General features: G+C 63.7%; 50 protein-coding genes (1 of these 50 cut by a window edge). 14 read left to right on the plus strand and 36 right to left on the minus strand.

Annotation, left to right across the window (positions count from 1 at the left end):
• Window positions 1-73: 73 nt before the first annotated feature.
• Both AC5ZG5_RS13195 and htpX read right to left on the minus strand, forming a co-directional pair.
• Window positions 74-274, minus strand: coding sequence for a DUF2905 domain-containing protein (locus tag AC5ZG5_RS13195; RefSeq protein ID WP_130224927.1), 201 nt, complete (start codon window positions 272-274; stop codon window positions 74-76).
• 95 nt (window positions 275-369) lie between these two features.
• Window positions 370-1,302 (minus strand): zinc metalloprotease HtpX, encoded by a 933-nt coding sequence (gene htpX, locus AC5ZG5_RS13200; RefSeq protein ID WP_130224929.1) that lies wholly within the window; start codon window positions 1,300-1,302, stop codon window positions 370-372.
• Window positions 1,303-1,650: 348 nt separating this feature from the next.
• Between htpX and AC5ZG5_RS13205 the strand changes: the two genes are divergently transcribed.
• Together AC5ZG5_RS13205 and AC5ZG5_RS13210 are read left to right on the plus strand one after the other, a co-directional pair.
• A complete protein-coding gene (locus AC5ZG5_RS13205; RefSeq protein ID WP_456642651.1) occupies window positions 1,651-2,967 on the plus strand; it encodes a lytic murein transglycosylase in 1,317 nt (438 codons plus the stop codon).
• Window positions 2,968-3,126: 159 nt separating this feature from the next.
• Window positions 3,127-4,230, plus strand: a complete 1,104-nt coding sequence (locus AC5ZG5_RS13210; protein WP_028162557.1) for an alkene reductase — start codon at window positions 3,127-3,129, stop codon at window positions 4,228-4,230.
• Window positions 4,231-4,612: 382 nt separating this feature from the next.
• Here the strand turns inward: AC5ZG5_RS13210 and AC5ZG5_RS13215 are convergent, their stop codons facing one another.
• The 18 genes from AC5ZG5_RS13215 to AC5ZG5_RS13300 form a co-directional block, all read right to left on the minus strand.
• A complete protein-coding gene (locus AC5ZG5_RS13215) occupies window positions 4,613-6,355 on the minus strand; it encodes an ABC transporter substrate-binding protein (protein ID WP_456642650.1) in 1,743 nt (580 codons plus the stop codon).
• Between the two features lie 123 nt (window positions 6,356-6,478).
• Window positions 6,479-6,808 carry a DUF2160 domain-containing protein gene (locus tag AC5ZG5_RS13220; RefSeq protein WP_456642649.1) on the minus strand — a complete coding sequence of 110 codons (330 nt, stop codon included), beginning with the start codon at window positions 6,806-6,808 and terminating at the stop codon, window positions 6,479-6,481.
• A 10-nt stretch (window positions 6,809-6,818) separates the two neighbouring features.
• Window positions 6,819-7,625 carry a carbohydrate ABC transporter permease gene (locus tag AC5ZG5_RS13225; RefSeq protein WP_028162560.1) on the minus strand — a complete coding sequence of 269 codons (807 nt, stop codon included), beginning with the start codon at window positions 7,623-7,625 and terminating at the stop codon, window positions 6,819-6,821.
• The gene (locus tag AC5ZG5_RS13230; protein ID WP_208821636.1) at window positions 7,625-8,527 is read right to left on the minus strand and encodes a carbohydrate ABC transporter permease; all 903 of its coding nucleotides are present in this window, start codon (window positions 8,525-8,527) and stop codon (window positions 7,625-7,627) included. Before AC5ZG5_RS13230 ends, AC5ZG5_RS13225 begins: the two co-directional genes overlap by 1 nt.
• A complete protein-coding gene (locus AC5ZG5_RS13235) occupies window positions 8,527-9,612 on the minus strand; it encodes an ABC transporter ATP-binding protein (protein WP_456642648.1) in 1,086 nt (361 codons plus the stop codon). Before AC5ZG5_RS13235 ends, AC5ZG5_RS13230 begins: the two co-directional genes overlap by 1 nt.
• Window positions 9,613-9,624: 12 nt before the next feature.
• Window positions 9,625-10,704: an ABC transporter ATP-binding protein gene (locus AC5ZG5_RS13240; RefSeq protein ID WP_456642647.1), complete on the minus strand. Its 1,080-nt coding sequence runs from the start codon at window positions 10,702-10,704 to the stop codon at window positions 9,625-9,627.
• Window positions 10,701-12,245 (minus strand): glycerol-3-phosphate dehydrogenase, encoded by a 1,545-nt coding sequence (gene glpD, locus AC5ZG5_RS13245; protein WP_456642646.1) that lies wholly within the window; start codon window positions 12,243-12,245, stop codon window positions 10,701-10,703. Before glpD ends, AC5ZG5_RS13240 begins: the two co-directional genes overlap by 4 nt.
• Window positions 12,246-12,632: 387 nt before the next feature.
• Window positions 12,633-13,463, minus strand: coding sequence for a DeoR/GlpR family DNA-binding transcription regulator (locus AC5ZG5_RS13250; RefSeq protein ID WP_208821625.1), 831 nt, complete (start codon window positions 13,461-13,463; stop codon window positions 12,633-12,635).
• A 266-nt stretch (window positions 13,464-13,729) separates the two neighbouring features.
• Complete coding sequence (locus tag AC5ZG5_RS13255; RefSeq protein WP_130224945.1) at window positions 13,730-13,921, minus strand: hypothetical protein; 192 nt, start codon at window positions 13,919-13,921, stop codon at window positions 13,730-13,732.
• 323 nt (window positions 13,922-14,244) lie between these two features.
• Complete coding sequence (locus AC5ZG5_RS13260) at window positions 14,245-14,598, minus strand: acyl-CoA thioesterase (RefSeq protein ID WP_196237233.1); 354 nt, start codon at window positions 14,596-14,598, stop codon at window positions 14,245-14,247.
• Between the two features lie 64 nt (window positions 14,599-14,662).
• Complete coding sequence (locus tag AC5ZG5_RS13265) at window positions 14,663-16,753, minus strand: 3-hydroxyacyl-CoA dehydrogenase NAD-binding domain-containing protein (RefSeq protein ID WP_456642645.1); 2,091 nt, start codon at window positions 16,751-16,753, stop codon at window positions 14,663-14,665.
• A 2-nt stretch (window positions 16,754-16,755) separates the two neighbouring features.
• Entirely contained in the window at window positions 16,756-18,039 is a 1,284-nt protein-coding gene (locus AC5ZG5_RS13270; protein ID WP_456642644.1) for an acetyl-CoA C-acetyltransferase, read from the minus strand.
• Window positions 18,039-20,306 (minus strand): acyl-CoA dehydrogenase, encoded by a 2,268-nt coding sequence (locus AC5ZG5_RS13275; RefSeq protein ID WP_456642643.1) that lies wholly within the window; start codon window positions 20,304-20,306, stop codon window positions 18,039-18,041. The genes AC5ZG5_RS13270 and AC5ZG5_RS13275 overlap by 1 nt, the downstream gene beginning before the upstream one ends.
• A 252-nt stretch (window positions 20,307-20,558) precedes the next feature.
• Entirely contained in the window at window positions 20,559-21,182 is a 624-nt protein-coding gene (locus AC5ZG5_RS13280) for a flavin reductase family protein (protein WP_130224950.1), read from the minus strand.
• A gap of 31 nt (window positions 21,183-21,213) precedes the next feature.
• Window positions 21,214-21,816, minus strand: a complete 603-nt coding sequence (locus tag AC5ZG5_RS13285) for a TetR/AcrR family transcriptional regulator (RefSeq protein ID WP_130224951.1) — start codon at window positions 21,814-21,816, stop codon at window positions 21,214-21,216.
• Between the two features lie 33 nt (window positions 21,817-21,849).
• The gene (locus tag AC5ZG5_RS13290) at window positions 21,850-24,990 is read right to left on the minus strand and encodes an efflux RND transporter permease subunit (RefSeq protein ID WP_130224952.1); all 3,141 of its coding nucleotides are present in this window, start codon (window positions 24,988-24,990) and stop codon (window positions 21,850-21,852) included.
• A gap of 39 nt (window positions 24,991-25,029) precedes the next feature.
• The gene (locus AC5ZG5_RS13295; protein ID WP_456642642.1) at window positions 25,030-26,136 is read right to left on the minus strand and encodes an efflux RND transporter periplasmic adaptor subunit; all 1,107 of its coding nucleotides are present in this window, start codon (window positions 26,134-26,136) and stop codon (window positions 25,030-25,032) included.
• 250 nt (window positions 26,137-26,386) lie between these two features.
• On the minus strand, window positions 26,387-27,712 hold the full coding sequence (locus tag AC5ZG5_RS13300; RefSeq protein WP_028162574.1) for an MFS transporter: 1,326 nt from the start codon (window positions 27,710-27,712) through the stop codon (window positions 26,387-26,389).
• Between the two features lie 180 nt (window positions 27,713-27,892).
• On the opposite strand from AC5ZG5_RS13300, the gene AC5ZG5_RS13305 reads away from it, so the two are divergent.
• Entirely contained in the window at window positions 27,893-28,285 is a 393-nt protein-coding gene (locus AC5ZG5_RS13305) for a ribosomal maturation YjgA family protein (protein WP_456642641.1), read from the plus strand.
• Between the two features lie 162 nt (window positions 28,286-28,447).
• Here the strand turns inward: AC5ZG5_RS13305 and AC5ZG5_RS13310 are convergent, their stop codons facing one another.
• The 8 genes from AC5ZG5_RS13310 to AC5ZG5_RS13345 all read right to left on the minus strand — a co-directional run bounded on the left by AC5ZG5_RS13310 (window position 28,448) and on the right by AC5ZG5_RS13345 (window position 35,830).
• The gene (locus AC5ZG5_RS13310) at window positions 28,448-28,834 is read right to left on the minus strand and encodes a hypothetical protein (protein ID WP_207230985.1); all 387 of its coding nucleotides are present in this window, start codon (window positions 28,832-28,834) and stop codon (window positions 28,448-28,450) included.
• A 274-nt stretch (window positions 28,835-29,108) separates the two neighbouring features.
• Window positions 29,109-30,272, minus strand: a complete 1,164-nt coding sequence (locus tag AC5ZG5_RS13315; protein WP_456642640.1) for a winged helix-turn-helix domain-containing protein — start codon at window positions 30,270-30,272, stop codon at window positions 29,109-29,111.
• A gap of 165 nt (window positions 30,273-30,437) precedes the next feature.
• Entirely contained in the window at window positions 30,438-30,677 is a 240-nt protein-coding gene (locus AC5ZG5_RS13320) for a hypothetical protein (protein WP_028162577.1), read from the minus strand.
• 310 nt (window positions 30,678-30,987) lie between these two features.
• On the minus strand, window positions 30,988-32,061 hold the full coding sequence (locus tag AC5ZG5_RS13325) for a response regulator (protein ID WP_456642639.1): 1,074 nt from the start codon (window positions 32,059-32,061) through the stop codon (window positions 30,988-30,990).
• Window positions 32,062-32,158: 97 nt separating this feature from the next.
• Entirely contained in the window at window positions 32,159-33,445 is a 1,287-nt protein-coding gene (locus AC5ZG5_RS13330; protein ID WP_456642638.1) for a phospholipid carrier-dependent glycosyltransferase, read from the minus strand.
• Window positions 33,446-33,665: 220 nt separating this feature from the next.
• Window positions 33,666-34,154: a VOC family protein gene (locus tag AC5ZG5_RS13335; protein WP_456642637.1), complete on the minus strand. Its 489-nt coding sequence runs from the start codon at window positions 34,152-34,154 to the stop codon at window positions 33,666-33,668.
• 26 nt (window positions 34,155-34,180) lie between these two features.
• Complete coding sequence (locus AC5ZG5_RS13340; RefSeq protein ID WP_130224961.1) at window positions 34,181-34,606, minus strand: VOC family protein; 426 nt, start codon at window positions 34,604-34,606, stop codon at window positions 34,181-34,183.
• Window positions 34,607-34,804: 198 nt separating this feature from the next.
• On the minus strand, window positions 34,805-35,830 hold the full coding sequence (locus AC5ZG5_RS13345; protein WP_456642636.1) for an alpha/beta hydrolase: 1,026 nt from the start codon (window positions 35,828-35,830) through the stop codon (window positions 34,805-34,807).
• A gap of 238 nt (window positions 35,831-36,068) precedes the next feature.
• Between AC5ZG5_RS13345 and AC5ZG5_RS13350 the strand changes: the two genes are divergently transcribed.
• The 3 genes from AC5ZG5_RS13350 to AC5ZG5_RS13360 all read left to right on the plus strand — a co-directional run bounded on the left by AC5ZG5_RS13350 (window position 36,069) and on the right by AC5ZG5_RS13360 (window position 40,306).
• Window positions 36,069-37,595, plus strand: a complete 1,527-nt coding sequence (locus AC5ZG5_RS13350) for an amidohydrolase family protein (RefSeq protein WP_456642635.1) — start codon at window positions 36,069-36,071, stop codon at window positions 37,593-37,595.
• Window positions 37,596-37,980: 385 nt separating this feature from the next.
• Window positions 37,981-39,786 (plus strand): D-lactate dehydrogenase, encoded by a 1,806-nt coding sequence (dld, locus tag AC5ZG5_RS13355; RefSeq protein WP_456642634.1) that lies wholly within the window; start codon window positions 37,981-37,983, stop codon window positions 39,784-39,786.
• A gap of 67 nt (window positions 39,787-39,853) precedes the next feature.
• Window positions 39,854-40,306 (plus strand): hypothetical protein, encoded by a 453-nt coding sequence (locus AC5ZG5_RS13360; protein WP_130224965.1) that lies wholly within the window; start codon window positions 39,854-39,856, stop codon window positions 40,304-40,306.
• A 12-nt stretch (window positions 40,307-40,318) separates the two neighbouring features.
• Here the strand turns inward: AC5ZG5_RS13360 and AC5ZG5_RS13365 are convergent, their stop codons facing one another.
• The 6 genes from AC5ZG5_RS13365 to ggt form a co-directional block, all read right to left on the minus strand.
• Window positions 40,319-40,825 carry a cupin domain-containing protein gene (locus AC5ZG5_RS13365; RefSeq protein ID WP_028162586.1) on the minus strand — a complete coding sequence of 169 codons (507 nt, stop codon included), beginning with the start codon at window positions 40,823-40,825 and terminating at the stop codon, window positions 40,319-40,321.
• 187 nt (window positions 40,826-41,012) lie between these two features.
• Complete coding sequence (locus tag AC5ZG5_RS13370) at window positions 41,013-41,399, minus strand: FKBP-type peptidyl-prolyl cis-trans isomerase (protein ID WP_409334764.1); 387 nt, start codon at window positions 41,397-41,399, stop codon at window positions 41,013-41,015.
• Between the two features lie 145 nt (window positions 41,400-41,544).
• On the minus strand, window positions 41,545-43,818 hold the full coding sequence (locus tag AC5ZG5_RS13375) for a xanthine dehydrogenase family protein molybdopterin-binding subunit (RefSeq protein ID WP_456642633.1): 2,274 nt from the start codon (window positions 43,816-43,818) through the stop codon (window positions 41,545-41,547).
• Window positions 43,819-43,820: 2 nt separating this feature from the next.
• Entirely contained in the window at window positions 43,821-44,837 is a 1,017-nt protein-coding gene (locus AC5ZG5_RS13380) for an FAD binding domain-containing protein (RefSeq protein ID WP_456642632.1), read from the minus strand.
• A gap of 14 nt (window positions 44,838-44,851) precedes the next feature.
• Complete coding sequence (locus tag AC5ZG5_RS13385) at window positions 44,852-45,472, minus strand: (2Fe-2S)-binding protein (RefSeq protein WP_456642631.1); 621 nt, start codon at window positions 45,470-45,472, stop codon at window positions 44,852-44,854.
• A gap of 243 nt (window positions 45,473-45,715) precedes the next feature.
• Entirely contained in the window at window positions 45,716-47,302 is a 1,587-nt protein-coding gene (gene ggt, locus AC5ZG5_RS13390) for a gamma-glutamyltransferase (protein ID WP_456642630.1), read from the minus strand.
• Between the two features lie 165 nt (window positions 47,303-47,467).
• Between ggt and trhO the strand changes: the two genes are divergently transcribed.
• Both trhO and AC5ZG5_RS13400 read left to right on the plus strand, forming a co-directional pair.
• Entirely contained in the window at window positions 47,468-48,217 is a 750-nt protein-coding gene (trhO, locus tag AC5ZG5_RS13395) for an oxygen-dependent tRNA uridine(34) hydroxylase TrhO (protein WP_456642629.1), read from the plus strand.
• Window positions 48,210-48,440, plus strand: coding sequence for a SlyX family protein (locus AC5ZG5_RS13400; protein WP_456642628.1), 231 nt, complete (start codon window positions 48,210-48,212; stop codon window positions 48,438-48,440). The genes trhO and AC5ZG5_RS13400 overlap by 8 nt, the downstream gene beginning before the upstream one ends.
• A 149-nt stretch (window positions 48,441-48,589) precedes the next feature.
• On the opposite strand, the gene AC5ZG5_RS13405 is transcribed toward AC5ZG5_RS13400, so the two are convergent.
• Window positions 48,590-48,811 carry a hypothetical protein gene (locus AC5ZG5_RS13405; RefSeq protein WP_028162593.1) on the minus strand — a complete coding sequence of 74 codons (222 nt, stop codon included), beginning with the start codon at window positions 48,809-48,811 and terminating at the stop codon, window positions 48,590-48,592.
• Between the two features lie 127 nt (window positions 48,812-48,938).
• Between AC5ZG5_RS13405 and hemE the strand changes: the two genes are divergently transcribed.
• Window positions 48,939-49,991: a uroporphyrinogen decarboxylase gene (gene hemE, locus AC5ZG5_RS13410; RefSeq protein ID WP_456642627.1), complete on the plus strand. Its 1,053-nt coding sequence runs from the start codon at window positions 48,939-48,941 to the stop codon at window positions 49,989-49,991.
• A gap of 156 nt (window positions 49,992-50,147) precedes the next feature.
• Here hemE and AC5ZG5_RS13415 read toward each other — a convergent pair whose 3' ends face one another.
• Window positions 50,148-51,761, minus strand: a complete 1,614-nt coding sequence (locus AC5ZG5_RS13415) for a GMC family oxidoreductase (protein ID WP_130224975.1) — start codon at window positions 51,759-51,761, stop codon at window positions 50,148-50,150.
• A 304-nt stretch (window positions 51,762-52,065) separates the two neighbouring features.
• Here AC5ZG5_RS13415 and AC5ZG5_RS13420 point away from each other — a divergent pair, with 304 nt between their 5' ends.
• The 5 genes from AC5ZG5_RS13420 to AC5ZG5_RS13440 all read left to right on the plus strand — a co-directional run.
• Window positions 52,066-54,024, plus strand: a complete 1,959-nt coding sequence (locus tag AC5ZG5_RS13420; protein ID WP_456642626.1) for a putative bifunctional diguanylate cyclase/phosphodiesterase — start codon at window positions 52,066-52,068, stop codon at window positions 54,022-54,024.
• A gap of 193 nt (window positions 54,025-54,217) precedes the next feature.
• Window positions 54,218-54,967, plus strand: a complete 750-nt coding sequence (locus AC5ZG5_RS13425; RefSeq protein WP_456642625.1) for a GntR family transcriptional regulator — start codon at window positions 54,218-54,220, stop codon at window positions 54,965-54,967.
• Window positions 54,968-55,026: 59 nt separating this feature from the next.
• The gene (locus AC5ZG5_RS13430; protein ID WP_496165449.1) at window positions 55,027-55,992 is read left to right on the plus strand and encodes an ABC transporter substrate-binding protein; all 966 of its coding nucleotides are present in this window, start codon (window positions 55,027-55,029) and stop codon (window positions 55,990-55,992) included.
• Window position 55,993: 1 nt separating this feature from the next.
• Entirely contained in the window at window positions 55,994-56,749 is a 756-nt protein-coding gene (locus AC5ZG5_RS13435) for an ABC transporter permease (protein ID WP_456642623.1), read from the plus strand.
• Window positions 56,728-57,274 carry the 5' portion of an ABC transporter ATP-binding protein gene (locus AC5ZG5_RS13440; protein WP_456642622.1) on the plus strand. The gene runs 260 nt beyond the window's last position, so only the first 547 of its 807 coding nucleotides appear in the window; its start codon is at window positions 56,728-56,730; its stop codon lies off the right edge, out of view. Before AC5ZG5_RS13435 ends, AC5ZG5_RS13440 begins: the two co-directional genes overlap by 22 nt.

Consider the following 57,274-nt stretch of genomic DNA (forward strand, 5'->3'; position numbering starts at 1 on the left):
CCAAGGCTTCCTCCTAAAAGAAAGCCTTGAATCACGTTCCGTCTGATTTGAGAATCCCAAGAGTCCACACAGCCTAGCGATTGACGAGCCAGATGATCACGCTCAGCACGACGCTGAGCAATAGCGACGTCATCAGTGGAAAATAGAACGAATAGTTTGATCCCTCGACATGGATGTCACCAGGCAACCGGCCGAGCCCAAGCTTGCCGATCACCGGCCACAGCAGCCCGGCGGCGAGGAGCAGGAGTCCGAGGATGATCAGCGCGCGCTGCATCCGGCACCTCCAATTCGTAGGGCGGGTTACGTCTTGCGCCGGCGCGCTACGCGATGGCAGGTTACGCTTCGCTAACCTGCCCTACAAATTCTCGACTAGCCCCACGGTCCACGCGAGGTGGATGCGCCGCCCCATGGGCTGCGGGAAGGATAGCGCGCGCCGGCGGTAGGTGCAGCACCGCCGCCGAGCTCGGCGGCGAGCTGCTGCAGCGCCGCGACGCGGTTCTCGGTCGACGGGTGGGTGGAGAAGAGATTGTCGACGCCATGGCCCGACAACGGATTGATGATGAACATATGCGCGGTCGCCGGATTGCGCTCGGCCTCGAAGTTCGGCACCTGGTGCGCGGCATTCTCGATCTTCATCAGCGCGGAAGCGAGCCACATCGGCTGGCCGACGATACGCGCGCCGAGATTGTCGGCGGCATATTCCCGGGTGCGGCTGATCGCCGTCTGCACCAGCATGGCTCCGAGCGGCCCCAGGATCATCAGCGCGATCGAGCCGACGACGCCTGGACCGCTGTTGCTGTTGCGGTGGCCGCCGAAGAACATGCCGAATTGCGCCAGCATCGAGATCGCGCCGGCGATGGTGGCGGTGATCGTCATCAAGAGCGTGTCGTGGTTCTTGATATGCGCAAGCTCGTGCGCGATCACGCCGGCGAGCTCCTCTCGGCTGAGCTGCTGCATGATGCCGGCGGTGACGGCGACCGCGGCATTCTGCGGGTTGCGGCCGGTGGCAAAAGCGTTGGGTTGCGCCTCGTCCATCACGAACACGCGCGGCATCGGCAGGCCGGCGCGGCTCGCGAGCTCGGCGACAAGGCCGACAAGCTCGGGCGCGGTGCGCGCATCGACCTCATGGGCGCCGTACATCCTGAGCACCATGCGGTCGGAATTCCAGTAGGTGAATAGATTGGTCGCGGCCGCAACCACCAGCGCGATCATCGCGCCGCTGGCGCCGCCGATGAGATAGCCGATCCCCATGAACAGGGCGGTGAGACCGGCCAGCAGAAGAGCTGTCTTGAAATAGTTCATCGTTGTTTCCCCTGCGTCCTTGCGGAAAAACCACTGTTGCAGGCGCACCTTAGGTAGGGACTTGCCCATCGCCGCCGCAAGTGGCGAAAGGTGCGTCGGGGCGACGCGGGCGGGCGGAAACAAGCAGGCTTCCTCCCACGTCGTCCCGGCGAAGGCCGGGACCCATAGCCCCAAATGGTCGTTGTGGCGCGCGCAAGCAGCCGCACCCTAGCACAACAATGCACGTTTGTGGTTATGGGTCCCGGGCCAAGCCCGGGACGACGGTGGAGTGAGGGATAGCCCGAGCACAAAGCTTCACGTAAGATCATTACTATCTTTCGTAAGCCCATCCCCTACCGGCGAGTTCTGATGTTCAAGACCCGATTTGCGATCGCGGCCGTCGCGATGATTGCGGCATCTGCGGCCTCCGCGCAGCAATTGTTGCCGGCACCCACACGTCAGGCACCGGCGGCTGCGCGGCCTGCGGCGGTGCCCTCCTCACGCGCGGCGGCTTGCCACAATGGCCAGAGCTTCGAGCGCTTCCTTGCCGATCTCAAGCAGCGCGCAGTGTCCGAAGGCGTGTCGCAGCAGGCGATCGCGGAAGCCTCGCCCTACCTCGTCTACAACCAGGGCATCGTCAACCGCGACCGCGGGCAGCGCGTGTTCGGGCAGATCTTCACCGAGTTCGCGGGGCGAATGGCCGCGCCCTATCGGATGCAGCAGGGACAGCAGCGCATCAAGACCTATGCAGCGGCGTTCGCGCGCGCGGAGAAGGAGTACGGCGTGCCGCCGGCGGTGATCGCGGCGTTCTGGGGACTGGAGAGCGACTTCGGCGCCAACATGGGCAATCTGCCGACGCTGCCTTCGCTGGTGTCGCTTGCCTATGATTGCCGGCGCTCGGAGATGTTCCAGAACGAGACCATCGCAGCCTTGAAGATCATCGACCGCGGCGACCTTTCGGCCGATGAGATGGTCGGCTCCTGGGCCGGCGAGCTCGGGCAGACGCAATTCCTGCCGACGCACTATTTCAACTATGCCGTCGACTACGACGGCGATGGCCATCGCAACCTCCTGAGCAGCGGACCCGACGTGATCGGATCGACTGCGAACTATATCGCCAACGGATTGAAGTGGCGGCGCGGCGAGCCGTGGCTGCAGGAAGTGCGCGTGACCGCTTCCAACTTTCCGTGGGACCAGGCCGATCTCACGAACAAGCTGTCGCGTTCAAAATGGGCGCAGCTCGGCGTGACCTATCCGGATGGACGTCCACTAGCGAATGACGACATGCCCGCATCGCTGCTGTTACCGATGGGACGAAATGGGCCGGCGTTCCTGGCCTATGCCAATTTCGCCGCCTACACCGAATGGAATAATTCGCTGATCTATTCGACCACCGCAGGCTATCTGGCGTCCCGCATCGCAGGCAGCCCGCCGATGCTGCGGCCTTCGGGTCCCGTGGCGCAATTGCCGTTCAACGAGATCAAGGAATTGCAGCAGCTCCTGGTGCGCGCCGGCTTCAATGTCGGCAAGGTCGACGGCGTGCTCGGACAGGCGAGCCGTAGCGCCGTGAAGGCGATGCAGATCAAATATGGACTACCGGCGGATTCCTGGCCGACCGCGGACCTGCTGGCGCGGATGCGCGGGCGCACCCAGCCGACGGAAGCGGCGATGCCGGCCGTTCGTTAGGACGTAAGTCCGCTTCGGGAAATGCCGCCTCTGTGACGGACCTGCTCAAGAGGTCGTTCTTGCTGCTCACATCCTGATTTGGAACAAATCCTACTGGGGCATTGCGCCCATCGCCGCAATGCACAAGTGTTGGGTATCGTTCATTTCCGGAAAGCCCCCATGAGCCAATCCTCCAAACTGTTCGAGCCCTTCAAGCTTGGTCCGCTGACGCTGCCCAATCGGGCGGTGATGGCGCCGTTGACACGCAACCGGGCGGCACCGTCGAGCTTCGTTCCGAGCCCGCTTGCGGTCGACTATTACGCGCAGCGCGCCTCCGCCGGCCTTCTGATTACCGAGGCGAGCCAGGTCTCGCAGCAGGGCCAGGGCTACCAGGACACGCCCGGCATCTATTCGAAGGAACAGATTGCGGGATGGCGCAAGGTTACCGATGCCGTGCACGCGCGCGGCGGACGCATTGTCATCCAGCTCTGGCATGTCGGCCGCATCTCCCACACCCTGCTACAGCCGAACGGCGGCGCGCCGGTTGCGCCATCCGCGATCCGCGCCAAGACCAAAACCTTCGTCAATGGCAGCTTTACCGACGTGTCCGAGCCCCGCGCGCTCGAGCTCGCCGAAATTCCTGGGATCATCGAAGACTTCCGGCGCGGCGCGGCGAATGCGATCGAAGCCGGTTTTGACGGCGTCGAGATCCACGGCGCCAACGGCTATCTGCTCGACCAGTTCGCCAAGGATGGCACCAACAAGCGCACCGACGCCTATGGCGGATCGATCGAGAACCGCGCGCGGCTGATGCTGGAAGTCTCCAAGGCAGTTGCCGCGGAAGTCGGCGCCGAGCGCACCGGCATCCGCATCTCGCCGGTGACGCCAGCCAATGACGTCTCCGACTCCAATCCGCAGCCGCTGTTCGATTACATCGTCGATGGGCTCAACGCGCTGAAGCTGGTCTATATCCACGTCATCGAAGGCGCGACCGGTGGGCCGCGCGATGTTGCGCCGTTCGACTACGCGTCGCTGCGCAAGCGCTTCAAGCAGGCATATGTGGCGAACAACGGCTATGATTTCGCGCTGGCGAACAAGGTGCTGGAATCCGGTGCCGCCGACCTGATCGCGTTCGGCAAGCTGTTCATCTCCAATCCCGACCTGGTCGAGCGCCTGAAGAGTGGCGCAGCGCTGAACGAATGGGACAAGGCCACGTTCTACGGCGGCGGCGCGAAGGGATACACGGACTATCCGACGCTGGAGGCCGCGGAAGCGGCGCAGTAGCCGCGAACACCGCCGTCATTGCGAGGAGCGAAGCGACGAAGCAATCCATACTTCCGCAAGCGGAGAGATGGATTGCTTCGCTTCGCTCGCAATGACGGGAGAAAAGGACGACATCTCTTCCACCGTTATTCCGGGGCGGCCCGCAGGGCCGAGCCCGGAATCCATTTCACGGCATCCTCTGCAGCACGATGGATTCTCTGATGTGCACTTGCACGTCAGAGCTCGCGCTTCGCGCCCCGGAATGACGAAAGGCCGGGATTGCTCCCGGCCTTTTGTCTCTCTCCGTCATGCCCGGGCTTGTCCCGGGCATCCACGTCTTTCCACACGCGCGGCGACGCGTGGATGGCCGGGACAAGCCCGGCCATGACGGCGTTGCAAGAGATCACTTCGCCTCGGCGCGCTTCGGCGGGGTGGCGGGCCACGACTTGATCAGGGTGTCGTAGTCGACCGTCTCGCCCTTCGGCTTCTCGTTGGCGAGCTTGCGCTGCGGCGCGATGGTGCCGTCCTTCTCGGCTTTGGCGAACCAGTATTCCGGCTTCTCCTTCTTGTTCAGCTTCGGGCCGCAGGCGCCCTGCACGCCTGATTTCTCGAGCCGCTCCATCACCGAGTCCTGCGCCGCGGCGAGCGCGTCCATCGCCTGTTGCGGCGTTTTCGCACCCGACGACGCATCGCCGATGTTCTGCCACCAGAGCTGAGCGAGCTTCGGATAGTCAGGCACGTTGTTGCCGGTCGGGGTCCACTGCACGCGCGCGGGCGAGCGGTAGAACTCGATCAGGCCGCCGAGCTGGGGCGCGCGCTCGGTGAACGACTTGTCCCAGATATCGGACTCGCGGATGAAGGTGAGACCGACATGGCTCTTCTTCAACGACACCGTCTTGGAGACGATGAACTGCAGATAGAGCCAGGCTGCCTTGCGGCGGTCCGCCGGCGTCGACTTCAACAGCGTCAGCGAGCCGGCATCCTGATAGCCGAGCTTCATGCCCTCCTTCCAGTACGAGCCGTGCGGCGACGGGGCCATGCGCCATTTCGGCGTGCCGTCTGCGTTCATGACGGGAATGCCGGGCTTCACCATGTCAGCCGTGAACGCGGTGTACCAGAAGATCTGCTGGGCGATGTTGCCCTGCGCCGGCACCGGGCCCGATTCGGAGAAGGTCATGCCCTGCGCCTGCGGCGGGGCATACTTCTTGAGCCACTCGAGATATTTGGTGATCGAGTAGACGGCGGCCGGACCATTGGTGTCGCCGCCGCGCTCGACCGACGAACCAACGGGGCGGCAGCCTTCCATGCGGATGCCCCACTCGTCGACCGGCAGACCGTTCGGGATGCCCCTGTCGCCATTGCCCGCCATCGACAGCCAGGCGTCGGTGAAGCGCCAGCCGAGCGAGGGGTCCTTCTTGCCATAGTCCATATGGCCGTAGACCTTGACGCCGTTGATCTCCTTGATGTCGTTGGTGAAGAACTCGGCGATATCTTCATACGCCGACCAGTTCACGGGCACGCCGAGCTCGTAGCCATACTTGGCCTTGAACTTGGCCTTGTAGTCGGGGTTGGTGAACCAGTCGTAGCGGAACCAATAGACGTTGGCGAACTGCTGGTCGGGCAACTGATAGAGCTTGCCGTCCGGCGCCGTCGTGAACGACTTGCCGATGAAGTCGTTGACGTCGAGATAGGGATCGGTGACGTCCTTGCCCTCGCCGGTCATGTAGTCCGACAGTACGATGGTCTGGCCGTAGCGGAAATGCGTGCCGATCAGGTCGCTGTCGTTGATCCAGCCGTCATAGACGTTCTTGCCGGACTGCATCTGGGTCTGCAGCTTCTCGACCACGTCGCCTTCCTGGATGGTGTCGTGCTTGAGCTTGATGCCCGTGATCTCGCTGAATGCCTTGGCGAGCGTCTTCGCCTCATATTCATGCGTCGTAATGGTTTCCGAGACGATGTTGATTTCCATGCCCTTGAAGGGCTCGGCCGCCTTGGCGAACCACTGCAGCTCCTTCATCTGCTCTTCCTTCGAGATCGTCGAAGGTTGGAATTCGCTGTCGATCCACCGCTGGTTGACGGCGTCGTCGGCGCGCGCCGGTGCGGCAACGCCCGCGGCAGCCACGAGCAGCGCGGCGGCGCTGGTCATCGCGAGCCAACGGCTCCTGGTCAGGTTCCTTCCTCTCAAGTGTCGCATGGCGGTTCCTCCGGTTATGGCGACAAATTAAAATCCAGGTCCGGGTTGATCCCGGATCTGCTCTTCTTCACTTCCTCAGACGGTGCGGAAAATCACAACGGCCGTGGCAAGCGAAATCAGTGTGGCGAGCCACAGGCTCGAAACCTCGACGCCCTCTTCCCCAATGGGTAGCGTGGTGATGGAGTCGGCGCCGACGACGCCGATCCAGACGAGATGGATGACGGCGGCGAGCACCAGCGAGATGAAGAGACGATCGCCGCGCGTGGTTGGAATCCTGAGCACGCCGACGCGCTCGGCCTCGGGATAGGCGACCGCGAGCCAGGTCATCACCGCCAGCGTCATGCCGAGCAGCGCGAAGAAGATCGCCGTCGGCAGCGTCCAGGCCATCCATGCGATACTTTCCATGAGGCGCCTCCTACACGCGGCCCAGCGCGAAGCCGCGGGCGATATAGTTGCGGACGAACCAAATCACGAGAGCGCCCGGGATGATGGTGAGCGCGCCGGCGGCCGCCAAGAGGCCCCAATCCATGCCGGCAGCGGAAACCGTGCGCGTCATCACCGCGGAGATCGGCTTGGCATAGACAGAGGTGAGCGTGCGCGCGAGCAGCAGCTCGACCCAGGAGAACATGAAGCAGAAGAAGGCGGCCACGCCGATGCCGCTTGCGATCAAGGGCACCAGGATCTTGATGAAGAAGCGCGGAAAGGAATAGCCGTCGAGGAACGCGGTCTCGTCGATCTCGCGCGGCACGCTGGAGACGAAGCCTTCGAGGATCCAGACCGCGAGCGGAACGTTGAAGATGCAATGCGCCAGCGCCACCGCCCAGGGCGTATCGAACAGGCCGATCGCCGAATAGAGATTGAAGAACGGCAGCGCAAAGACCGCGGCCGGCGCCATGCGGTTCGACAGCAGCCAGAAGAACAGGTGCTTGTCGCCGAGGAAGCGATAGCGCGAGAACGCGTAAGCCGCGGGCAGCGCCACCGAGATCGAGATCACGGTGTTGATGATCACATATTTCAGCGAGTTGATGTAGCCGGAATACCAGCTTTCGTCGGTGAAAATGCGCATGTAGTTCTCGATCGTCGGCTGGTGCGGCCACAGCGTCATGGTCGAGACGATCTCGCTGTTGGTCTTGAAGCTCATGTTGATGAGCCAGTAGATCGGCAACAACAGGAAGATCAGGAACAGCGAGATGATGAGGCGGCGCCCGGGAATCGTGCCCATCACACAGCTCCCTCTTTTTGCGGGCGCTCGGCGCCGGCATTGGTCATGACGGTGTAGAACACCCAGCAGACGATCAGGATGATGAGGTTGTAGACCAGCGACAACGCCGCGGCCTTGCCGAGATCGAACTGGCCGAGCGCGATCTTGACCAGCTCGATCGAGATAAAGGTAGTCGAATTGCCCGGCCCGCCGCCGGTGACGACGAACGGCTCGGTATAGATCATGAAACTGTCCATGAAGCGGAGCAGCACCGCGATCAGGAGCACGCGGTTCATCTTCGGCAATTGGATCGCGCGGAACACCGCCCAGCGCGAGGCGCCGTCGATCTGCGCTGCCTGATAGTACGCATCAGGAATCGACTTCAGGCCGGCGTAGCAGAGCAGCGCCACCAGGCTGGTCCAGTGCCAGACGTCCATCACGATCACGGTCGCCCAGGCGTCGAACTCGTTGGAAACGTAGTTATAAGGGATACCCAGGCTGTTCAGCGTGTAGCCGAGCAGGCCGATGTCGGGACGGCCGAAGATCTGCCAGATGGTGCCGACCACGTTAAACGGGATCAGCAGCGGCAGCGCCAGGATCACGAGGCAGACCGCGACGGTCCAGCCCTCGCGCGGCATCGACAGCGCGACCACGATGCCAAGCGGGATCTCGATCGCGAGGATGATCGCGGAGAAGATCAGGTTGCGCCACAGCGAGGCGAAGAAGCGCTCGCCGAGGTCGGTCGTGGGATCGAGCAATTCCTTGAACCAGCCGACGCCGTTCCAGAAGAACTGGTTGTTGCCGAACGTGTCCTGCATCGAATAGTTCACGACCGTCATCAGCGGAATGATCGCGGAGAACGCCACCACCAGGAACACCGGCAGAACCAGGAACCAGGCTTTCTGGTTGACCGTCTTGTCCATCACGCAACCCCCTCGACCAAGCGGCTGTCGGCATAGACGTGCACATGCGCGGGATCGAACACGAGCCCGGCCACGTTGTCGGGCACCGAAAATCCCGGCGGCACACGTGCCGCGAATTTGGAATCGCCGACGCGCACCCGCGCAAAGCGGATGCGGCCGAGATCGTCGATCCGCTCGATCGTCGCCGCGAGCAGGCCGGAGGCGGGCGGCGCGATGTCGACGAATTCGGGCCGCACCCCGATCTCGATTTTCGCGTCCGCGGGCAGCACGCCGTAATTGCGGTGCAGGCCGATGGTGTGGCCATCGATCCGCGCTTCGCGTCCATCGACGTGAGCCGGCACGATGTTCATGCCGGGCGAGCCGATGAAATAGCCGACAAAGGTGTGCGCGGGCTTATCGAACAGTTCGGCCGGCGAGCCGCTCTGCACCACGCGGCCGTCATGCATGACGACGACGGTGTCAGCGAAGGTCAGTGCCTCCGTCTGGTCGTGGGTGACATAGATCATCGTGAGATCGAGCTCGCGGTGCAGCGCCTTCAATTTCGAACGCAACTGCCATTTCAATTCGGGGTCGATGACGGTCAGCGGCTCGTCGAACAGGATCGCGGCGACGTCGGATCGCACCAATCCGCGACCGAGCGAGATCTTCTGCTTGGCATCGGCGGTGAGCCGCGTCGCCTTGCGGTTAAGGTAGGGCGCAAGGTCGAGCAGCTCGGCGATCCGCTTCACGCGCGCTGATATCTCCGCCTTCGGCACGCCGCGGTTCTTCAGCGGGAAGGCCAGATTCTCGCCGACCGTCATGGTGTCGTAGATGACCGGGAACTGGAACACCTGCGCGATGTTGCGCTTCTGCGTCGACAGCGGCGTGATGTCCTTGCCGTCGAACAGGATCTGTCCGCGCGACGGCGTCACGATCCCCGAGATCAGATTGAGCAGCGTGGTCTTGCCGCAACCGGAAGGGCCGAGCAGCGCATAGGCGCCGCCCTGCCGCCAGGTCATCGTCACCGGCTTCAGCGCGAAGGATTCCGGCGGCGCGTCATTGCCGCTGTAGGAGTGCGCGAGATCGACGAGGTCAATGCGGGCCATGCGCCATCTCCCTCAATTCCGGCCAGGGGCTGCGACCAGGCGGTCGGCCAGGTCGAACACGAAGATATCATCCGGATTGAGCGCCGCGTTGAGCGCCTGCCCGGGCTCATATTCATGCACGCCATGCAGCACCGCGACCCAGTTGGCGGAACCGTGCTGCAGGTGGACAAAGCTTTCGGAGCCGGTGATCTCGGTCACCGTGACGGTCGCCCGGAAGGTATGGCGGCCGGCGGCGTGGTGGCCGACTTCGAGCTGGTGCGCGCGGAAACCGACGCGATAGGCGCCATCGGCAAGGCCCAGATAGAGTCCGGCCGGCGGCGCCTGCATGCCGCCGGGATAGTACACAGCGCCGTTCTTCTTTTCGATATTGACGATGTTGAGCGGCGGATCGGAATAGACCTGGGCGACGCGCAGCGTCTCGGGCTGCCGATACACTTTCGAGCTGGCGCCGGCCTGCAGCACGCGGCCTTGCCACATGCAGATGGTGTCGCCGCCGAGCAGCAGCGCTTCCGACGGCTCGGTGGTGGCGTAGACGAAGATCGCGCCTGACGCCTCGAAGATGCGCGGCAGTTCGGTGCGCAATTCCTCGCGCAGCTTGTAATCGAGATTGGCGAGCGGCTCGTCAAGCAAAACGAGGTCCGCGCCCTTGACCAGTGCGCGTGCAATCGCGGTGCGCTGCTGCTGACCGCCGGACAATTGCAGCGGCGTGCGCTTCAGAAAGGGCTCAAGCCGCAACAGCTTTGCCGCGTCCGCCACGCGCTTGTCGATCTCCTCGCGCGGCCGACCCTGCACACGCAACGGCGAGGCGATGTTCTCATAGACCGAGAGCGAGGGATAGTTGATGAACTGCTGATAGACCATCGCGACCGAGCGCTGGCGCACGTCGATGCCGGTGACGTCCTTGCCGTCGACCAGCACGCGGCCGGTGGTCGGCTTGTCGAGGCCGGCGAGCAACCGCATGATCGAGGTCTTGCCTGATAGCGTCGGCCCAAGCAGCACGCTGAGCGTGCCGCGCTCGAGCGTCAGCGAGACATCGTGGATGGCCGGGATGCCGTCCACGGTGCGCGTGACGTGGTCGAGCGTGACGCTCATGGCCGTCCTCCCGCTTCGCGCAGCGGGCGTTCGCCGGACAGGCCATGAGCGGCGATCCATTCGTCGAGCGCCGATATCTCGGCGGCCGACATCCTCAAACCCAATTTGGAGCGGCGCCAGACGATGTCTTCGGCGGTCAACGCCCATTCGTTCGCCATCAGGTACCTGACTTCGCTTTCCGTCAAGGTGGCGCCGAAGGACTTTCCGAGATCGCCGATCGATTCCGCGCTGCCGAGTACTTTTGTCGCACGCGTGCCGTAGGCATGCGCGAGCCGGCTCGCATGCGCCGCCGACAGGAACGGATAGTCGCGCACCAGTTCCGCAGCGAGCGCGTCGACCGCGGAGACATCCATCTCGCCACCGGGCAGCGGCGCCTTGCCGGTCCAGCCCTCACTGGCTGTTGCACTGGGCAAGTAGGGCGCAAGCCGCTCCAGCGCTTCTTCGGCCAATCGCCGGTAGGTCGTGATCTTGCCGCCATAGATCGAGAGCAGCGGCACGCCGCCGGGCGTATCGAGCTCGAACACGTAGTCGCGCGTCGCGGCCTTTGCCTCGCTCGCGCCGTCATCATAGAGCGGGCGCACGCCGGAATAGGTCCAGACCACATCCTCCGGCTTCACTGGCCTCGCCAGATACTCGCTGACGGAGGAGCAGAGATAGCTGATCTCCTCCTCCGTCGCCTTCACCTTGGCGGGGTCGCCGTCGTAGTCGCGGTCGGTGGTACCGATCAGCGAGAACTCACCCTGGTAAGGAATCACGAAGACGATGCGGCCATCCGCGTTCTGGAAGATGTAAGCGCGGTCGTGGTCGTAAAGCTTCTTCACGACGATATGCGAGCCCTGCACCAGCCGCACTTTTGCGCGCGCGTTGACGCCGGCGCCCGAAGCCAGCACCTCTTCGACCCAAGGGCCGCCGGCATTGACCAGCGCACGCGCCCGCACCGTCCGCCGCGCGCCGCTGCCGTCGTCCTCGACCGTGACATTCCAGAGGCCGTCGGCCTGCCTGATCTCGACGGCGCGGGTACGCGTGCAAATCTCTGCCCCGCGATCGGCCGCATCGCGCGCGGTCAGCACGACCAGCCGCGCGTCGTCGACGAAGCAGTCCGAATACTCGAACCCTTTGACGTAGCGATTCTTGATCAGGGGCTTGCCGACCTCGTCGCGGGTGAGGTCCACCGTCCGTGTCGGCGGCAGCAGGTGCCGGCCGCCGATGTGATCATAAAGGAACAGCCCGAGCCGGAGCAGCCAGGCCGGGCGCAGGCCGGCGTGGTGCGGCAAAACGAAACGCAGGGGGCGGATGATGTGGGGCGCGATCTGCCAGAGAATCTCGCGCTCGATCAGGGCTTCGCGGACCAGGCGGAACTCGTAATATTCGAGATAGCGCAGCCCGCCATGCACGAGCTTGGTCGACCAGGACGACGTCCCGCTCGCTAAGTCATTCATTTCGCAGAGGAACACGGAATTACCCCGGCCCACCGCGTCGCGCGCGATGCCGCAGCCGTTAATGCCGCCCCCAATGATTGCGAGGTCGAAAATCCGATCCAACAGACGCTTCCCCGGCCGCACGCGTTCGCTTTCGGCGCTTTCGCTTTCGGATTTGATTAGATCACAAAGGAAAACGAAAGCAAACCGAAAATGGGGAACCAGGGGTTCACGACCTGGGGACGGGGAGTTGAAAGGCGAAATCGGGGCCTCATCCTTCGAGACGCGCGTTCCGCGCTCCTCAGGATGAGGATCTGGCGGCCGGCAACGAAGCAATCCATGCCTCCGCAAGTGGCGAGATGGATTGCTTCCGCTTTCGCTCGTTGAGCTACGGCGGACAAGTCGCTCCGCTCGCAATGACGGGGGAGAAAGCGGCGCGCTCGCATCTATCTCCTCACCCCTGAGGAGCCTGCGAAGCAGGCGTCTCGAAGGGCGAGGCCACCGGCGGTGCTAGACGCTTCGCAGTGTCACCGGTGCGGGCTCGGGCGCCGTGTCGTCGATATCGGCGGCGGGCTTATCCATCGCCACGACCACCTCGATGCCTCTGCTGTGGCAGATGTTGGCGAGTCCTGCCGGCAATTCGGTGTCGGTAATAAAAGTCTGGATCTGGCTGATATGGGCGATGCGGACCGGGGCGCTGCGGCGGAGTTTTGTTGAGTCCGCCACCAGCATCACGTTGCGGGCGTTGGCGATGATGGCCTGGGCGACCTGGACTTCGCGATAGTCGAAATCCAAAAGCGCCCCCTCCTCGTCGATCGCCGACGCGCCGATGATCGCGTAGTCGACCTTGAACTGGCCGATCAGTTGCGTCGCGGTGGAGCCGACCACGGCGCCGTCGGCGCGGCGCACGGTGCCGCCTGCCACCACTACCTCGATGCGGGGATGGCGATAGAGCAGCATCGCGACATTGAGGTTGTTGGTGATGACGAGCAGACCCTCATGCGAGGTCAGCGCGCTCGCGACCTCCTCCGTCGTGGTGCCGATGTTGATGAAGAGCGAGCAGCCGTTCGGAATGCGCGCCGCAGCCGCTGCCCCGATCGCCTTCTTCTCCTCGGCGGCGACGAAGCGCCGCGCCTCATAGGCAAGATTTTCCACGCCGGACGCGATGATCGCGCCGCCATGGATGCGCGTCAGCGAACGGCGGTCGCAGAGATCGTTGAGGTCCTTGCGGATGGTCTGCGCGGAGACTTCGAAACGTTTTGCCAAGTCCTCCACCATCACGCGGCCAAAGGCGCGCGCGAGGTTGAGGATTTCGGTCTGGCGATGGGTCAATACGGGCACGGCGGCACCTTGCGGCATCGAAAGCCGCATGCTGCGGCGGTTTGGCGCCAAGGTCAACGCAGGAGACGTCGCCGATTAAGGCGTCATCGTCTCCAGGCGTCGTCCCGGCCTTGCGCGCCGCGGCGAAGCCTTAAGCCGGGAGCCGGGACCCATAACCACAGGCCTATGTAGTGTGCTCCGCCGCAACTACTTGCTCATGCCACACACACGATTGTGGTTATGGGTCCCTGCTTTCGCAAGGGAAGACGGAGAGACCGTCCTGGAATCTATGATGCCAGCTTCAACTCGCCGTCGGCGAGGCGGCGGGCGGCGCGTTCGGCTTCGCGGGCGTTGCGGAAGACCTGGCCTTCGAGCCGGTTGAACTGATGACTGGCTGCGAAGAAGCGATAGCCACGCTCATCGCGTACGACGATTCCGGCCGGATTGGAGCCGACTTCGATTATGTAGGTATCAGACATTCCCAGTCCCGATTGAAGTGCGGGCCAATAACGGGAAGAGAGCCTGATTGTTCCTCAGGCCTCGCCGCCGTGTCATGCGAAAACCGATGCTTGGCGCCACGAAATGACCGCACTTGCTCGGCCCTCCGAGCACCGAATCACCTGCTTTCGCGAGAGGTGGGATACGAGCGGCTGATAACAATCATGTGTAAGCGATGAGACGTCCAGATCACAATCCGATTTGAGATCGGATCGTGATCTTATCTTTGTTTGAGCATGATCTCCGCGCAAACGCTCCGCGTTTGTCGCAGGGAAAACCGGCTGCCACTTTTCCGGACCATGCTCTACGTCGCAAGCGTCGCGCCATCGCGCTGGATCGGCTGCGGATTGCCGTGGTCGTCAATCGAGACGTAGGTAAAATTGCCGTCGGTCACCAGGATCGATTGCCGCTCTTTCCGGCGCAGCACCCAGGCTTCGAGATGGACGGTGATCGAGGTGCGACCGATGCGCACAAGGTTGGCGTGCACCGAGACGAGATCGCCGACATAGACAGCTTTACGAAAATTCATCGCCTCGATCGCGACCGTCACGGTGCGCGATCGCGCGACCTTCGAGGCGAACACGCCGCCGCCGAGATCCATCTGGCTCAGCAGCCAGCCGCCGAAGATGTCGCCATTGGCGTTGGTATCCGCAGGCATCGCCAGCGTGCGGATGCAGAGATCGCCTTGCGGCTCGTTTGTGCCAGCGGAACTTTGGTGTCAGTCACTTGAAACTCTCCCAGCCGGCGTCGGGCGCAAAACGGCCGCCGAATTTTTGCTCGAGTGCCTGCAAGGCAGACACCACATTCTCGACACCGCGCATGCGGGCGTAATTCAAAGGACCGCCGCGGAACGGCGCATAGCCGGTGCCGAAGATCATCGCGCCGTCGACCACGTCAGCATTATCCACGATCCCCTCGCGCAGGCAGGCGACGCAGACGTTCGACATCGGCAGCACGAGACGATCGATCATTTCCTGTGTCGGTTCGGTGGCTAACGCCGGAGCTGTTTGCTCCCGCTTGCCGTCCTTCCAGACGTAAAAGCCCTTGCCGGTCTTGCGGCCGAGCTCGCCCTTGGCGACCTTCTCGCGCAGCCACGCCGGTGTCGGCGGCAAGAGGTCGCCGAATTTCGAGCGCAGCATGTCGCCGACATCGAGGCAGATATCGAGGCCGACCTGGTCTGCAAGCTCGATCGGGCCCATCGGCATGCCGAACTTCTTTGCCGCCGCATCGATGACTGATTTGTCGACCTTCTCGTCCAGCAGCAGCATCGCTTCCAGCATGTAGGGCGTCAGCGCGCGGTTGACGAGGAAACCCGGCGAGCTCTTCACGGGCAGCGGCAGGCGGTCGATGGCGCCGACGAAAGCGAGCGCTTGCTTCAACAGCTCGGCGTCGGTGCCGTCATGGCTGACGACCTCGACGAGCTGCAATCGCGAGACCGGATTGAAGAAGTGCAGACCGAGCAAGCGCGCGGGCTTTTCCAGCGTCGCGCGCAGATCCTGCAGAGGGATGCTGGAGGTGTTGGTCGCAAGAATTGCGCCCGGTTTCATCTTCGGCTCGATGCCGGCATAGACCTTCTGCTTCAGCTCGAGCTTTTCCGGCACCGCCTCGATGATGAGATCGGCATTACGCACGCCCTCGCCATCCATGTCCGGGATCAGCCGATCAAGTGCATCGCGCACCTCCGTGCGCTTGCGGATGATCTTCCCATAGAGATCATTGGCGCGTTTGATCGCGCTTGCGATCGGCTCCGGCTTCATGTCCGACAGCGTGACGCGTAGATCCTGCCCTGCGCACCATGCCGCGATATCGCCCCCCATCGCACCGGCCCCGATGACGTGAACATGCGCGATCCTGTTGCCGCCTCCTGCGAGCTTCTTCATCTGCTCGCGCAGGAAGAAGACCCGGATCAGGTTCTGCGCGGTCGGCGTCACCATCAATTCGGCGAAGGAACGCTTCTCGGCCGCAAGCATCGCCTGCTTCTCGCTGCCGTATTTTTCCCATAGGTCGATCAGCGCGTAGGGCGCGGGATAATGCGCCTGCGGCGCGGCCTTGGCGGCCTCGCTGCGCATGCGGGAGGCGAGGAAGCCGCGCACCGGGCCGAAGTTCAGGATCGTGTTGACCGGCCCGGGCCTACCGCGCTTCATGCGGCCGAACACGGCGTCCTTCACCGCGTTCCTGACATGACGCTCCTGCGTTACCGCATCGACCAGGCCGAGCGATTTGGCGCGGCGCGCATCGATGGTCTTGCCCGTCAGCATCAGGCTCATCGCCTGCATCGGGTTGACGAGCTGCGTGAAGCGCACGGTGCCACCTAAGCCGGGATGCAGACCGAGCATCACCTCGGGAAAGCCGAACCGCGCGCCATCAATGGCGATCCGCGACTGGCAGGCCAGCGCGACTTCGAGGCCGCCGCCAAGGCAGAAACCGTGGATCACGGCGACCGTCGGCACGCGCAGCGCTTCGAGCCGGTCGATCACCGCATGCGCTCGGCCGATCTCGGCTTCGACCAGGCGCGCATCGCTGGCGCCGCGGAATTCGTTGACATCGGCGCCGGCGATGAAGCCGCTTGTCTTCGCCGAGCGGATGACGAGGGCGGTCGGCCGCTGGCTTTCGAGCGCGGCCAGCACCGCATCGAATTCCTCGAGCACTTCGGCGTTCAGCGTGTTGGCGCTGGCGCCTTCACGGTCGAACAGGAGCCAGGCGATCCCGTCGCCATCGCGCGTCAGCTTGAAATGCTTGTAGGGACCGGCTTCCGGCGCGGGCCCGAGTTCGAGCACGCGGTCGGCAAGGACGTTCATGATCTGCGAATCCATGATCACACCGTCTCTATCAGCATGGCGCCGCCCTGCCCGCCGCCGATGCATTCGGTGGCGATGCCGCGCCGCGTGCCGAGCCGCTTCATGGCGTTGACGAGATGCAGCACGATGCGGTTGCCGCTGGTGCCGACGGGATGGCCAAGGCTGATCGCGCCGCCATCGACGTTGAGCTTCGCACGATCAATTTCGCCCGCCGCGCCGTCGAGACCGAGGATCTCGCGACAGAATTTTTCATCGTTCCAGGCCGCAAGACAGCCGAGCACCTGCGTCGCAAAAGCCTCGTTCAACTCCCAGGTCTCGACATCCTGCAAGCTCAAGTCATTGCGCTTCAAGAGCGCGGTCGCCGAGAGCACGGGTCCGAGCCCCATGATGCTAGGATCGAGCGCGGCCCACTGGCTGTCGAGGATGACGGCCTTCGGCTTCAGCCCGTGCTTGGCCACCGCCTCCTCGGAAGCGAGGATCACCCAGGAGGCGCCGTCGGTGATCTGCGAGGAATTGCCCGCGGTGACCTGGCCCCATGGGCGCTCGAAGACCGGCTTGAGTTTTGCCAAGGTCTCCGGCGTCGAGTCCGGGCGGACGCCGTCGTCGTGATCGTAGAACCTGCCGTCGCGCGAGAACGACGTCTCGACTTCGCCCTTCAGCCAGCCTTCGGCTTGCGCTTTCGCCAGACGGCGGTGACTCTCTGCGGCGTAGGCATCCGATTGTGCGCGGGTGATGCCGAAGAGATGGCCGACGACCTCGGCTGTTTGCCCCATGTTGAGCTCGGTGATGGGATCGGTCAGCCCGCGCTCCAGGCCGATGATCGGCTTGAAATAGCCGGGGCGGAGCTTGAAGAAGGCGGCGATCTTCGCACCCATGCCCTTGGCGCCGGCGAGGCCAGCGAACCAGCGCACGCCGGCGTTCGACCAGACCAGAGGCGCGTGGCTAAGCGCCTCGGCGCCGCCGGCGAGGATGAGATCGGCTGTGCCTTCGCGGATATAGCGATAACCGGTGTCGATCGACTGCATGCCGGAGCCGCAATTGATCTGCACGGTGAAGGCGACCATCTTCTCGCCCATGCCGAGCCGGAGCGCGGCGACACGCGCCGGGTTCATCTCGTCGGCAATGACATTGACGCAGCCGAGGATCACCTGATCGAAGGCATCGGGCGCGAACGGCTGCCGCGCCAATAGCGGCCGGCCGCATTGCACGGCAAGGTCAACAGGCGTGAACGGTCCTGGACCGGAGCGCGCCTTCAGGAACGGCGTGCGGCTGCCGTCAACAATAAAGACCGGTCGCGCCATCAGCTCGCAGCCCTCTGCTCTCCCAATTCCTGGAAGAACTGATGCACGTCGGCGCCCTTCCTGTAAATCGGCGACAGCGCCTCGGGCGCGAAATCGTCGACCTCGATCACCGCGGCGACCGCCGCGCGGGCGGCTATGAGCTGGTCGGCATCGGATTGGGTGATGACGCCCTTCCTCACCGCTTCGTGTGGATCGCGCAGGCGCGCGGCGCGCATGTGCCTGGCGATATCCTCGGTCGCGGTGAACAGGCGGAAGGCCTTCTCCAGCCGCGCCACACCGCCGTCGTCTTCGACGAAGGCCAGATCGGGCGTGATGCGATCGCGCGCGGCCGACGGCTCCAGCACCAGCGCGGCGCATTGATGCACGACGCGGTCGGAAGGACCGAGCACGCGGGCGCCGAACGGCTGGATCAAGAGCTTCAGGAAGCCTGCAATGAAGCGGTTCGGCAGGTTGGCGAGGATCTCCGCAAAACGGTTCTCGATGGTCTTGAAGCCGCTCGCCATGCACCATTCGAGCGCGGCGAAATCTTCCTTCTGTCGGCCTTCATCCTGCCAGCGCTTGAGCGCGGCGGAGAGCAGATAGAGCTCGGAGAGGATGTCGCCGAAACGGGCCGAGAGCATCTCCTTGCGCTTGAGCGCGCCGCCGAGCGTGAGCAGCGCCATGTCGGCGCAAATCGCAAAGGCCGAAGAGTAGCGCGAGAGCTGGCGGTAGAATTTCGTGGCGTCGCCCGCATCGGGCGCCGGTGCGAACAGGCCGAAGGTCCAGCTTCGCCCCATCGCGCGGAACATGGTCTTGAAGGTGTGGCCGATATGCTTCCATACCGCCTTGTCGAAGGCGTCCAGGCCCTTGGCACGGTCGGCTTCGCCAAGCGCGGTCATCTCCTCGAGCAGATAAGGATGGGCGCGGATCGCGCCCTGGCCGAACACGATCAGATTGCGGGTGAGGATATTGGCGCCTTCCACGGTGATGCCGACCGGCACCGCGCGATGCAGATTGCCGAGATAGTTTTGCGGCCCGTCAATCACGGCCTTGCCGCCATGGATGTCCATGGCGTCGTCGATCGCGATCCGCATCCGCTCGGTGGCGTGCAGTTTCATGATGCCGGAGATGACCGCGGGATGATGGCCCGCGTTCAGCGCGGCGCAGGTCAATCGCCGCGCGGCATCGAGCAGGTAGGCGGTGCCGACGATGCGGGCGAGCGGCTCCTCGACGCCTTCGAACTTGGAGATTGAGATGCCGAACTGTTCGCGGATGCGGGCATAGGCGCCGGTGGTGCGCGCGGCATAGGCGGCGCCGGCAGCCGACAATGACGGCAGCGAGATGCCGCGGCCGGCGGCGAGCGCCGTCATCAGCATCTTCCAGCCTTGTCCAAGGCGCTCCTTGCCGCCGATGATGTAGTCGAGCGGGATGAAAACGTCGTGGCCCCGGTTCGGGCCGTTCTGGAACACCTGCATCGCCGGCAGATGGCGGTGGCCGATCGTAACGCCGGGCAGATGGGTCGGGATCAGCGCGACCGTGATGCCGAGCTCTTCCTGGTCACTGAGGAGATGATCGGGATCGTAAGCCTTGAAGGCGAGGCCGAGCAACGTGGCGACCGGTCCGAGCGTGATGTAGCGCTTGTGCCAGTTGAGGCGCAGGCCGATCACCTCAACGCCCTCGAAATTGCCTTTGCAGATGATGCCGGTGTCGACCATCGAGGCCGCATCCGATCCTGCTTCCGGGCTGGTGAGGCCGAAGCACGGGATGTCGTGGCCCGAGGCCAGGCGCGGCAGCCATTTCTCCTGCTGCTCTTTGGTGCCAAAGCGCATCAGCAGCTCGCCGGGGCCGAGCGAGTTCGGCACCATCACGGTGACGGCGGCGGTCAGCGAGCGCGAGGAGAGTTTTCGCACCACCTCGGAATGCGCATAAGGCGAGAAGCCGAGGCCGCCGAATTCCTTCGGGATGATCATGCCGAAGAATTTTTCGCGCTTGATGAAGTCCCAGACCTCGCGCGGCAGGTCGCGCCACTCCCAGAAGATCTTCCATTCGTCGAGCATCCTGCAGAGCTCGTTTACGGGGCCGCTCAAGAAGGCCTTTTCCTCGTCCGTGAGTTCGGCTTGGGGATAGGCGAGCAGCTTCGACCAATCGGGATTGCCACTGAAGAGGTCGGCATCCCACCAGACGTCGCCGGCTTCCAGCGCCTCGCGCTCGGTGTCCGACATGGTCGGCATCACGCCGCGGGCGAACCCAAAGATCGGCTTGGTGACGAAGTCGCGACGGAAACTCATGGCGGTATCCTCATGATCGGCGGCGCGTTCCAGCATATTTTAGCGGAAAGTGGCCGACAGAAGTGAACACTTCGCTGGCAAATTGGCGCGAATTGACGCGGTCGATATAACGACCGAAGCGCGGTGCCAGTTCCCGGGATGAGCTTCGTAGCCCGGATGGAGCGCAGCGCAATCCGGGGTTATCTCGCAAACGGATTCGATTATCCCGGGTTGCGCTGCGCTTCACCCGGACTACGCATCTACGCGTCCCACCTAATCCGGGCGGACCATCTCGAACATGGCCTCAGGCCGGATCTCGAAATAGTCGCCGCGCCGGCCGGCGCGGACGATGGGGCGCGCGGCGGCGGTCTGGTAGACGCCGTCCTTGATCATGGCCTTGTCGATGTGGACGGCGACGACTTCGCCGAGCGTGAGCCAGGCCTGCGCCTTCTCGCCATTGGCGCCCTCAAGCTGGACGATCTGGGTCAGCTTGCACTCGAAGGACACGGGACTCTCCGCCACCCGCGGCACGTTGACGATCTTGCTGGGCGCCGCTGTCAAGCCGGCGATCGTGAACTCGCTGACATCACGGGCGACGTGGGCGGCGGTCTCGTTCATCTGCTTCGCCAAATCCATAGTGGCGAGATTCCAGACGAACTCCTTGGTCTCCTGGATGTTGGCAACGCTGTCCTTCCAGGACGTCGAGGAAAAGCCGATGATCGGCGGGACGTAGCAGAAGCCGTTGAAGAAGCTGTAGGGCGCGAGATTGACGTGGCCCTTGGTGTCGCGCGAGGAGATCCAGCCGATCGGGCGCGGGGCGATGATGGCGTTGAAGGGATCGTGCTTGAGGCCGTGGCCGTTCTTCGGCTCGTAATAATGCAGGTCTTTCGCGGTCACGCTGGGCTCTCTCTGTTGTTCGTAGCCCAGCTTACTTACCACGCGGCGAGAGGCCCGCGATCACAAAATCGATCATCTGGTCGATGGTCGGGCCCGGCTTGGTGGCGCATTGGGCGATCATCTGCGGGTGGAAGAAGCGTATCATCGCGGTGCAGGCGCACAGCGAGGCGAGCTGCACGTCCGGAGCCTCGAACTCGCCGGAAGCCGCTCCCTGCCCGATCACCAGGCCGATGGTGGAGGCGATCATTTCCATATGGGCCACGCAGACGCCCCAGTCCTCCTGCATCGCGATTTCGACCATCTCGTGCAGCTTGGAGTCGCCAACATAGCGCTCGGTGTTCATGCGGTTGACGGTCTTCATCAGGTCGCGCAGGCGTGTAGCCGCCGGCCCCTGTGCCTGCGCGATCCGCTGCGCCTCGATTTCGACCTCGCCCATCAGCGTCCGCGCTACGCCCTCGTGAATCGCCTTCTTCGAATCGAAGAAGCGATACACGTTGGCAGGGCTCATCCGGAGCTCCTTGGCGATGTCGGCGACGGTGGTCTTCTGATAGCCGATCTGACGGAACAGCCGTTCGGCCACCACGAGAATCCGCTCCCGAGTGTCACTCTCGATATGTTCCGAAACCAGCGTCATCTGTGAGGACTCAATTATGTGTTCACTGTTCAACTATTCAGCGGCTTCAGCAAGCGGAATTGCCGGGCGTGCATTGCCGTCATGCTGCGCCGCCGAAGCGGCTTCCTCGCCCGCGCCGCTCTCCTCCAGGCTCTTGCGGAACCATAGGGCATAAAGGCCCGGCAGGTACAAGAGCGTCAGGAAGGTCGCGACGAACAGGCCGCCCATGATGGTGATCGCCATCGGGCCCCAGAACGCCGACCGCGACAGCGGGATCATCGCCAGGATCGCGGCCAGTGCGGTCAACACCACCGGGCGGGCGCGGCGGACCGTGGCCTCCACGATCGCCTCCTTGCGTGTCAGGCCGTGGGCAACATCGGTCTCGATCTGATCGACCAGGATCACGGTGTTGCGCATGATCATGCCGGCGAGCGCGATCAGGCCGAGCAGCGCCACGAAGCCGAACGGCTGGTTGGCGACGTTCAGGCCCAGCGAAGCGCCGACGATGCCGAGCGGCGCCGTCAGGAACACCAGGATCAGGCGCGAGAAGCTCTGGAGCTGGATCATCAGCAGCGTCAGCATCACCAGCACCATCATCGGGAAGAGCACGAAGATCGAGGCATTGCCCTTGGCCGATTCCTCGAACGCGCCGCCCGGCTCGATCCGGTAGGCCGGCTCGAGATGGTTCTGGATCTCCTTGAGCTTGGGCGAGATCTGGTTGGTGACATCGGGTGCCTGTACGCCGTCGACGACGTCGGAGCGCACGGTGATCGCCATGTCGCGATTACGCCGCCACAGGATCGGCTCCTCATGAGCATATTCGATTTTGGCAATCTGCTGCAGCGGCACCGCGACACCATTGCGTGAGGTGATCGTGAGATCGCCGACGCGCCCCAGATCGAGCCGCTCGGACGGCACGGCGCGGGCGACGACGCCGACCTTCTCGATGCCGTCGCGGATGGTCGTGACCGGCGCGCCCGAGATCAGCATCGACAGCGCCTGCGAGACCTCCTGCGGCGTGAGGCCCAGCGCGCGGGCACGGTCCTGGTCGACGACGAGCTTCAGGTAGGGCGACTGCTCGTTCCAGTCGAGCTGCACGTCCTTGACGTTCGGGTTCTGCCGCATGATGTCGCGCACCTGATAGGCGATATCGCGCACCTTCTGGGCGTCGGGACCGATCACGCGGAACTGAACGGGGAAGCCGACCGGCGGGCCGAAATTGAAGCGGTCGACGCGCACGCGCGCCTCGTTCAGCGCGCCATTGGCCGCCGCATTCTCGATCTTGGCCTTGATGCGCTCGCGCGCCTCGACGTCCTTGGACAGGATTACGATCTCGGCGAAGGCCTCGTTCGGCAGTTGCGGGTTAAGGCCGAGCCAGAAGCGCGGCGAGCCCTGGCCGACATAGGCAGTGTAGGTCGCAATATCCTTGTCGCCCTTCAACAGGTCCTCGGCCTTCTTGACGGCCTTCTCGGTCACGTTGAAGGCGGTGCCTTCCGGCAGGCGGAGCTGCAGGAACAATTCGGGGCGCTCGGAGAGCGGGAAGAACTGCTGCTGGACGTGGCCGAAGGCAACGATCGAGGCGACGAACACGCCGACCGTGGACGCCACCACCGTGATGCGGTGATTGACACACCACTGCACCACCGCGCGCAAACCGCGGTAAAGCCGGGTCTCGTAGATCGCGTGCGGATCGTGGTTATGATGCACCTTGATGTTGGGCAGCAGCTTCACGCCGATATAGGGTGTGAAGATCACCGCGACGAACCAGGAGGCGACCAGCGCGATCGCGACGATCCAGAAGATGCCGCCGGCATATTCGCCGACCGCCGAATTGGCAAAGCCGATCGGCAGGAAGCCGGCTGCGGTGACCAGCGTGCCCGTCAGCATCGGAAACGCCGTGGATTCCCAGGCGAACGATGCGGCGCGCATGCGGTCCCAGCCCTGCTCCATCTTCACCACCATCATTTCGACCGCGATGATGGCATCGTCGACCAGGAGGCCGAGTGCGATGATCAGCGCGCCCAAGGTGATGCGGTGCAGGTCGAGCGACATCGCGTTCATGACGATGAAGACGATCGCGAGCACCAAGGGCACCGACAGCGCCACCACGATGCCGGTGCGCCAGCCGAGCGCGAGGAAGGAGACGAACAGCACGATCGCGAGCGCTTCGACGAAGGAGTGCACGAACTCGCTGACCGCATGCTCGACCACCTTCGGCTGGTCGGCGATTTGCTCGACCTCGATGCCCTGCGGCACCGCCTTCATAAATTCGGCGGTCGCCTTCTCGACGTCCTTGCCGAGCTCGAGGATGTTGGCGCCCTTGGCGGTGACGATGCCGATGCCGATCGCGGGCTTGCCTTCCTGGCGCACGGTGAAGGTCGGCGGATCGACGAAGCCGTGGGTGACGGTTGCGATATCGCCCAACCGGAACACGCGGCCGTTGCTCTCGACCGGGGTCTCAGCCACCGCCTTGGCGCCGTCGAGCGCGCCCGTGACGCGCAGCGGCACGCGCTGCGAGGACGTCTCGACCGTGCCGGCCGGGGTGACATTGTTCTGCTTGGCGAGCGAGTCGAACAGCGCCTGCGGGGTGATGCCGAGCGTAGCGAGCTTGGCGTGGGAGAACTCGACATAGATGCGCTCGTCCTGGGTGCCGTAGAAGTCGACCTTGGTCACCCCCGGCACGCGCAGCAGCCGCTGGCGGAAGCCTTCGGCCGCCTTTTTCAACTGCGCGTAATCGGCGCCATCGCCGGTCATCATATAGAGGATGGAATCGACGTCGGAGAACTCGTCATTGACGACGGGACCGAGGATTCCCTGCGGCAACTGGCCCTGCACGTCGACCAGCTTCTTGCGCAGGAGATAGAAGAGATAAGGCACGTCCTTCGGCGGCGTCGAATCGCGGAACGTCACCTGCATCGCCACGAAGGCCGGCTTGGAATAGGTCTGCACCTTCTCGAAATACGGCAGTTCCTGCAGCTTCTTCTCGATGGGATCGGCGACCTGGGTCTGCATCTCGTTCGCAGTGGCGCCCGGCCACATCACGGAGACGTTGACCACTTTCACCGTGAAGAACGGATCCTCGGCGCGGCCAAGCTTCTGATAGGAGAAGTAGCCGGCGGCGGCGAGCGCGATCATCAGGAACAGGATCAGGGTCGGATGGCTCACCGCCCAGCCCGACAGATTGAAGCGCTTCATGTCACCCTCCAATATTCAAAACCGTTTACGCCCGACGGATCAGAACGACAGCGACGCCACGACGCGGACCTTCTGGGCCGGGTCGAGCTTCTGCACCCCGAGCGCCACCACTTTCGCGCCCTCCTCCACGCCGCCTGCGATCACGACGCAATTGCTCTCATAGGCCTTCACCTTGACCGGCTTCAGCGTGATCTCGCCGGCGTCGCCCACGACATAGAGCGAGGGCTCGCCGCCCTGGCTGTACAGCGCCGACAGCGGCAGCTTCGCCACGCGCTCGGTCTCGGCATCGGCGAGCGTCAGCGTCGCCGTCATGCCGAGCGAGACGTCGTCGCCGGCTTCCGGCAGCGAGAACTTGGCGAGATAGGTGCGGGTTGCCGGATCGGCCGAGGGCGCGACCTCACGGAGCTTTGCGGCGTACTTCTTATTGGCCTCCGACCACAGCGTCACGGTGGCGACGCCGGTCTTGGCGCGGCCGAGCAAGGTCTCGGGGATCGCGACCACCGCCTCCTTTTCGCCGAGCCGCGCAACGCGGATTGAGGTCTGGCCGGCGGCCACGACCTGGCCGGGTTCAATCAGGGTCGAGGTGACGACACCGCGGGTGTCGGCGACGAGCGTCGCATAAGAAAGTGAGTTCCTGGTCAGTTCGACCGAGCGTTCGGCGCGGTTGAGGCGGGCGCGGGCCTCATCCGCCGCGGCGCTGCTCTGGTCCAACTGCGCGTCCGTAGTCCAGCCCTTGGCCCGCAGGTCCTTGGCGCGCTTCTCGGCGGCCGCCGCCTGCGCCAGCACGCCGGTGGCGGCGCGCAGTTCGGCTTCAGCCTGCTCGGCCTGCAGCTTCAGATCGACTTCATCGAGGGTGGCGAGCGGCTGGCCGATATCGACGGTCTGGCCGACTTCGACGAGGCGCTTTGCGACCTTGCCGGCCACCCGAAAGCCCATGTCGCTTTCGATGCGCGGCTTGATCGTGCCGACAAAGCTGCGCTCGGGGGTCTCGGCCTCATAATGCACCATAGAGACCAGGACCGGACGCCCGGGATCGGCTTTCTCGGCGACCGTCTCGTCGCAGCCGGCCAGCGAAATCGCCGCCGCCGCCAGCAGCGCGCCAGCTAAAGGCTTGTAATAATTTGCGAAAATGGAACGGGCGAACATCGGTCTCTCCATCGGGCTGATGTCTGATGAAGACTATCGATTGAGCACTGACGAATGTCAATAATCGTCAGTGATCAACACTAAATCGTGAGTTTGGGCATGGCCGATTGACTGCGGGCAAAGGGGGTCGCGATGGCGGGTAGCCCGGATGGAGCGCAGCGCAATCCGGGGTTCTGGCCGTATGGATAGACCAGCCCCGGATTGCGCTGCGCTCCATCCGGGCTACGGCATGTCCGATGGCGAAGCTGCGCTACTTCGCGCTGGCGAATTCGGTCTTGGTCTCGTGGCCGCCGAGGAACGTGAGGAGGCCGGCGGCGAGCGGCAATAGCGACAGCACAAGCAGGCCGGTCGAAGTGTTGCCGGTGGCGTCCTTGACCCAGCCGATCAGATAGGGCCCGCCGAAGCCGGCGAGATTGCCGATCGAATTGATCAGCGCGATGGCGCCGGCCGCCGCGGTGCCGGAGAGCCAGGCGGTCGGCAATGTCCAGAACACCGCGAAGGTGCAGAAGATCCCGATCGCCGCGATCGTCAGCACGACCATAGTGATGGTGGGATCGGTGAGGTAGCTGGAGACGCCGAGCGCGAGTGCCGTGAGCAACAGCGGCCCGCCGACATGGGCGACGCGCTCCCGCCTGGCGTCGGAGTGCCGCGCCCACAGCACCATTGCGATGGTGCCGAACAGATAGGGGATCGCGGTGACGAAGCCGGTCTGCGCGTTGGTGAGGCCGAAGGCTTTCACGATCTGCGGCAGCCAGAACTGCATGCCATAAAGCGCGCCGACGAAGCCAAAATAGATCAGGCTCAACGTGATCACCTTGGGCGAGGACAGCGCCTCGCCGAGCGTGAAATGCCTGACCGCCTGCTTGGCCGCGGCCTCGGCGTCAAGCTTTGCCTTGAGCCACGCCTTCTGCTCCGCGGTCAGCCAGTTCGCCTTCTCCGGCCTGTCGGTGAGATAGAACCAGGTGACGATGCCGAGCAGGACCGAGGGGATGCCCTCGATGATGAACAGCCACTGCCAGCCCCTCAGCCCCATCACGCCGTCAAGCCCGAGCAGAAGCCCGGAGATCGGAGCGCCGATCACCGTGGACACGGGAACGGCGACCGCAAACGCGGCCATGAAGCGGGCGCGGTATTCGGCCGGATACCAATAGGTCAGATAAAGGATGATGCCGGGGAAGAAGCCGGCTTCCGCCACGCCGAGCAGGAAGCGCAGCACAAGAAAACTCGTCTCGCCGCTGACCGTCGCCATCAGCGCCGAGATCACGCCCCAGGTCACCATGATGCGGGCGATCCAGCGGCTGGCGCCGAATCTCTCCAGCGCGAGATTGCTCGGCACCTCGAAGATGAAATAGCCGATGAAGAAGATGCCGGCGCCCCAGGCAAAGACCAGCGGCGAGAACTTCAGGTCCGCGTTCATGGTCAGCGCGGCGAAGCTGAGATTGACGCGGTCGAGATAGGAGAAGAAGTAGGCCAGCACCAGGAACGGGATCAGGCGCGCCGAGATGGCGCGGATGGTCGAGGTCTCGATCTCGCTCTTCGCACTCGCGGCGGTGGCAAGCGTGGTGGTCTGGCTCATGGGTGTCCCCCCGAGGGCTGTTATTGCTATTGCCTGGGGGTTTTGAGCATCAGGCGCACGCTGTCAATCGGAATTGTGACAAGGATCTCCGCGGGGTGCGGCGCGCACGGCCTCGGGTGCGAGCTTGCGCCGGGCGGGGACCTGAGCTTTAGCTCCGTCTCCCACGAGGCTTGCCCGCTCATGATTGTCCGCATCCTATTTTGTCTTTCGATCATCATCGCCGGGCTGGCGCTGCGCCGGTTCGGCTTCGGCGTGGGGCTCCCGGCATTCGTCGTGAAGTATGGCGGCTCGCTGTTGTGGGGGACGATGGTGTTCTTCCTGGTCGCGATTGCCGCGCCGGGATGGGCGCGGCGCACAGTACCCTTGATCGCGCTTGCGATTGCGGTGGGCGTGGAATTGTTTCGGCTGGTGCATACGCCGTGGCTCGATGCCTTCCGCCTGACGACCGCCGGCGCGCTGTTGCTGGGCCGCATCTCCTCGGCATGGAATATCGTCGCTTATGCCGCCGGGATTTTGCTCGGCGTGGCGCTGGATCGTTGTGCGATGCCAATCAAGCTACGTAGGGCGGACTAGCGAAGCGTAATCCGCCGCCACCGCTCTCGTCGTTCCGGGGCGATGCGCAGCATCGAACCCGGAATCCATGGTGCCACCTGGGCATGTGGCGCGATGGATTTCCGGGCCTGCGCTTGGCGGCGCATCCCGGAATGACGGGGAGAGTTGGCGCGAGGCCGACCGCTACCGCCGTGCTTTCCGAGTCTTCTTTGCGGCCTTGGTCTTCTTCGCGGTCTTCTTGGCCGCCTTGGCCGAGCGCTTCTTGGCGGATTTCTTGCCGGCTTTGCTGGCCGACCGTTTCCTCGCGGCCTTCTTTGCCGCGGCCGCCGTCCGTCTTGCGCTCGCTGGCGCCGGCTTGGGTGCGGCGCGCCGCTTGCGCGGCGGGGCCGTTGCCATCGGCGGCACCATCGGATCGGAGACGAGGCCGTCGGCGGCGAGCGGGACGTAGGTCGCCGTGCGCTCGTCAGCTTTCGTGGCCTCTTCGTCCGGCTTCAATGCGCCGCCGGCGGTGCTGGCGACGCCCTTCACCGTATCCGTGATCTTGTCGAGAATTGATTTATCCTTGCCCATAATGCCTCCCTGAAATTAGTTGCAATAAACTAACCGGCCGGGAGGCCGCGGGTTCCCGAGACGAAACTTGGAGCCATGTAGGGCGGATTAGTTAGTTAGGTTAGCTACTCGCCGTAGTCATTCCGGGGCGATGCACAGCATCGAGCCCGGAATCCATGGCTCCGCCGGCGCACGTGGCCCAATGGATTCCGGGCCTGCGCCTTGCGGCGCATCCCGGAATGACAGCGGAGAAAGTGGCGAACCCGTTATTGCGCGCCAACCGCTCTGCGTGTCCTCAGTTGGCGAGTTGGAAGCGCTCGAATCTATGCAGTTCTTCCTCGATGCGGGGCTTGAGCTCCTTGCGGGCGCCACGCTTGGCGGCGCTGCCGACCCAGCTCCATTTCTGCATCAGGAGCTTCTTGTTCGCCCGGTCGGTCTTCAGGTCGATGGCGGCGACAATCTCGTCGCCGACCAGGACCGGCAGCGCAAAATAACCGAACAGGCGCTTTTCCTTCGGCACATAGGCCTCGAAACGGTGGCCGTAACCGAAGAACAGTTCGCTGCGCTTGCGCTGGATGATGAGCGGATCGAAGGGCGAGAGGATGTGGACCAGGGTTGGATCGCCCTCACCCGCCGGCTGCAGTGCCTCAGGGCGCGCCCAATGCTCCTGCTTGCCGGCGCCTTCGAGCGCGACCGGCATCAGTTCGCCTCGCCGCAGGCGGGTCTCGATCAGGCGCCGCACCGGCTTCTTGCTGGGCGCATCGAGATGGCAGATCGAATCCAGGCTGACCACGCCCTGCGACCGCAGCGCGCGGTCGAGCAGATAGGCGGTGATCTCGCGCGCCGAGGCGGGCTTCGGCGGCTTGTCCCAGCCGAAATGCCGCGTCATCAGATCGTAGGTCTTCAGCATGCCGTTGCGCTCGCTGATCGTGAGGGCACCGGTGTAAAAGGCGAGCTGCAGCGCACGCTTTGACGGCTTGCGGCTCTGCCAGAGATGCTCCTTTTCCACCAGCACGTCGTCGTCGATGTCGCGGATGGTGAGCGGTCCCTGCTGGATCAGACGCATCACCTTGCGCATGTCGGCGGGCGTGACCGAGTTGAACCATTTGTGGCCCTCGCGCCTGTGCTGCCGCATCGCCGGCAGGAAGAAGCGCAGATCTCCGGCCGGCACATAAGAGAGGGCATGGGTCCAGTATTCGAACACGCTCCTGTCGACGCTCTGGGCGTGGCGGAGATCGGCGCGGCGGTAGTCGGGGATGCGGCTATAGAGGATGTGATGGTGGGCACGCTCGATCACGTTGATGGTGTCGATCTGCACATAGCCGAGATGCTCGACGGCAGCGGCCACGGCGGCCGGCCCATCGCCGAACGGCACGGGCGTGTCGAGCCGTTGGGCGCGCAGCCAGATGCGGCGGGCGTCGGTCCTGCTCAGAGGATGGGATGGAATCGGGCGGGGCATTGCCCGCAATGTAGTGCATGATCCGGAAAAGTGGACACTGGATTTCCGCCCCGCCAACGCCAAGCGTTTGCGCGAAGACGATGATCATGGATTCCCGACCACGGGACGCAGGCAAGGAAAAGGCCGCGCCAGGTGGCGCGGCCCAAGCTCGGTGGCCGGTCTTGTTTACTTGGCCGCCTGGGCCTCCAGGTAGTGCTTGCAGGCGCCGCGCATGTTGCCCTTGCTCATCTCGCTATTGGCCTTGCTGATGCTCTTGGCCATCGCCGCCTTGCCAGGCCCTTCCGGCATCGTGTTCATCGAGGCCGTCGATTTGGCCATGTTCTCCGTGGTGCAGGCCACCGGCTTGGCCAAGGCAGGCGCAAAGGCAACAGCCGAGAACGCAGCAGCCAGGATCAATCGTCGCATCGGAAAAATCTCCCTTGGAATGAAACCGGCGTGACACCGGCCAATACAGCACGCATTGGCTCGCGACCGCGTTTCCGGTGGAAAGCTATTTTCCCTGTATTGCAGTGGGATGAAGCAAAGGCGAACTGCGACCAGCGGTCGCGGTCGTGAGCCGATTTGCTACGAGCCAGGAGATTGCCGAGCTCGCCGCGACCGAGCTGCAGATCTCCCTCGAAATCCATTCGCCGTAGCCCCGGGTGAAGCGCAGCGCAACCCGGGGATGCTCGCTGCGTGGCGAGATGAACCCGGATTACGCTTCGCTGCATCCGGGCTACGTCACGGGCTTGTCGAGCATTTCCCTGATCCTTGCCGCGAGCACGGTCTGCGTCAGCGGCTTCTGCAACAGCGATACGTCGTCGTCGGGCCGATCCTCGCCGCCGACGGCGTTGCCCGCATAGCCGGTCATGAACAGCACCTTCAGGTCGGGCTGGATACGGTGCAGTTCATCGGCCAATTCGCGGCCATTCAGGCCGGGCATGATGATGTCGGTGAGCAGCAGGTCGACATGGAACCGCCCGCCCTTGAACAGCGCCAGCGCGGCCGAGCCATCGGCGGCCTCGCGGACTTTGTAGTTGAGGTCCTGCAGGGTCTCCACGAGGAAGGACCTCACGCTGGCCTCGTCCTCGACCACCAGGATCGTCTCATTGCCGGCGCTGCCGACGACCGGGACGGCGTCCTCCTTGACGGGGACGGCGGTTGGAAGAGGCGGCTGGTAGGCGGGCTTGAGATCGGGCGGCTCGCCCCGCGCATGGGTGAGGAGTTGCTGCGTCAACACCGCCGCCCGCTGTGCACTGTTGGAGGCATTGCCGATCACGCGCGCCAGCCGGTCGCGCTTGGCGCCGCCGTCCGATTGCACGCTGCGCGCGGCGATCTCCAGGTTGCCGCTGATAACAGTCAACAGATTGTTGAAATCGTGCGCCACGCCGCCGGTCACCTGCTGCGACTGTCGCAGCAGGTCCTCGGCCTCGCGGAGCTGCGACGGCGAGGGCAGCGCCAAGAGCTTCGGCAGCAGCGGCCACAGCATGGCGGCGGTGACGATGGAGGCGGCGGCCGTCAACAATTTGGCGATGCCCTCGATGCCGTAGATCGGCACCCAGAGCGTGACGATCGACAGCACATGGGTGAAGCCGCAGAACAGGATGAAAAGCGCAAAAGCCCAGAAGACCCAGCCGAACGCGACGTCGCGCCGCTTCGACACGAAGATGGCCAGCGCTATGGGGATGGAGAAGTAGGCCGCGGCAATCACCGCGTCGGAGATGACGTGGAGCCAGATCAGCCCAGGCTCCCACAGCAGGCAAATTCCGTGCGGGGAAAGCGTTGACGAATCGAAGAGACGCTCCAGCATGATGGTCGTTCCACTGCCCTTGACGCAAATCGATGGACCTACCTTTGCATGCAAAAATCCATGAGCCGTTACGGCCCGTCAAGCCTGCCGCGACATCTCAGATCCAGCTCCGGAACAGCATCAGGTGATTGAAGGCCGCCGTCGAGGTACCGATGAAGGCCGCCGAGATCGGCAGCATGACCGCAAAGCCCAGCGCACCGATGGCGACGAAGGCCCATAACAGCCAGCGCGGAGTGCCGGCGCGGGTCAGCGCGTAGACCAGGGCAAAACTCGCGGTGGTCGCGGCCGGCAGGTAGTAATAGATGAAGCCGAGCGTGCGCGGCAGCAATGCCCAGGCGAGATAGGGACCGAAATAGAACGCGAGCACCAGGAACGCGTCCGCCCGCCGCACCACGATCCAGTCGCGCAAGGCTACAGTGAGCGCGGCCAGCGCCGGCCACAGAATCAGGGGATTGCCGAGCAGGACCACCGCGGCGATGCTGTTGTCGCCGACCTTGTCGAAGAGATACCAGACCGGACGCACCAGGAACGGCCAGGACGGCCAAGAGCTCATATAGGTGTGGCCGGCGATCGCGGTCGTAGTGTTGTCGGCAAAGATGCGGCGTTGCGCCTCCAGGATATCGGGAAACGAAAATCCGTACAGCGGAACAAAGCTCGCGAGATAGACGATCGCGGGCAGCAGCGCGAAGCATGCGGCAAAGTGATGGGCACGAAAATCGGGCCAGAGGTCGGGCTGGTACCAGTCCTCCGGCTTGGGATCGGCGAACCGCGTGCGCCAGCCTTGCATCAGCCGAATCACGGCGACGATGGCGATGCAGGTCGCGAGCACGAACAGGCCGCTCCATTTGCAGGCGGCAGAGAGGCCGGATGCGATCCCGGCAAGCGCAAAGTAGAGCTGCGGCCGAGCCTGCCTGAAGCCGTGGGCGAACGCCGCAATCGCGAACAGGCCGAAGGCGAGCGCGAAAATATCCAGCATCGCGATCCGCGACTGCACGAACAGCATCTGGTTGAATGCGGCGAGCAGCGTTGCGGCGATCGCCGACGACTGCCGGGCGAAGAGGGCCAGTCCGCCGAGATAGACCCCAACCAGCGCCAGCGCTCCGAACAGTGCGGCGGGATAGCGCCAGCCGAACGGATTGTCGCCGAACGTCCTGATCGACAGCGCGATGAACTGCTTGGCGAGCGGCGGATGCATCGGATTGAGCATCGGCTCTCGTATCACCGGCTCCAGCATTTGCCGCGCCGCCGGCACGTAATGCACCTCGTCGAAGTAGAATTTTTCCGGCGCGGTCACGCCGATCAGGAGCAACAGATGCGCGACGATGAAGATGATGAGCGCAGTGAGAACGGTGCGCGCGGACGAAATGGAAGGTGATTTTGGCACGATGTCTTCGGCGATCGTGGTGCAGCAAGGATGTCAATTGTGAGCGCCGCCGATTCTTCTGTCCATCGCATTGAACGTATTTCGCGCCGATCGTCACCAGGAAACGGCGTTGTAGGACTCAGACGCGTAGGGTGGGCACAGCGAAGCGTGCCCACCATCCACGTTCGGTGCAAGAAAGGTGGGCACGCTGCGCTTTGCCCACCCTACGCATCTGCGCGGATTATGCCGCTGACTTCCCCTCATAGGCGCGGCGGAGGCCTTCGATATCGAGCTTGACCATGCCGAGCATGGCTTGCATCGCGCGCGCTGCGCCGGCCTTGTCCGGGCCGCTAAGATATTTGGGCAGGACGCTCGGCACGATCTGCCAGGGAACGCCGAAGCGGTCCCTGAGCCAGCCGCATTGCTCGGCCTTGCCGCCATTGGCGAGCAGTGCGTCCCAGAGCCGATCGACCTCGGCCTGGTCCGCGCAGTCGATCACAAACGAGGCAGCGTAGGTGTATTCCATTTTCATCCCGCCGTTCAGCGCCATGAAGCGCTGACCAGCCAATGTGAACTCCACCAACAGCACTGTACCGGCTTTGCCGGCGGGACCATCGATGATGTTCTTCTGGACCGTCTCGATCCGGGAATCCGGCAACAGCGAAACGTAGAGCTTGGCGGCTTCCTCGGCTTCGCCGTCGAACCACAGGCAAGGGGTAATCTTGGACATGAGAAACTCCTCTACGCGATCGACGATCAAGCGCCAGCGGTCGCGGCTTTGGCGGCCGCTTCGAGATCCATCCACATCACTTCCCAGATGTGGCCGTCCGGATCTTCGAAGCTGCGGCCGTACATGAAGCCGAAATCCTGCTTCGGCCCGGGGTCGGCACTGCCGCCGGCGCCGGTGGCCTTGCCAACCATGTCGTCGACGGCGTCGCGGCCGTCGGCGGAAAGGCAGATCAGGACCTCGCTCGACGTTTTTGCGTCAGCGATCTTCTTCGGCGTGAACTGCCGAAATTTGTCATGCGTGAGCAGCATGACGTGAATGGTGTCGGAGAACACCATGCAGGAGGCGGTATCGTCGGAGAACTGCGGATTCTTGGCGGCGCCGATCGCCTGGTAGAAGGCGGTCGCGCGGGTGAGGTCGCTGACCGGCAGGTTCACGAAGATCATTTTGGACATCAAGGGCTCCTTTGCATGGGGTTCGGCCCAAGGACGGATGGGCGGGCGGGAGTCCGACAAGGGGGGTGCAAAATTTTTTGCGGCAGGAACCCCACCCGTCATTGCGAGCGCAGCGAAGCAATCCATTTCGCCACCTGCGAAGACATCGATTGCTTCGTCGCTGCGCTCCTCGCAATGACGGTGGAGAAAGTCGCGCCATTACGTCGCGATCGGCGTCGGCATGGTCAGGAACGAGCGCGTCACATGCCAGAATAACTGCCGGTTGATCGCGAGCACCACCGAATGAGCGGTCCCGGGGAGGATGACGAACTGGCGATCGCCGTTCGGCAGCCGGTTGAAGAATTCTTCGAGATCGGCGACCGTCGCAATGCCGTCATATTCGCCGCGGACCAGCAGCACCGGCGCCAGCACCTTTTCCGGATGCACCAACGGCAGATTGGCGGTCATGTCAAGATAGGTGCCGGTCGGAATCTGGTCGCCGAACTGCAGTTCCGCATCCGCCAGCGCTTCCATCACCGCGGGGTCGGAGGTGCCGGGCTTATCGCGGGTCGCGATCGAGCGGATCATGTCGCGGTCGCGCTTGCGCATATTGTGCGAGCGGAAATAGTCGAGCTGTTCGGCGCGCTTTGCCAGCGTCGGCGATCCCTCGCCCTTGTAGGTGAAGGCCGCAAACACCAGCCGATCGATGCGCTCGGGCGCGGCCATGGCGTACGCGCCGGCGCGCAGCGCGCCCGAGGACTCGCCGACGAAATGGTATTTCTGCCGGCCGGTCGCACCGGCGATGACCTCGACTGCGGCTTTCAGGTCCTCGACGCCGCTGGCGATATCGGAATTGCCCGAGGTGCGACCCGACTTGCCGTAATTCTCGTGATCCATGGTCCAGCAGTCGAAACCATAGCGGGCGAATTCATTCATCACGGAGTATTCGCCCTTGCCGGGCACGCTGACGTCGAACACGCGCGAAGTCACCGACGAGCCGTGGACGAAAAACACTACCGGCCGCGACGGCTCCCCGGCTTGCGGGGCGCCGATCCGCTTGCGGTACATCCAAAGCGGGACATCGCCCTTCTTCGCCCAGTATTCGCTGCTCCAGATCTCTTCGCCTGACGACGGAACCGCCGACTCCGCCTGCGCGGGCGGCGCGCCGATTGCACCGGTGGCAATGCCGGCGCCGATGCTCTTGATGATCGTGCGCCGTGGGACCCTGTGTTCGGAACGCGCCATCGCTCACCTCCCCGGTGGTTTCGGATTCTCCGTCCGATCGTCGGTCACGACTTTAGCAGCGTTGGCGCGGCGTTGCGAGAGAGCTGGAGATAATCGCGCTCTACGCACGCGTTGCAAAACTCGGCGCACGCGTTTGTGAACATTGCCGCGGGAAGAAGTCGCGGACGCTTTGCAAAACTGAGCCTAGTCTTTGCCGCCGCCAGACCGGAGAAAACCCGGCGCAATCAGGGAGCACTTCATGAGCAGCAATCTCACCGAAGAAGAACTTGCAGCTTTGATGCCGTCGGAACTTTGCCAACATCCGACACCGATCCCGACCCAGATCGTCTCCAGCGACGAATTCTATCCCGACCCGCAGAACGAACGGCAGCGCGAGGTCGAGGCGCGGCTGCTCGCGATGGCCGACGAGATCGGCGCCAGGCAAGGCATGGATCGCCGCAGATTCTTCCAGACCGCCGCCGGCATGGCAGCCTCCTTCGTGGCGATGAACGAGGTCTATGGACCGCTGTTCACGGTGAGCAGGGCCGAGGCCGCAATGCCAGCGGTGGCGCAGGAGCGCGCGGACGCGCTGAAAGACCAGTTCATCATGGACATGCACACGCATTTCCTGCGCGACGACACCCGCATCATGGGCTTTGTCGAGATGCGCAAGGCGGTCGGCAAGGCCGGCTGGAACAAGCAGCTCAGCGACCACGAGCAGACCATCGAGGATCTGAAGTTCAACAACTACAAGAAGGAGATGTTTCTCGACTCCGACACCAAGATCGCGCTGATCTCGTCGGCGCCATCGGACATCGAGCAGGACTGGTTCCTGACCAACGAGCAGATGGCGGACGCCCGCAAGAAGATCAACGACGAGGCCGGCTCGCGCCGGGTGTTCTGTCACGCGATCTTCACGCCCGGCCAGCCCGGCTGGCTCGACAAGCTCGATGCGGCGCTGGCGCTGAAGCCGGAGTCCTGCAAGGGCTACACGATCGGCGACAACACCCACAAGGAGATCAGCCGCTATCCATGGCGGATGGACGACGAGAAGGTCGCCTACAAGGGCTACGAGAAGATGGTGAAGGCTGGCATCAAGAACGTCTGCGTGCACAAGGGACTGTTCCCGCCGGGCATCGAGAAGCAATATCCGAACCTGCGCGGCTTCGCCGACGTCGCCGATGTCGGGCAAGCCGCGAAAGACTGGCCGCAGCTCAACTTCATCATCTATCACTCCGCCTATCGCCATGTCGGCGGCGACCCCAAGGTGGCGCTCGCCGAGTTCGAGCGCACCGGCCGCATTGCCTGGACCAGCGACCTCGCCGACATTCCCGCGCAGTATGGCGTCAACAACGTCTATGGCGATGTCGGACAATTGTTTGCCACCACGCTGGTGGCAGAGCCGAATGTCTGCGCCGCGCTGATGGGCACGCTGATCAAGGGGCTCGGCGTCGACCACGTCTGCTGGGGCACGGACTCGCTCTGGACCGGCGCGCCGCAATGGCAGATCGAGGGCTTGAGACGACTCGAGATCCCCGAGGTGATGCAGAAGAACTTCGGCTATGCGCCGCTCGGGCCTGCGGACGGACCGGTGAAGCGCGCGATCTTCGGCGACAACAATGCCCGGCTCTACGACATCCAGCCCAAGCGCGCGATGCTGGAATTGAAGGGCGACCGCTTCGCGATGATGCGAGCCGAGTACGAAAAGGCCGGCGTAGAACCGTCGAACATGCGCTACGGCTACGTGGTGCCGAACGGGACGATTGACCACCGCGTGTTTGCGTGAGCTTCAAGCTCACCGTCATTGCGAGCGCAAGCGAAGCAATCCATCTCACCACTTGCGGAGGCATGGATTGCTTCGTCGCGGAGCCTGTCATCGGGCCCGCCAGAGGCGGGACCCGTTGGCTCCTCGCAATGACGGGGCAATTGTTATTCAGGACTCTCTCTTCCGACGCTGTGGCGCGAGATTCCGGCTTCTCGCTTCGCGAGCCGGAATGACGGGAGAGCGCATGGCGTCTTTGAGTTATCATGACTTGTCTATTCGCACGGTGATCTTGCATCACGCCTGCGTCAAGGTTGCAAAATCCGGCCCTTGGCTTTTGACATTCCTGAGAAGTCAGCCTTACGAATAGACGACCACGGCTGTGATGAAATAGTCGGAGCCCTTCGCCATGGAGCCTGCTGTTCGTCTGTCACCCGGCTCAATCAATGATGGCCGCACGAGCGTCACGGATGACGCCGCCCTCCTTAAGCGTCTTTCCGGTATCGTCGGAAGATCCCATGTGCTGACCGGCATGGAGAGCACCCGCAGATTCAGCACCGGCTTCCGTTTCGGACATGGTTCTGTAGTCGCGGTGGTCCGTCCCGGCACCCTCGTGGAGCAGTGGCGGGTGTTGAAGGCCTGCGCGGCCGCGAACAAGATCGTGATCATGCAGGCCGCCAATACCGGCCTTACCGGTGGCTCGACGCCCGACGGCAACGACTATGACCGCGGCATCGTGCTGATCAACACCATGCGGATCACCGGCATCCATCTTGTCAACGAAGGCAAGCAGGTGGTGTGCATGCCCGGTACGACGCTCTACCAGCTCGAGGACCGGTTGCGGCCGCTGGGGCGGGACCCTCATTCCGTGATCGGCTCGTCCTGCATCGGTGCCTCCGTGTTCGGCGGTATCTGCAACAATTCAGGCGGCGCGCTGATCCACCGCGGCCCTGCCTTCACGCAGCTCGCCCTGTTCGCCCGGCTGGATGAGGCCGGCGACGTTCATCTCGTCAACCATCTCGGCATCGATCTCGGCAATGATCCCGAGGCGATGCTGGAAAGGCTGGAGAAGGGAGCCTTCACGGAAGCCGACGTCGCAAACGATCCGAACCGGCTGGCGTCCGACCATGATTATGCGACGCATGTCCGCGACATCGAGGCGCCGACCGCTGCTCGCTTCAATGCCGATCCGCACCGGCTGTTCGAGGCATCGGGCAGCGCCGGCAAGGTCATGCTGATGGCGGTGCGGCTCGATACTTTCGCCAAGACCGCGCGAACCGGCGCCTTCTATATTGGCTCCAACGATCCTTCCGAACTCGAGACGATCCGCCGGCACATCCTGGCCAACTTCAACTCGCTCCCGATTTCCGGCGAATATCTGCACCGCACGGCCTTCGACATCGCGGAAAAATACGGCAAGGACACTTTTCTCGCGATCAACTATCTCGGCACCGCCCGGCTGCCGATGCTGTTCGCGATCAAGGGACGCTTTGACGGCATCTGCGAACGCCTGTCCTTCCTGCCGAGCCACCTCAGCGACCGCATCATGCAATTCGCAAGCTCGCTGTTTCCCCGTCAGCTGCCGAAGAGGATGATGGAGTATCGCGATCGCTTCGAGCATCACCTGATCCTGCAAATGGGTGATGACGGCATCGAGGAAGCCGCTCAATATTTGAAATCGATCTTTCCCTCAGAGAACGGCGACTTCTTCACCTGTACCGACGACGAGGGCGCCAAGGCGATGCTCCACCGCTTCGCCGCCGCAGGCGCTGCGGTGCGCTATCGCGCCGTCCACGGCCGCGAGGTCGAGGACATCGTTGCCCTGGATGTCGCGCTCCGCCGCAACGACGAGCAGTGGTGTGAAAGCCTGCCGCCCGACATCGACGCAAAGCTTCTGCACAAGCTCTATTACGGCCACTTCTTCTGCCACGTCTTCCACCAGGACTACATCGTGGCGAAAGGACATGATTGTCCGGCGATCGAGGAGCAGATGTGGAAACTGCTCGATCAGCGCGGCGCCGAATATCCGGCCGAGCACAATGTCGGCCATCTCTATCACGCAAAGCCTGCGCTGGTAGAACACTACAAGGCGCTCGACCCCTGCAATGCCTTCAATCCCGGGATTGGGCGAACCACCAAATGCCTGCATTGGAAGACCGGGCTTGACACTGGCCCCGCCGCGGCGCCGAAGATCAGCGCCTCCTGGACTTCTTGAGCCGACCGAGCCGTCAGCAATGATAGGCTGGACTTTTCAAACCACGCCGCCCAGCTATGATCGTCGAATGATCGATGCATCGCTGATCTCGGGTTTTGCGGCACTCGCCGGTGCCGCCATCGGAGGCCTGACGTCGGCAACGGCCGCCTGGTTCACCCAGCGCGCCATGGTGCAATCGCAATGGTCTGCCGGCGAAAATCTGCGCCGGCAGGACATCTATCGCGAATTCATCGAGATCGCGTCAAAATGCTACATCGACGCGCTCCAGCATGAGAATCCCGACGTTCCGGATCTGGTCGGGCTTTATGCCAAGATCTCGCGGATGCGGGTGTTGTCATCCACCGAGATCGTTGACGAGGCCGAACGGGTTGCGCAGAGAATCCTCGATACCTATGCCGAGCCGGACAAGAGCTTCGTCGAGATGCGAGGCATGGTCAAAGACCACACCATCGACCTCCTGCATGGGTTCAGCAAAGCGTGCCGGCGGGAGTACGAGCAGTATCGATCGCGGCAATTCTAGAGTACCGCTCCGTCACTTCTTCTCATCCGGATGCCGGTGCACCGGATCGACCCACAGCACCGTCTCCGGCTTCTCCACCGGCTCGATGTCGAGGTTGATCGCGACCGCCTCGCCGTCGCTGCGGACCAGCACGCATTCGAGCACTTCGTCCGGGCTGGCGTTGATCTCCTGATGCGGCACATAGGGCGGCACGAAGATGAAATCGCCGGGGCCGGCTTCCGCCGTGAATTGCAGGTGTTCACCCCAGCGCATCCGCGCCTTGCCTTTCACGACATAGATGATGCTTTCGAGATGGCCGTGATGGTGCGCGCCGGTCTTGGCGTCGGGCTTGATGGTGACGGTGCCGGCCCAAAGTTTTTGCGCGCCGACGCGGGCAAAGTTGATCGCGGCCTTGCGGTCCATGCCGGCTGTCGACGGCACGTTCGGATCGAGCTGGTTGCCGGGAATGACGCGAACGCCGTCATGCTTCCAGCGTTCGTCGTGATCGTGGGAATGCGAGTGGTCGTGGGTGCCGCTCATCTCTGCTGCCTTCAAAAAGACTATCGCGGTAACGCTACAGAAAAACGCGGTCGCAGGCCAGATGAAACCAGACACCTCTGCTCGTCATGGCCGGGCTTGACCCGGCCATCCACGTCTTGGCTAGTCGGGTCGAAAGCGCGTGGATGCCCGGGACGAGCCCGGGCATGACGGAGAGAGAACCCGGCCTCTACTTCACGGCCAGCAATTCGACGTCGAACATCAGCGTTGCATTCGGCGGGATCACGCCGCCGGCGCCGCGCGCGCCGTAGCCCAGATTGGGCGGGATGATGAGGGTGCGCTTGCCGCCGACCTTCATCGTGGCGACGCCCTCGTCCCAGCCGGTGATTACCTTGCGCTGGCCGATCGGAAATTCGAACGGCTCGTTGCGATCCACCGACGAGTCGAATTTCTTGCCCTTCTGGCCGTTCTCGTAGAGCCAGCCGGTGTAGTGCATGACGCAAATCTGGCCGGGTTTCGGGAAAGCACCGGTGCCCTCCTTGGTATCGATGATCTGCAGTCCTGAAGGTGTCGTCACGGTCTTTCCTGCTGGTTGGGCCAATGCCATCTTCGACATGGCGGGAACGGAGATCGCGGCCGCGACGGCAGCGATGGTCTTGACGATGGTACGTCGGCTGGAGCGCATCGCAACTACCTTCTTTACGTAGGGCGGCACGTCTCTAACGCAAGGCAGGCGAATTCCCTAGCTCTTTTTCGACGCGCTATGCCTCGATCTTTTCCAAACGCACCGGCAATCTCCGGATGCGCTGACCGGTGGCGTGAAAGATCGCGTTGCAGACGGCCGCGTTGGTGCCGACATTGCCGAGCTCGCCGAGTCCCTTGACGCCGGCCGGATTGACTTGCGCATCCTCCTCCGGGAGCAGGATCACCTCGACGTCAGGAATATCGGCGTTCACCGGCACGAGATAGTCGGCGAGATTGTCATTGACGTAGCGCGCATAGCGCTCGTCGAGCTCGGTCGCCTCATGCAGCGCGGAGGCCACGCCCCAGATCAGGCCGCCCATCAGCTGGCTGCGCGCGGTGCGCGGGTTCATGATATGGCCGGCGGCAAAGGCGCCGAGCACGCGCGGCACCCGGATCTCATGCGTGAAGCGGTTGACGCGCACCTCGACGAAGTCGGCGCCGAAAGCGTAGGCGATCCTGCCGCCGAACTCCGGGCCGCCGACCATGCGCACCTGGCCGTTATGCATGGCGCGGAATGAGTCCGCCGGCGCGCCGTCGGGTTTCCACTCGCCATACTCCTCGATCACGCTGACGCCGAGCGCGTCGAACGCTGCCTCACGATCGAGATCGAGCCGCTGGTCACTGCGCGAGGCTCCGCCTGACGGCGTCTGGCCGACGGTCTGCCCTTGGTTCGGCATCAGGGCCTTGAGCAGCCGCTGCCTGACCTGGTCGCACACCATCATCACGGTGGAGCAGGTGCTCGCGGTCGAGTTCGAGCCGCCGGCCACCGGCGCCGGCGGCAAGTCGCTGTCGCCGATCACGACGGTGACCTTCTCGACGGGAACGCCGAGCTTCTCAGCGGCCGCCTGCGCGATGACGGTGTAGGCGCCATTGCCGATCTCGTGACCGGCGATCTCGACGCGCACGCGCCCATCGCGCCGCAGCCGCACGCGGGCCGCGGCCGGCGCCATCTGGGTCGGATAGCAGGTGGTGGCGCAGCCATAGCCGATCAGCCACTCGCCGTCCGCCATCGATCGGGGCTCGCGGTTGCGCTCCGCCCAGCCGAACGCCTTGGCCCCCTCGTCGAAACAGGCCATCAGCGAGCGAGACGTGTAAGGCTTGCCGCCGATCGGCTCCCGGTTCGTGTCGTTGACGCGCCGCAGCTCGATCGGGTCCATCTTCAACTGATACGCCAATTCGTCCATCGCGCTTTCCAGCGCGAAGAGGTAGGGCACTTCCGGCGGCGAGCGCATGAAGCCCGGCGTGTTGCGGTCGGCACGCACGATCCAGACCAGGCTGTCGACATTCGGGCAGTCATAGAGCCGTGTCGTGGTCTTGGTGCCGCCGACGCAATAGGCGTCCGCGCGCGATGAAATTTCCCAGCCCTCGTGCCGCAACGCCGTCAGCTTGCCGTCGCTCGTCGCGCCGAGTTCGACGCGATGGCGCGTCTCGGCGCGGTAGGTCGAGACGTTGAAACCCTGGTCTCGAGTCGCGACGAGCTTCACCGGGCGGCGCAGGCGACGGGAAATGCTTGCCATGATCGCGGTGCGCGGGGTCATCGAGCCCTTCGAGCCGAAGGCGCCGCCGACATAGGGATTGACCACATGCACCCGGTCCGGATCAATGCCGAGCTGGGTGGCAACTCCGTTCTTCAGGCCGTGGACGAACTGGCTTGGTTCGTAGATGGTCAGGCTGTCGCCATTCCAGGCGACGCTGGTGGCGAACAGCTCCATCGGATTGTGGTGCTGCGGCGGCGTTTCATACTCGGCCGAAATCTGCACCTCCGCCTCCTCGAACGCCTTGTCGAAATCGCCGACCTTCGGGTCGTCCTTGAACATCGCAAGCTGGCCCTTGGCGCGGGCCGCGACCGTGCCGGGCGAATGAAAGCTCGCAGTCGGCGTCGCCGCCGTATAGCTCACCTTGACCCGATGCGCGGCCTCGCGCGCCGCCTCATAGGTATCCGCGAGCACGACCGCGATGATCTGGCCCTCCTCGGCAATGTCAGGAGATCGCAGCGGCTGATTGGTCGTGGACGCATAGCCGCCATTGCTGAAGAACTTTGCGGGCTCGAGGTGCTCCGCATTCTCATGCGTCACGATATCGACAACGCCGCGCACCTTCTGCGCTTCGGACAGGTCGAAGTTGTCGACACGGCCCTTCGCGATCGCGCTGGTGACGAGATAGGCATAGGCCGGATCGCGCAGTGGCATGTCGGCAGCATATTGCGCCGTCCCGGTCACCTTGGCGACGGCATCATAGCGCGGGATCGGCTGGCCCATATTGGCCTTGGGAGCGGGAGCGGCTGTCGTCATCGTCAGATCTCCATGGTCATGGCCTGATGCAGCGCGCGGGCGACGACGCGCTTGCCGAGCTCGATCTTGAATTCATTATGGCTGCGCGCGGACGCGCCTTCGAAGGCGACTTCAGCCACTCGTTCTGCCAGTGCATCGTCGAACTTCTGGCCTTTGAGCTCAGCTTCGGCGTCGCGCGCCCGCCATGGCAGCGTTGCGACACCGCCAAGTGCGATGCGCGCATCTCGCACCGTGCCGTCCTGAACATCGAGCGCGATCGCAGCCGATGCCAAAGCGAATTCGTAGGACTGGCGGTCCCGCACCTTGAGATAGGCCGAGCGCGGCCAGCGGCCGGGGATGGTGAAACCGGAGATCAGTTCACCCGGCTCGAGCGTGGTCTCGAGCTGCGGCGTGTTGCCAGGCGCCTTGTGCAATTGCGCAAAGGGAATAGTCCGGGTGCCGGACGTGCCGGTGATGTCCACGCTCGCATCGAGCGCGATCAGGGCCTGCGCGAAATCGCCGGGATAGGTTGCGATGCATTTGTCCGAAGTGCCGAGCACCGCGTGGGTGCGGTTGAAGCCGTCCATCGCGGCGCAGCCCGAGCCCGGATTGCGCTTGTTGCAGGCCTCATAGCTGACGTCGCGGAAATAGGTGCAGCGGGTCCGCTGCAGCACGTTGCCGCCGAGGGTGGCCATATTGCGAAGCTGCGCGCTCGCGGCGAGCTTCAACGAGTCGGCGACGACGGGATAGTTCTGCTGGATCTCCGGCTTGGCGGCGACGTCGGCCATCCGCGCCATCGCGCCGAGGCGCAGATTGCCGTTCTCCAGGCTGACCGTAGCCCACGTCGGCGACAGCGGATTGATGTCGACGATTGCGCGCGGGCGCATCACGTCGAGCTTCATCAGGTCGAGCAGCGTGGTGCCGCCGGCAAGCGGCTGGATTTCGGCTTCGGTCAGGGGATTATTGCTGGCGCTTGCCGCCGCCAGCGCCTGGATGGCCGCAGAGGGATCGGCGGCTCTTTGATAGGCAAAGGATCGCATGATTGGCTCCTCTGTCAGCCAGAGAGGATTTCGGGCGCGGCCTGCTTCACGGCGGCCACGATGTTCGGATAGGCGGCGCAGCGGCAGATGTTGCCGCTCATATATTCGCGGATGTCCTCGTCGCTGCCGGCGCGGCCTTCCTTCACGCAGGCGATCGCCGACATGATCTGGCCTGGCGTGCAATAACCGCACTGGAAGGCATCCTGGTCGATGAAGGCCTGCTGCATCGGATGCAGCCGCACGCCGTTGGAGAGACCTTCGATCGTGGTGATCTCGTGATCCTGCGCCGACAGCGCGAGCGTCAGGCAGGACAGCACGCGACGCCCCTCGATCAGCACGGTGCAGGCGCCGCACTGGCCGTGGTCGCAGCCCTTCTTGCTGCCGGTGAGCCCTATATGCTCGCGCAGCGCGTCGAGCACCGTGGTGCGCGCATCGATGTTGAGGGCATTGTCCTGGCCGTTGACGCGCAGCGTCACGGGAACGGGAAGCGTGGGATCCTGTGTCGAGGGGATCGTGGTCGTCGCCGGTCCGGCCGCGCGTGCCGTCAGCGGGAACATCGCGCCGCCGGCAGCTCCCGCAAGGAACGAACGCCGATTGAAGCTGGAACGAGATTGCGGATTTGTCTTGTCATCCATGACGGGCTCCGCTTGCGAAAGGAATTGCGGCGCACGCCTGCGCCTCACCGCCCTAACAAAGGCGGTGAAGCGTTGTTCCGGAGATGACGAAGCACAGCGCTGTGAAGCAGCGCCAGTTCCAGGATGCTGAAGACGCGCTTGGAGCGTTTTCGAGCGAAGTGAATACCGGTTCGCGTGAAGAAAACGCGTCGAGAGGAGAATCTAGAGCCTGGGTTCTGATTCAATCAGAACCGAGAAAATGCTCTAGTAACCGAGCGCGCAGCCGTCCTTGCGCGGATCGGAACCGCCGGTCAGCGTGCCCTTGTCCCAATCGATCCAGATCGCCTGCCCGCCACCGAGCGGAGCAACCACGCTGGTGGTCTTGTGCCCTATCTTCTTCAAGCCTTCGACGATCGCGGCCGGCACGCTGTCCTCGAGCTGATAGACGCCCTCGTAATGCAGGCCGCGCGGCATATCGATCGCTTCCTGCACGTCGCAGCCATAGTCGAGGATGTTGGTCAGCACACGGGTCTGGCCGACCGGCTGGTACTGCCCGCCCATCACGCCGAACGGCATGATTGCGCGGCCGTTCTTGGTCGCGAGGCTCGGGATGATCGTATGCAGGGGACGCTTGCCCGGCGCGATGCAGTTGGGATGGCCGGGCTGGATGCGGAAGCCGCCGGCGCGGTTCTGCAAGAGGATGCCGGTCTTGTTGGAGACGATCGCCGAGCCGAAGGAGTGCGCGATCGAGTTGATGAAGGAGCAGACGTTGCGGTCCTTGTCGACCACGGTGATGTAGACCGTCGACGGATTCATCGGCGGCGCGACATTCGGCAGTTCCAGCAGCCGGTCCATGCGGATGTTCTTGATGTATTCGTCGGCGAATTCCTTGGCCAGGATGCCGGCGACATCCACATGCACGTGCCGCGGATCGCCGATGTGCTGCTCGCGCATCATGTAGGCGATGCGCGCGGCCTCCGCCTCGAGATGGAAACGTTCGACGCTGAGCGCGGGGAACTTGGTCAGATCGAAACGCGAGAGGATGTTGAGCATCACCAGCATCGTGATGCCCGGGCCGTTCGGTGGGCACTGCCAGACGTCATAGCCCTTGTAGATGGTGCCGATCGGCGCGGTGACCTCGGTCGAATGATCAGCGAAATCGTCCAGCGTGTGCAGGCCGCCGATGCTGCGCAGCGTCGCGACCATGTCCTCGGTGATCTCACCGGTGTAGAAGGCCTTCGGGCCGTCCTTTGCGATCGCACGCAGCGTCTTGCCGAGCTCGGGCTGGCGGATCACGTCGCCCGCGACCGCGGGCTTGCCGTGCGGCAACAGATAGCGCGCGGTGTTGGTGCCGTTCTTCAGTTTCTCGAACTGGTTCTTCCAGTCGAAGGCGATGCGGGGCGCGACGACATAGCCCTCTTCCGCGGCCTTGATCGCCGGTTGCAGCAGCTTGTCGAGGCCGAACTTGCCGTGATCGTTCAGGATCGTCTGCCAGGCATCGATGGCGCCGGGGATGCTCACCGCATGCGCCGAGGTCAGCGGCACCGAATGGATCTTGCGCTCGAGATACCACTCGCAGGTCGCCGCCATCGGGGCGCGGCCCGAGCCGTTATAGGCCGTGATCTTGCCCTCGCCTCGCGGCTGCACCAGCGCAAAGCAGTCCCCGCCGATGCCGGTCGATTGCGGCTCGATCACCGCCAGCAGCGCGGACGCAGCGATCGCCGCATCCACCGCCGTGCCGCCCTCGCGCATCACGTCGATCGCCGCCAGCGCGGCCTCCGGGTGCGACGTCGCCACCATGCCGTTGAGCGAGTGGACGGTGGAGCGGCCGGCGAAATGGAAGTTTCTCATTAAAGGTAGCTCACTTGGTTGTTCTGCATTGGAGTTCCCGGCGAGGCGGGAGCTACATGACATATTCGTACCGTTCTCTGCAATGGCTGGCATGCCAGAGCTGCGTTGCGCCGGGACATCCGACTAAGGGTTTTCGCTGGCCCAACTGCCTGATAAATCCGCGCCATGCCGCTGAAAGTCGCCGCCTTCTACCAATTCGCCAGCCTGCCCGATTACCGGGAGCTGCGCGACCCCCTACACGCAATCTCTGCTGGTCTCGGGTTGAGGGGCAGCATCCTGCTGGCGAGCGAGGGCGTCAATGGCACCATCGCGGGACGCGCCGAGGCGATCGACGCCTTTGTCGGGGAACTGCGGCACGGCGCGCTGTTCGGCGACCGGCTCGACAGATTGGAGCTGAAATTCTCGGAAGCCTCCGCAATGCCGTTCCAGCGAATGAAGGTGCGGCTGAAGAAGGAGATCGTCACGCTCGGCGATACCTCCGTCGATCCGACGCGGCAGGTCGGGATCTATGTCGATCCCGCCGAGTGGAATGTGCTGATCGCCGATCCTGACACGCTTGTGATCGACACCCGCAACGCCTTCGAGGTCGCGCTGGGCACGTTCGAGGGCGCGGTCGATCCCGGCATCAAGAGTTTCGGACAGTTCAAGGACTTTGCCGCGCGCGAGCTCGATTCGGCCAGGCACCGGAAGATCGCGATGTTCTGCACCGGCGGCATCCGCTGCGAGAAGGCGAGCAGCTTTTTGCTCGCGCGCGGCTTCGGTGAAGTGTACCACCTCAAGGGCGGCATCCTGAAATACCTGGAAGAGATGCCGAAGCAGGAGAGCCGCTGGCGCGGCGAATGTTTCGTATTCGACGAACGGGTCGCGCTCGGCCACGGCTTGCGCGAGCGCGGAAAAGAGACCGCCCATGATTGACGCCAAGACGCCTGATGCGAAGACACTCGCCGAGCGCATCGATGCGCTCGAAACGCGGATCGCCTATCAGGACGACACGATCGAGACGCTGAACGAGACCATCACCGCGCAATGGAAGCAGATCGATGCGCTGACGCGACAAATGGGGGAATTGCGCGAGCGGTTGCAGGAAGCCGAAAGCAACACGGCCGCCGCGGTCAACGAGCGGCCGCCGCATTATTGAAATGTGGCCGTCGTCCCGGGCTTGATCCGGGACCCATAACCACCGCCATCCAAGATGAGCTCCGGACTCAGTTCCGAGCGCAACACTAAATCCTGTGGTTATGGGTCCTCGCTTTCGCGAGGACGACGGAGGCTCGTTCGCGATGACGGCTAGCGGAACACTGCCTTCACTTTTTCCCAGAGCGACGGGTCTTCGCTTTCGCCATCGTGCTTGGTCGGCGAAGGTTGGGCCGCGCTCACGGGGTCGGAGGCCGGAAAGGTGTGCTCCAGGCCAGCCTCAAGTTTCTCGTGCGTCTCGCGATCGGCGGCGAGCGCCTCGCGCGGGTCATCGGCATGCTTGTCATGCGGCGCCGGATTGAATTTCTCAGCCATATGCTCCCTCCATTTGCGCGGGATCAACGCACCGTGCTCGCCGGCGGTTCCAGATTCGCCTTGGCCGGACGCGGCGCGCCGTGTATCAGAAGCGTCAAAATGTCAGCCGTTTCAGCAGGAACCTTTCTTGTCCCAAGATTCCCAAGCTTCTTCCAAGCCGCTCCTTGATGTGCTTGCCGGCAAGCGGCAGCCGATCCCGCCGATCTGGATGATGCGGCAGGCCGGCCGCTATCTGCCTGAATATCGCGAATTGCGGGCCAAAGCCGGCAGCTTCCTCGATCTGTGCTTCACGCCGGACTATGCCGCCGAAGTCACGCTGCAGCCGATCCGCCGCTTCAACTTCGATGCGGCGATCATCTTCTCCGACATCCTCGTCATTCCCTATGCACTGGGACGCTCGGTGCGGTTCGAGGCCGGCGAAGGCCCACGGCTTGATCCGCTCGATACGCCCGAAAAAGTGAAGACGCTTGCCGCGCATGCAGACTTCACAAAGCTCGAGCCGGTCTATGAAGCGCTGCGCCGCGTGCGGCGCGAGCTCGACGACGGGATCGCGCTGATCGGCTTCTGCGGCGCGCCATGGACGGTCGCAACCTATATGGTCGCGGGCCAGGGCACGCCCGATCAGGCGCCGGCGCGGATGATGGCCTATCGACAGCCCGCGGCATTCGAAAAGATCATCGACGTACTGGTGGAGAATTCGATCCACTATCTCGTCGGTCAGTTGAAAGCCGGAGCCGACTGCCTGCAATTGTTCGACAGCTGGGCCGGCGTGCTGCCGCCGCGCGAATTCGAACGCTGGTCGATCGAGCCGGCGCGGCGCATCGTCGAGGGTGTGCGGAGGCAGGTGCCGGACGCCAAGATCATCGGCTTTCCCCGTGGCGCGGCCGGCATGCTTCCCGCCTATGTGGAAGCAACCGGCGTCAACGCCGTCAGCATCGACTGGACTGCGGAGCCCGCGATGATCCGCGAACGCGTGCAGAGCCGCACCGCGGTGCAGGGCAATCTCGATCCGCTCGCGCTGATCGCCGGCGGCGACGCGCTCGATCGCGCGGTCGACGATGTGCTGGAGAATTACGGCAAGGGCCGGCTGATCTTCAATCTCGGCCACGGCATCCAGCCGGAGACGCCGATCGCCCATGTCGAGCAGATGGTGCAGCGGGTGCGGGCGTATCGAGGTTAGCTATTTCTTCTCCCTCTCCCCGTTCTTACGGGGAGAGGGTTGGGGTGAGGGGCTCTCGCCGCGTATATGGTGGCAGACGGATTCGCGGAGGCTCCCCTCACCCGGATCGCATCTTGCGATGCGATCCGGCCTCTCCCCGCAGGCGGGGAGAGGCGATCAGCGCGCATCCTCCAAAATCATGTCCGACGCCTTTTCCGCGATCATGATCGTCGGCGCGTTGGTGTTGCCTGACATCAGGTCGGGCATGATCGAAGCATCGACCACGCGCAAACCTTCGATGCCGCGCACCTTGAGCCGTTGATCGACGACGGCCAGCGCGTCGTTGCCCATGCGGCAGGTCGAGGTCGGGTGATAGACCGTTGAGCCGGTGCGGCGGCAGAAATCGAGCAGGTCCTCATCGCTGATCGTCTTCGGACCCGGCTCGATCTCTTCCGCGCAATAGGTCTTCAGCGCCGGCGCTGCGAGGATCTTGCGCAGGATGCGAAGGCCGTCGATGAAGGCGCGACGGTCGGTTTCGGTCGACAGATAATTGATGCGGATTTCCGGCGGCACGGAAGCGTCCGCACTTTTGATGCGGAGCGAGCCGCGGCTTTCGGGGCGGAGCTGACAGACAGAGGCGGTGAAGCCTGAAAACATGTGCAGGTTCTCGCCCATCTTGTCGGTCGAGAACGGGATGAAGTGGATCTGGATGTCCGGCGTCGCCAGTCGCGGATCGGTCTTGAAGAATGCGCCCGAAGTGCCGGCGGCGATCGTCAGCGGGCCGCGCCGCAAGGCCGCATAATGCGCGCCCGCCCAAAGGCGTCGCAGCGGATGGTTGACGACGTCGTTGAGCGTGACGCGCTGCAGGCAGCGCGTGATCAGCCGCACCTGCAGATGATCCTGTAGATCATTGCCGACGCCCGCCTGGTCGAGCACGACCTCGATGCCGTGCTTCTTCAAGAGCGCCGCCGGACCGACGCCGGAGAGCTGCAGCAGTTGCGGTGAGTTGTAGGCGCCGCCGGCGACCAGGATCTCGCGCCGCGCACGCGCCGTGCGGACCCGCCCCTCCTGCTTGAATTCGACCGCACGAGCACGGCGGCCTTCGAAGACGATGCGCTGCGCCAGCGCCGAGGTCTCGACATGCAGATTGCCGCGCTTCATCGCCGGGCGCAGATAGGAGAACGCGCTGCTGGCGCGGCGCCCGCGCCGCGTCGTGGTCTGGAAGAAGCCGGCGCCTTCCTGCGTCGCGCCATTGAAATCGGGATTGGTGGGAATGCCGACCTCGGCCGCCGCCTTCACGAAGGCTTCCGACAGCGGATCGTGATGCCGCCAGTCCGAGACCGGCAGCGGACCGCCGGCGCCGTGATACTTATTCGCGCCGCGCTGCTGGTCTTCCGCCCGCTTGAAATAAGGCAGCACGTCGTCATAGCCCCAACCGGCATTGCCGTGCTGACGCCAGCGGTCGTAATCCTCGTGCTGGCCGCGCACATAGAGCAGACCGTTGATCGAGCTCGAACCGCCCAGCACTTTTCCGCGGGGCTGAAAGACCTGGCGCCCGTGCAGTTCCGGCTCGGGCTCGGTCTGGTACATCCAGTTGACGGTTTTTTCCTTGAACAGTTTGCCGTAGCCGAGCGGCACATGGATCCAGATGTTGGTGTCCCTGGGTCCCGCTTCGAGCAGCAGCACCGAATTCTTGCCGTCGGCGCTCAAGCGATTGGCGAGCACGCAACCGGCGGAACCGGCGCCGACGATGACGTAATCAAATTCCAAGCTGTCATTGTTATTGTTCATTTTGTTTCCCCCAGGGTTTTTATTTTCTGTGGTCGTACAGACAAAGCTACAATTTGAAAAGACTTATGGCCATGCGCCTTCGCCTGAGGGCCTTGACTGCCGCGCTCAGTTGGCGGCTCCGCCGGCGCCGCGCTCAATCGCGGTCAAGCGCATTTGTATCGATTTGTTAGCGATGCACGCGCACGCGGTTGTCACAACGTCTTGTTGCAATGTCCGCCCGGTCCATAATTCATAGTTTGTCAAAGCTTTGCAGCGAGGTTCCGCAATCGGCACCCGCCTTGGGGCCAGGCCTGCAGGGCGAGGGATGCGGACGTATCTGAGCTCATATCTCTCAAAACTGTTCGCCGGCGATCTCGCCGCGTTCGGCGGACCGGCAACCGACGAGACCGGCGCCGGCTATATCCGCTCCGAGCAGATGTCGCTTGTGCTCGGCCATGCCGTCGGCTTCATGCTGGCCAACATCTGCAATGCGATCATACTTGCGATCGCGCTCTGGCACTCGGCGGACTGGCTTCGTGCCAGCATCTGGACCGCGGCCGTGGCCGGCGGCGCAGCATGGCTCGGATGGCAGTCACGCGCGTCGCGACGGATCGCGAAGCCGCAATTCGTCTCTCGCCGCACCATGCATCGATTGGTGCTAAATGCAGTCGTACTAGGGTCCGCGTGGGCGATCGTTCCGGTGGCGTTCTTTGCCAACGCCTCGAATGGCGGCCAACTGGTGATCACCTGTCTTTGCGCCGGAATGCTTGCGGGCGGTGCGCTCGCCTTCGCCACCATCCCGATCGCCACCATCGCCTTCACCACGCCGATCTTCATCGGCTCCACGATCTGCCTGTACAGGATTGGCGATTTTGTCTACCTGCTGGTTGCAATCCTGCTCGCAATCTATGGCTTCGTGCTGCTCCGCGCCGTGTTCGTCAATTCCTTCGAATTCACACGGCGCATCATCACCCAGCTCGAGGCGGAGCGGACCGTGCGGCGGGATCTGCTGACAGGGCTGCCGAACCGAATTGCCTTCAACGAAGACCTGGAAGCCGCGCTTGACCGGCTGGCACGCACCGGCGAGGAGTTTGCCGTCCTGCTGCTCGATCTCGACCGCTTCAAGGAAGTGAACGACAAGTTCGGCCATCCCGCCGGCGACGAGTTTCTGATCCAGGCGGCTGCGCGATTGCAGCGCTGCACCCGCGCCACCGAACACGTCGCGCGCATCGGTGGCGACGAGTTCGCGCTGATCATGGCCAATCTGACCAGGCCGAAAGAGGCCTTCGAGATCGCCGAGTGTTTCGTTGCCTCCTTCGACGATCCGTTGGTGATCGATGGACGCGAAGCGTTCGGGGCAACCAGCGTCGGCATCGTGCTGGCGCCGCGCGACGGCAACACGCCCCACGACCTCATGAAACACGTCGACATCGCGCTGTATCGCGCCAAGAAGGCGGGACCCGGCACGATCTGTTTCTTCGAACCGGGCGACGACAAGTCGGCGCGCGATCGCCTGGCATTGCGGCGGGATCTGGAAGGGGCAATCGAGCGGAACGAGTTATTCCTGGTCTATCAGCCATTCATCGAGATCGGCGAAAACCGCATCACCGGGTTCGAAGCGCTGCTGCGCTGGCAGCATCCCGAGCGTGGGCTGGTGTCGCCTGGCGACTTCATCCCGATCGCGGAAGAGACCGGGCTGATTCACCAGATCGGCGAATGGGTGGTCCACCGCGCCTGCCTGGCGCTTGCGGAATGGCCCGACGACATCCGCGTGGCCGTGAATTTCTCCGCGGTGCAGTTCAACAATGCCGGCATCCTGCAGACGATCGTGCAGGCGCTTGCGCGAGCCGGCGTGCGCCCCGAACGGCTCGAGATCGAGATCACAGAATCGATGCTGATCGCAAAGTATGGATCAGCCTTGTCGATCCTGAACTCGCTGTTGGATTTGGGGGTGACGGTTGCGCTCGACGATTTCGGCACCGGCTTCTCGTCGCTGACATACTTGCGCAAACTGCCCTTTAGCCGCATCAAGATCGACCAATCCTTCATCCGCGACATGCTGGTGCAGCCCGACTGCGCTGCGATCGTCAAGTCCGTGATCGGGCTTGCGCAGGAGCTGCGCATCGGCGTGGTGGCGGAAGGCGTGGAAACGGCGGACCAGCTCGAATATCTGCGCCAGGCCAATTGCGACGAGGCCCAGGGCTATTTCATTGGCCGCCCGGTTCCGGCCGAACAGATCCCTGCTCTGCTCGACCAGAAGCAGCGCTCGATCCACGCGGCCTAGACTAGACGCCGAACCGTTCCGACTTGCTCCTCGCACTGCAATGACGCGTCGCCCTGCTCCGTCTTCAGGCGGTCAGACTTTTTGCAACTGCGAAATGGTATCCGTAATACCAGCACCGGTGAACACGCTGCGAGGTGCGTCGTCGCATTGCGGAACTGGAGAATTGGAAAAATCGATTTTCGATTGACGGCAGTTGTCGGGCCCGTCAATCTCCGCCGCCATGAACGGCATCGAGTTGAGTTTTCGTGAGGGATTTGGCGACGAGCGGCCGCGAAGCCTCACGTCTGCGGTGCAGGAGCGGCTGCGCGCGGACATCCTTTCGACCCGGCTCTTGCCCGGGCAGAAGCTCCACATCGCGGGGCTGGCCAAACAGTTTTCCGTCAGCCTCGCCGCGGTGCGCGAGGCACTGTCGCGACTGGTGGCGGACGGGTTGGTGCAGGCCTCCGACCAGCGCGGCTTTCGCGTCAGCCCGGTCTCGCTCGCCGATCTCGCCGACGTCACGCAGACGCGGATCGACATCGAAGGATTGGCGCTGCGGCGTTCGATCGAGAGCGGCGACGCCGCCTGGCTCGCTGCCGTCGAGGCCGCCTGGGAGGCGCTCAAGGCGGTGCCCTACCGCTATCCCGATCAGCCGGGCGTGCATTACGAGGAATGGGTGGTGCGCCACCGCGTCTTTCATCGCGCGCTCGTCAATGCCTGCGGCTCGCGATGGCTGCTCGGCTTTCGTGACGAACTGCACGAGCAGAGCGAGCGCTATCGCCGGCTGTCGATCCGACGCGGCGAGCCGCGCGATGTCGAAGCCGAGCATGCCGCGATCGTCGAAGCCGTACGCCGGCGCGACGCGGATGCCGCCGTCATCGCGCTGTCCAAGCACTTCACGATCACCATGGCATTCGTCGAACTCGCCGCGCCCCGGATCTCGGAGGTGAACGGCACGAACTGAAGGCCGGGCGCAGTTCCCGGAAAACAAGCAGTCATCCTGGAGGAAACAGAACTATGCCCATGTCCCGCCGCCATGCCCTGGCGTCGCTCGTCGCCGTCACCGTGCTCGCAGCGCCCGTCGCCGCCTCCGCGGCCGAGACGATTCGCGTCGGGCTGCCGACCAAGACCTATTGGCCGACGACGATCGCCGAGACCGCCGTGCGGCAGAAGCTGTTCGAAAAGGAAGGCATCAACGCCGAGCTGACGATCTACCGCGGCGGCGCCGAGACCTTCGAGGCGATGGCGGCAGGTGCTGCCGACATCATCCTCGACCCTCCGTCCCTAGTGTCGGCCGGGCGCAAGAAGGGCGTGATGTCGAAGCTCGTCGCCAATGCCGCGATGGGCAGCTTCGGCTGGCAACTGATGGTGCCGGTCAAGTCGACGCTCGAGGTGAAGGATCTGAGCGGCAAGAAGGTGGCGATCACCTCGGCCGGCTCCGGCTCCGACCTGCTCGCGCTGTGGACGGCGCAGGACAAGAAGCTCGAATTCACCCGCGTGCCGGTCGGCGGTGGCGGCCTGGTGCCGAACCTGCTCGCGGGCAATGTCGATGCCGCCGTGGTCTATTCGCCGCTCAGCTTCCAGATTGCGAAGTCGGGCGAGGCCCGCACCATCCTCGACTACGCCAAGGAAGTGCCGCCGAATCTGAGCGCCGGCTGGATCGTGCTCGACAAATATGCCGATGCCAAGCCCGAGGTGGTGCAGAAGGCCGTCAACGCGCTCTACGGCGCGCTGCAATTCATGCGCGCCAACCGCGACACAACGGTGAAGCTGATCGCCGAGCTTTACGAGATGCCGGCCGAGATCGCCGCGCTGGAATATGAGAACACGATTCTGAAGCTGGAGACCGACGGCAACATGGGTGCCGCGAACGTGCCCGCCGCCGTGCAGCTTTCGCTTGATCTCGCCAAGCTCGGCGGGCTCAAGGATATCGTGCCGGTGGAGGAGATCATCTCCACCAAGTTCAAGCCGGTCCCGACGAAGTTCTGAGATGCAGGGCACACTTGCCATAAAGCTGGCGCGGATCGCGATCGTGGTCGCGATCTTTGCGCTGTGGGAACTGTTGTCGCGCACCGGCATCGTCAATCCGCGGCTGCTGCCGTCGGCGTCCGACACGCTGGTGACGCTCGGCGATCTCCTGCAGCGCGCCGCCGTGCGCAAGGATCTGATGGTGACGGCAACCGAAGTGCTGGCGGCGTTCGCGCTCGCGGTCCCCTCAGGCGCACTGATCGGGTTCCTGATCGCGGAAAACCGCTACTTTGCGGAAGTGGCAAAGCCGCTGTTGTTCTTCGCGTTCAGCATCCCGAAATCGATCTTCCTGCCGATGTTCATCCTGGTGTTCGGCGTCGGCTTCTCGCAGAAGGTCGGGTTCGGCTTCTTCTCGACCATCTTCATCGTGATCATGTCGACCACGACGGCTGTGGAGTCGGTGAAGGTGGAGCATTTGACGGTCGCCCGCTCCTACGGCGCGACGCGCGCGCAGACCGCGTTCCGCGTCTATCTGCCGAGCATGCTGCCGGTGCTGCTGGAGGCGTTGCGGATTTCCATGATCTTCAACCTCACCGGCGTGATCCTCGCCGAGATGTATGCCTCGCGCGATGGCATCGGCCACCAGATCGCGACCTGGGGCGAGAACTTCCAGATGAAGCAATTGCTGGCAGGCGTGGTGATGGTCGCGGCGATCGCGATGACCTTCAACGAACTGATCAGATGGGTGGAAACGCGATGCAGTCATTGGCGAACGTGACACAGCTCAAGCCTCCGCCCCGCGCCGGCGCGATCGAGGTCAAGAATGTCGGCCAGGTCTTCAAGACCTCAACGCAGGACGTGGTCGCGCTCGACAACGTTTCGCTCGAGATCAAGCCGGGCCGCTTCGTCGTGCTGGTCGGCCCGAGCGGCTGCGGCAAGTCGACGCTTCTGATGATGATGGCCGGTCTGCGCCAGCAGACCATGGGCAGCATCACCATCAATGGCGCGCCGATCCCCAAGCCGGACCCGGACCGTGTCGGCGTGGTGTTCCAGGAAGCGAGCCTGTTCCCCTGGCTCACCGCGGAAGAGAATGTCGAGTTTCCGCTGGCGCTGCGCGGCGTGGCGAAAGCGGAGCGTCGCGCCAAGGCGCAGGAGGCTCTGAAGCTGGTCGGGCTCGACGGTTTCGGCAAGCGCCATCCGCACGAATTGTCCGGCGGCATGAAGCAGCGCGTCTCGATCGCGCGCGGCCTGGTGCAGGATCCGCCGGTGCTGCTGATGGACGAGCCGTTCGCCGCGCTCGACG

The organism is Bradyrhizobium sp. Ses1 (assembly GCF_059512365.1).

Bases quoted from the DNA above. Each gene is read 5' to 3' on its own strand.
- AC5ZG5_RS13260 (WP_196237233.1), bottom strand. From the start codon at position 14,598: ATGCCTGCGGATACCAACGCCAATGGCGACATCTTCGGCGGCTGGCTG.
- AC5ZG5_RS13325 (WP_456642639.1), bottom strand. From the start codon at position 32,061: ATGCTGGAGCGTCTCTTCGATTCGTCAACGCTTTCCCCGCACGGAATT.
- AC5ZG5_RS13295 (WP_456642642.1), bottom strand. From the start codon at position 26,136: ATGTTCGCCCGTTCCATTTTCGCAAATTATTACAAGCCTTTAGCTGGC.
- AC5ZG5_RS13225 (WP_028162560.1), bottom strand. From the start codon at position 7,625: ATGGGCACGATTCCCGGGCGCCGCCTCATCATCTCGCTGTTCCTGATC.
- AC5ZG5_RS13435 (WP_456642623.1), top strand. From the start codon at position 55,994: ATGCAGGGCACACTTGCCATAAAGCTGGCGCGGATCGCGATCGTGGTC.
- AC5ZG5_RS13315 (WP_456642640.1), bottom strand. From the start codon at position 30,272: ATGCCCCGCCCGATTCCATCCCATCCTCTGAGCAGGACCGACGCCCGC.
- AC5ZG5_RS13320 (WP_028162577.1), bottom strand. From the start codon at position 30,677: ATGCGACGATTGATCCTGGCTGCTGCGTTCTCGGCTGTTGCCTTTGCG.
- AC5ZG5_RS13415 (WP_130224975.1), bottom strand. From the start codon at position 51,761: ATGAACAATAACAATGACAGCTTGGAATTTGATTACGTCATCGTCGGC.
- AC5ZG5_RS13335 (WP_456642637.1), bottom strand. From the start codon at position 34,154: ATGTCCAAGATTACCCCTTGCCTGTGGTTCGACGGCGAAGCCGAGGAA.
- AC5ZG5_RS13205 (WP_456642651.1), top strand. From the start codon at position 1,651: ATGTTCAAGACCCGATTTGCGATCGCGGCCGTCGCGATGATTGCGGCA.
- AC5ZG5_RS13310 (WP_207230985.1), bottom strand. From the start codon at position 28,834: ATGGGCAAGGATAAATCAATTCTCGACAAGATCACGGATACGGTGAAG.
- AC5ZG5_RS13235 (WP_456642648.1), bottom strand. From the start codon at position 9,612: ATGGCCCGCATTGACCTCGTCGATCTCGCGCACTCCTACAGCGGCAAT.
- AC5ZG5_RS13215 (WP_456642650.1), bottom strand. From the start codon at position 6,355: ATGACCAGCGCCGCCGCGCTGCTCGTGGCTGCCGCGGGCGTTGCCGCA.
- AC5ZG5_RS13350 (WP_456642635.1), top strand. From the start codon at position 36,069: ATGAGCAGCAATCTCACCGAAGAAGAACTTGCAGCTTTGATGCCGTCG.
- AC5ZG5_RS13220 (WP_456642649.1), bottom strand. From the start codon at position 6,808: ATGGAAAGTATCGCATGGATGGCCTGGACGCTGCCGACGGCGATCTTC.
- AC5ZG5_RS13385 (WP_456642631.1), bottom strand. From the start codon at position 45,472: ATGGATGACAAGACAAATCCGCAATCTCGTTCCAGCTTCAATCGGCGT.
- trhO (WP_456642629.1), top strand. From the start codon at position 47,468: ATGCCGCTGAAAGTCGCCGCCTTCTACCAATTCGCCAGCCTGCCCGAT.
- AC5ZG5_RS13240 (WP_456642647.1), bottom strand. From the start codon at position 10,704: ATGAGCGTCACGCTCGACCACGTCACGCGCACCGTGGACGGCATCCCG.
- AC5ZG5_RS13365 (WP_028162586.1), bottom strand. From the start codon at position 40,825: ATGAGCGGCACCCACGACCACTCGCATTCCCACGATCACGACGAACGC.
- AC5ZG5_RS13420 (WP_456642626.1), top strand. From the start codon at position 52,066: ATGCGGACGTATCTGAGCTCATATCTCTCAAAACTGTTCGCCGGCGAT.
- AC5ZG5_RS13290 (WP_130224952.1), bottom strand. From the start codon at position 24,990: ATGAAGCGCTTCAATCTGTCGGGCTGGGCGGTGAGCCATCCGACCCTG.
- AC5ZG5_RS13340 (WP_130224961.1), bottom strand. From the start codon at position 34,606: ATGTCCAAAATGATCTTCGTGAACCTGCCGGTCAGCGACCTCACCCGC.
- AC5ZG5_RS13380 (WP_456642632.1), bottom strand. From the start codon at position 44,837: ATGCGATCCTTTGCCTATCAAAGAGCCGCCGATCCCTCTGCGGCCATC.
- AC5ZG5_RS13270 (WP_456642644.1), bottom strand. From the start codon at position 18,039: ATGGCGCGACCGGTCTTTATTGTTGACGGCAGCCGCACGCCGTTCCTG.
- htpX (WP_130224929.1), bottom strand. From the start codon at position 1,302: ATGAACTATTTCAAGACAGCTCTTCTGCTGGCCGGTCTCACCGCCCTG.
- AC5ZG5_RS13210 (WP_028162557.1), top strand. From the start codon at position 3,127: ATGAGCCAATCCTCCAAACTGTTCGAGCCCTTCAAGCTTGGTCCGCTG.
- AC5ZG5_RS13370 (WP_409334764.1), bottom strand. From the start codon at position 41,399: ATGTCGAAGATGGCATTGGCCCAACCAGCAGGAAAGACCGTGACGACA.
- AC5ZG5_RS13305 (WP_456642641.1), top strand. From the start codon at position 27,893: ATGATTGTCCGCATCCTATTTTGTCTTTCGATCATCATCGCCGGGCTG.
- ggt (WP_456642630.1), bottom strand. From the start codon at position 47,302: ATGAGAAACTTCCATTTCGCCGGCCGCTCCACCGTCCACTCGCTCAAC.
- AC5ZG5_RS13400 (WP_456642628.1), top strand. From the start codon at position 48,210: ATGATTGACGCCAAGACGCCTGATGCGAAGACACTCGCCGAGCGCATC.
- AC5ZG5_RS13360 (WP_130224965.1), top strand. From the start codon at position 39,854: ATGATCGATGCATCGCTGATCTCGGGTTTTGCGGCACTCGCCGGTGCC.
- AC5ZG5_RS13430 (WP_496165449.1), top strand. From the start codon at position 55,027: ATGTCCCGCCGCCATGCCCTGGCGTCGCTCGTCGCCGTCACCGTGCTC.
- AC5ZG5_RS13300 (WP_028162574.1), bottom strand. From the start codon at position 27,712: ATGAGCCAGACCACCACGCTTGCCACCGCCGCGAGTGCGAAGAGCGAG.
- dld (WP_456642634.1), top strand. From the start codon at position 37,981: ATGGAGCCTGCTGTTCGTCTGTCACCCGGCTCAATCAATGATGGCCGC.
- AC5ZG5_RS13285 (WP_130224951.1), bottom strand. From the start codon at position 21,816: ATGACGCTGGTTTCGGAACATATCGAGAGTGACACTCGGGAGCGGATT.
- AC5ZG5_RS13405 (WP_028162593.1), bottom strand. From the start codon at position 48,811: ATGGCTGAGAAATTCAATCCGGCGCCGCATGACAAGCATGCCGATGAC.
- AC5ZG5_RS13375 (WP_456642633.1), bottom strand. From the start codon at position 43,818: ATGACGACAGCCGCTCCCGCTCCCAAGGCCAATATGGGCCAGCCGATC.
- AC5ZG5_RS13345 (WP_456642636.1), bottom strand. From the start codon at position 35,830: ATGGCGCGTTCCGAACACAGGGTCCCACGGCGCACGATCATCAAGAGC.
- AC5ZG5_RS13275 (WP_456642643.1), bottom strand. From the start codon at position 20,306: ATGAGTTTCCGTCGCGACTTCGTCACCAAGCCGATCTTTGGGTTCGCC.
- AC5ZG5_RS13255 (WP_130224945.1), bottom strand. From the start codon at position 13,921: ATGTCTGATACCTACATAATCGAAGTCGGCTCCAATCCGGCCGGAATC.
- AC5ZG5_RS13195 (WP_130224927.1), bottom strand. From the start codon at position 274: ATGCAGCGCGCGCTGATCATCCTCGGACTCCTGCTCCTCGCCGCCGGG.
- AC5ZG5_RS13265 (WP_456642645.1), bottom strand. From the start codon at position 16,753: ATGGATTCGCAGATCATGAACGTCCTTGCCGACCGCGTGCTCGAACTC.
- AC5ZG5_RS13230 (WP_208821636.1), bottom strand. From the start codon at position 8,527: ATGGACAAGACGGTCAACCAGAAAGCCTGGTTCCTGGTTCTGCCGGTG.